Origin of the sequence: Marinobacter sp. SS8-8 (genome assembly GCF_030540945.1) — a bacterium.
In the GTDB taxonomy this organism is placed as follows: domain Bacteria; phylum Pseudomonadota; class Gammaproteobacteria; order Pseudomonadales; family Oleiphilaceae; genus Marinobacter.
In genome coordinates this window covers 1-55,476 of the sequence record NZ_JASSVN010000021.1, presented here as the reverse complement: position 1 = coordinate 55,476, position 55,476 = coordinate 1, and the positions used below count along the sequence as shown (strand labels likewise).

The 55,476-nt window shown below is 57.4% G+C and carries 55 protein-coding genes and 1 pseudogene; 19 read left to right on the top strand and 37 right to left on the bottom strand.

The genetic code is table 11. From position 1 onward, the window contains the following. Nucleotides 1-133: 133 nt before the first annotated feature. The 18 genes from QPL96_RS16925 to QPL96_RS16840 form a co-directional block, all read right to left on the bottom strand. Nucleotides 134-856 carry a cytochrome c biogenesis CcdA family protein gene (locus QPL96_RS16925; protein WP_303288492.1) on the bottom strand — a complete coding sequence of 241 codons (723 nt, stop codon included), beginning with the start codon at nucleotides 854-856 and terminating at the stop codon, nucleotides 134-136. 25 nt (nucleotides 857-881) lie between these two features. Further along, a complete protein-coding gene (locus tag QPL96_RS16920; RefSeq protein WP_303288491.1) occupies nucleotides 882-1,358 on the bottom strand; it encodes a hypothetical protein in 477 nt (158 codons plus the stop codon). A 51-nt stretch (nucleotides 1,359-1,409) separates the two neighbouring features. Next, nucleotides 1,410-1,769, bottom strand: a complete 360-nt coding sequence (locus QPL96_RS16915; RefSeq protein ID WP_303288490.1) for a cytochrome c — start codon at nucleotides 1,767-1,769, stop codon at nucleotides 1,410-1,412. Between the two features lie 88 nt (nucleotides 1,770-1,857). Then, nucleotides 1,858-2,712 (bottom strand): hypothetical protein, encoded by an 855-nt coding sequence (locus QPL96_RS16910; RefSeq protein WP_303288489.1) that lies wholly within the window; start codon nucleotides 2,710-2,712, stop codon nucleotides 1,858-1,860. A gap of 10 nt (nucleotides 2,713-2,722) precedes the next feature. Next, nucleotides 2,723-3,235 carry a DUF411 domain-containing protein gene (locus QPL96_RS16905; protein ID WP_303288488.1) on the bottom strand — a complete coding sequence of 171 codons (513 nt, stop codon included), beginning with the start codon at nucleotides 3,233-3,235 and terminating at the stop codon, nucleotides 2,723-2,725. Nucleotides 3,236-3,329: 94 nt separating this feature from the next. Next, entirely contained in the window at nucleotides 3,330-3,626 is a 297-nt protein-coding gene (locus tag QPL96_RS16900) for a hypothetical protein (RefSeq protein ID WP_303288487.1), read from the bottom strand. Between the two features lie 110 nt (nucleotides 3,627-3,736). After that, nucleotides 3,737-4,201 (bottom strand): hypothetical protein, encoded by a 465-nt coding sequence (locus QPL96_RS16895; RefSeq protein ID WP_303288486.1) that lies wholly within the window; start codon nucleotides 4,199-4,201, stop codon nucleotides 3,737-3,739. Between the two features lie 420 nt (nucleotides 4,202-4,621). After that, on the bottom strand, nucleotides 4,622-5,440 hold the full coding sequence (locus QPL96_RS16890; RefSeq protein ID WP_303288485.1) for an ABC transporter ATP-binding protein: 819 nt from the start codon (nucleotides 5,438-5,440) through the stop codon (nucleotides 4,622-4,624). Nucleotides 5,441-5,454: 14 nt separating this feature from the next. Beyond that, complete coding sequence (locus tag QPL96_RS16885; protein ID WP_303288484.1) at nucleotides 5,455-6,531, bottom strand: iron ABC transporter permease; 1,077 nt, start codon at nucleotides 6,529-6,531, stop codon at nucleotides 5,455-5,457. A gap of 1 nt (nucleotide 6,532) precedes the next feature. Next, the gene (locus tag QPL96_RS16880) at nucleotides 6,533-7,537 is read right to left on the bottom strand and encodes an iron ABC transporter permease (protein ID WP_303288483.1); all 1,005 of its coding nucleotides are present in this window, start codon (nucleotides 7,535-7,537) and stop codon (nucleotides 6,533-6,535) included. Then, a complete protein-coding gene (locus QPL96_RS16875; protein ID WP_303288482.1) occupies nucleotides 7,534-8,367 on the bottom strand; it encodes an ABC transporter substrate-binding protein in 834 nt (277 codons plus the stop codon). The genes QPL96_RS16880 and QPL96_RS16875 overlap by 4 nt, the downstream gene beginning before the upstream one ends. 89 nt (nucleotides 8,368-8,456) lie before the next feature. After that, nucleotides 8,457-10,565, bottom strand: a complete 2,109-nt coding sequence (locus tag QPL96_RS16870; RefSeq protein ID WP_303288481.1) for a TonB-dependent siderophore receptor — start codon at nucleotides 10,563-10,565, stop codon at nucleotides 8,457-8,459. A 105-nt stretch (nucleotides 10,566-10,670) separates the two neighbouring features. Further along, complete coding sequence (locus QPL96_RS16865) at nucleotides 10,671-11,867, bottom strand: type III PLP-dependent enzyme (protein WP_303288480.1); 1,197 nt, start codon at nucleotides 11,865-11,867, stop codon at nucleotides 10,671-10,673. Beyond that, nucleotides 11,860-13,704 carry an IucA/IucC family siderophore biosynthesis protein gene (locus tag QPL96_RS16860; protein WP_303288479.1) on the bottom strand — a complete coding sequence of 615 codons (1,845 nt, stop codon included), beginning with the start codon at nucleotides 13,702-13,704 and terminating at the stop codon, nucleotides 11,860-11,862. Before QPL96_RS16860 ends, QPL96_RS16865 begins: the two co-directional genes overlap by 8 nt. Nucleotides 13,705-13,714: 10 nt before the next feature. Beyond that, nucleotides 13,715-14,896 carry an MFS transporter gene (locus tag QPL96_RS16855; RefSeq protein ID WP_303288478.1) on the bottom strand — a complete coding sequence of 394 codons (1,182 nt, stop codon included), beginning with the start codon at nucleotides 14,894-14,896 and terminating at the stop codon, nucleotides 13,715-13,717. Continuing rightward, nucleotides 14,893-16,713 carry an IucA/IucC family protein gene (locus QPL96_RS16850; RefSeq protein ID WP_303288477.1) on the bottom strand — a complete coding sequence of 607 codons (1,821 nt, stop codon included), beginning with the start codon at nucleotides 16,711-16,713 and terminating at the stop codon, nucleotides 14,893-14,895. The genes QPL96_RS16855 and QPL96_RS16850 overlap by 4 nt, the downstream gene beginning before the upstream one ends. Then, entirely contained in the window at nucleotides 16,688-17,899 is a 1,212-nt protein-coding gene (locus QPL96_RS16845; protein WP_303288476.1) for an ATP-grasp domain-containing protein, read from the bottom strand. The genes QPL96_RS16850 and QPL96_RS16845 overlap by 26 nt, the downstream gene beginning before the upstream one ends. Nucleotides 17,900-17,937: 38 nt before the next feature. After that, on the bottom strand, nucleotides 17,938-18,723 hold the full coding sequence (locus QPL96_RS16840) for an HpcH/HpaI aldolase/citrate lyase family protein (protein ID WP_303288475.1): 786 nt from the start codon (nucleotides 18,721-18,723) through the stop codon (nucleotides 17,938-17,940). Between the two features lie 25 nt (nucleotides 18,724-18,748). Here QPL96_RS16840 and QPL96_RS16835 point away from each other — a divergent pair, with 25 nt between their 5' ends. Next, nucleotides 18,749-19,228 carry a hypothetical protein gene (locus QPL96_RS16835; protein ID WP_303288474.1) on the top strand — a complete coding sequence of 160 codons (480 nt, stop codon included), beginning with the start codon at nucleotides 18,749-18,751 and terminating at the stop codon, nucleotides 19,226-19,228. Continuing rightward, nucleotides 19,213-19,734, top strand: a complete 522-nt coding sequence (locus QPL96_RS16830) for a type II toxin-antitoxin system HipA family toxin (protein ID WP_303288473.1) — start codon at nucleotides 19,213-19,215, stop codon at nucleotides 19,732-19,734. The genes QPL96_RS16835 and QPL96_RS16830 overlap by 16 nt, the downstream gene beginning before the upstream one ends. 80 nt (nucleotides 19,735-19,814) lie before the next feature. On the opposite strand, the pseudogene QPL96_RS16825 reads toward QPL96_RS16830, so the two are convergent. From QPL96_RS16825 to QPL96_RS16810, 4 genes and pseudogenes are all read right to left on the bottom strand, one after another. After that, nucleotides 19,815-19,961 (bottom strand): annotated as a pseudogene (locus tag QPL96_RS16825) (cytosine permease); the annotation flags it as partial. 290 nt (nucleotides 19,962-20,251) lie between these two features. Further along, nucleotides 20,252-21,055, bottom strand: coding sequence for a class III extradiol ring-cleavage dioxygenase (locus QPL96_RS16820; RefSeq protein WP_303288472.1), 804 nt, complete (start codon nucleotides 21,053-21,055; stop codon nucleotides 20,252-20,254). Between the two features lie 17 nt (nucleotides 21,056-21,072). Then, on the bottom strand, nucleotides 21,073-22,020 hold the full coding sequence (locus QPL96_RS16815) for a glutathione S-transferase family protein (protein ID WP_303288471.1): 948 nt from the start codon (nucleotides 22,018-22,020) through the stop codon (nucleotides 21,073-21,075). A 3-nt stretch (nucleotides 22,021-22,023) separates the two neighbouring features. Beyond that, the gene (locus QPL96_RS16810; protein WP_303288470.1) at nucleotides 22,024-22,467 is read right to left on the bottom strand and encodes a DoxX family protein; all 444 of its coding nucleotides are present in this window, start codon (nucleotides 22,465-22,467) and stop codon (nucleotides 22,024-22,026) included. Between the two features lie 163 nt (nucleotides 22,468-22,630). Here QPL96_RS16810 and QPL96_RS16805 point away from each other — a divergent pair, with 163 nt between their 5' ends. Next, nucleotides 22,631-23,539, top strand: a complete 909-nt coding sequence (locus tag QPL96_RS16805; RefSeq protein ID WP_303288469.1) for a LysR family transcriptional regulator — start codon at nucleotides 22,631-22,633, stop codon at nucleotides 23,537-23,539. Nucleotides 23,540-23,559: 20 nt separating this feature from the next. Here QPL96_RS16805 and QPL96_RS16800 read toward each other — a convergent pair whose 3' ends face one another. The 9 genes from QPL96_RS16800 to QPL96_RS16760 all read right to left on the bottom strand — a co-directional run bounded on the left by QPL96_RS16800 (nucleotide 23,560) and on the right by QPL96_RS16760 (nucleotide 32,535). After that, nucleotides 23,560-24,735, bottom strand: coding sequence for a benzoate/H(+) symporter BenE family transporter (locus QPL96_RS16800; protein WP_303288468.1), 1,176 nt, complete (start codon nucleotides 24,733-24,735; stop codon nucleotides 23,560-23,562). A gap of 118 nt (nucleotides 24,736-24,853) precedes the next feature. Further along, nucleotides 24,854-26,200: an MFS transporter gene (locus QPL96_RS16795; protein WP_303288467.1), complete on the bottom strand. Its 1,347-nt coding sequence runs from the start codon at nucleotides 26,198-26,200 to the stop codon at nucleotides 24,854-24,856. A gap of 59 nt (nucleotides 26,201-26,259) precedes the next feature. Continuing rightward, nucleotides 26,260-27,039, bottom strand: a complete 780-nt coding sequence (gene benD, locus QPL96_RS16790; RefSeq protein WP_303288466.1) for a benzoate diol dehydrogenase BenD — start codon at nucleotides 27,037-27,039, stop codon at nucleotides 26,260-26,262. After that, a complete protein-coding gene (benC, locus tag QPL96_RS16785; RefSeq protein WP_303288465.1) occupies nucleotides 27,036-28,064 on the bottom strand; it encodes a benzoate 1,2-dioxygenase electron transfer component BenC in 1,029 nt (342 codons plus the stop codon). Before benC ends, benD begins: the two co-directional genes overlap by 4 nt. Before the next feature lie 20 nt (nucleotides 28,065-28,084). Further along, nucleotides 28,085-28,576, bottom strand: coding sequence for a benzoate 1,2-dioxygenase small subunit (benB, locus tag QPL96_RS16780; protein WP_303288464.1), 492 nt, complete (start codon nucleotides 28,574-28,576; stop codon nucleotides 28,085-28,087). Beyond that, complete coding sequence (locus QPL96_RS16775; RefSeq protein ID WP_303288463.1) at nucleotides 28,573-29,949, bottom strand: Rieske 2Fe-2S domain-containing protein; 1,377 nt, start codon at nucleotides 29,947-29,949, stop codon at nucleotides 28,573-28,575. Before QPL96_RS16775 ends, benB begins: the two co-directional genes overlap by 4 nt. Nucleotides 29,950-30,071: 122 nt before the next feature. Continuing rightward, entirely contained in the window at nucleotides 30,072-31,013 is a 942-nt protein-coding gene (gene catA, locus QPL96_RS16770; protein WP_303288462.1) for a catechol 1,2-dioxygenase, read from the bottom strand. A gap of 60 nt (nucleotides 31,014-31,073) precedes the next feature. Continuing rightward, on the bottom strand, nucleotides 31,074-31,364 hold the full coding sequence (catC, locus tag QPL96_RS16765; protein ID WP_303288461.1) for a muconolactone Delta-isomerase: 291 nt from the start codon (nucleotides 31,362-31,364) through the stop codon (nucleotides 31,074-31,076). 49 nt (nucleotides 31,365-31,413) lie between these two features. Further along, nucleotides 31,414-32,535 (bottom strand): muconate/chloromuconate family cycloisomerase, encoded by a 1,122-nt coding sequence (locus QPL96_RS16760; protein ID WP_303288460.1) that lies wholly within the window; start codon nucleotides 32,533-32,535, stop codon nucleotides 31,414-31,416. A gap of 106 nt (nucleotides 32,536-32,641) precedes the next feature. Between QPL96_RS16760 and QPL96_RS16755 the strand changes: the two genes are divergently transcribed. Continuing rightward, complete coding sequence (locus QPL96_RS16755) at nucleotides 32,642-33,544, top strand: LysR family transcriptional regulator (protein WP_303288459.1); 903 nt, start codon at nucleotides 32,642-32,644, stop codon at nucleotides 33,542-33,544. A 5-nt stretch (nucleotides 33,545-33,549) separates the two neighbouring features. Here the strand turns inward: QPL96_RS16755 and QPL96_RS16750 are convergent, their stop codons facing one another. After that, nucleotides 33,550-34,329 (bottom strand): IclR family transcriptional regulator C-terminal domain-containing protein, encoded by a 780-nt coding sequence (locus tag QPL96_RS16750; protein ID WP_303288458.1) that lies wholly within the window; start codon nucleotides 34,327-34,329, stop codon nucleotides 33,550-33,552. Between the two features lie 195 nt (nucleotides 34,330-34,524). Between QPL96_RS16750 and QPL96_RS16745 the strand changes: the two genes are divergently transcribed. The 11 genes from QPL96_RS16745 to QPL96_RS16695 all read left to right on the top strand — a co-directional run bounded on the left by QPL96_RS16745 (nucleotide 34,525) and on the right by QPL96_RS16695 (nucleotide 45,089). Continuing rightward, complete coding sequence (locus tag QPL96_RS16745) at nucleotides 34,525-35,340, top strand: CoA transferase subunit A (protein ID WP_303288457.1); 816 nt, start codon at nucleotides 34,525-34,527, stop codon at nucleotides 35,338-35,340. Then, nucleotides 35,340-36,116 carry a CoA-transferase subunit beta gene (locus QPL96_RS16740; RefSeq protein WP_303288456.1) on the top strand — a complete coding sequence of 259 codons (777 nt, stop codon included), beginning with the start codon at nucleotides 35,340-35,342 and terminating at the stop codon, nucleotides 36,114-36,116. Before QPL96_RS16745 ends, QPL96_RS16740 begins: the two co-directional genes overlap by 1 nt. A gap of 8 nt (nucleotides 36,117-36,124) precedes the next feature. Next, nucleotides 36,125-37,327, top strand: a complete 1,203-nt coding sequence (gene pcaF / locus QPL96_RS16735; protein WP_303288455.1) for a 3-oxoadipyl-CoA thiolase — start codon at nucleotides 36,125-36,127, stop codon at nucleotides 37,325-37,327. 23 nt (nucleotides 37,328-37,350) lie between these two features. Next, entirely contained in the window at nucleotides 37,351-38,139 is a 789-nt protein-coding gene (locus QPL96_RS16730; RefSeq protein ID WP_303288454.1) for an alpha/beta fold hydrolase, read from the top strand. Nucleotides 38,140-38,299: 160 nt separating this feature from the next. After that, the gene (locus QPL96_RS16725; RefSeq protein WP_303288453.1) at nucleotides 38,300-39,223 is read left to right on the top strand and encodes a methyl-accepting chemotaxis protein; all 924 of its coding nucleotides are present in this window, start codon (nucleotides 38,300-38,302) and stop codon (nucleotides 39,221-39,223) included. Between the two features lie 176 nt (nucleotides 39,224-39,399). Continuing rightward, complete coding sequence (locus tag QPL96_RS16720; protein ID WP_303288452.1) at nucleotides 39,400-40,575, top strand: ABC transporter substrate-binding protein; 1,176 nt, start codon at nucleotides 39,400-39,402, stop codon at nucleotides 40,573-40,575. Between the two features lie 98 nt (nucleotides 40,576-40,673). Continuing rightward, entirely contained in the window at nucleotides 40,674-41,537 is an 864-nt protein-coding gene (locus QPL96_RS16715) for a branched-chain amino acid ABC transporter permease (RefSeq protein ID WP_303288451.1), read from the top strand. A gap of 13 nt (nucleotides 41,538-41,550) precedes the next feature. Beyond that, a complete protein-coding gene (locus tag QPL96_RS16710; RefSeq protein ID WP_303288450.1) occupies nucleotides 41,551-42,507 on the top strand; it encodes a branched-chain amino acid ABC transporter permease in 957 nt (318 codons plus the stop codon). A gap of 2 nt (nucleotides 42,508-42,509) precedes the next feature. Next, complete coding sequence (locus tag QPL96_RS16705) at nucleotides 42,510-43,277, top strand: ABC transporter ATP-binding protein (RefSeq protein ID WP_303288449.1); 768 nt, start codon at nucleotides 42,510-42,512, stop codon at nucleotides 43,275-43,277. Beyond that, nucleotides 43,274-43,987, top strand: a complete 714-nt coding sequence (locus QPL96_RS16700; RefSeq protein WP_303288448.1) for an ABC transporter ATP-binding protein — start codon at nucleotides 43,274-43,276, stop codon at nucleotides 43,985-43,987. Before QPL96_RS16705 ends, QPL96_RS16700 begins: the two co-directional genes overlap by 4 nt. Nucleotides 43,988-44,255: 268 nt before the next feature. Beyond that, nucleotides 44,256-45,089, top strand: a complete 834-nt coding sequence (locus QPL96_RS16695; protein WP_303288447.1) for an IclR family transcriptional regulator — start codon at nucleotides 44,256-44,258, stop codon at nucleotides 45,087-45,089. Here the strand turns inward: QPL96_RS16695 and QPL96_RS16690 are convergent. The 5 genes from QPL96_RS16690 to QPL96_RS16670 all read right to left on the bottom strand — a co-directional run bounded on the left by QPL96_RS16690 (nucleotide 45,035) and on the right by QPL96_RS16670 (nucleotide 50,576). Continuing rightward, nucleotides 45,035-45,979, bottom strand: a complete 945-nt coding sequence (locus tag QPL96_RS16690; RefSeq protein ID WP_303288446.1) for an AraC family transcriptional regulator — start codon at nucleotides 45,977-45,979, stop codon at nucleotides 45,035-45,037. The genes QPL96_RS16695 and QPL96_RS16690 overlap by 55 nt on opposite strands. A 211-nt stretch (nucleotides 45,980-46,190) precedes the next feature. Next, complete coding sequence (locus QPL96_RS16685; RefSeq protein WP_303288445.1) at nucleotides 46,191-47,372, bottom strand: acyl-CoA dehydrogenase; 1,182 nt, start codon at nucleotides 47,370-47,372, stop codon at nucleotides 46,191-46,193. Between the two features lie 43 nt (nucleotides 47,373-47,415). Continuing rightward, the gene (locus QPL96_RS16680) at nucleotides 47,416-48,570 is read right to left on the bottom strand and encodes an acyl-CoA dehydrogenase family protein (RefSeq protein WP_303288444.1); all 1,155 of its coding nucleotides are present in this window, start codon (nucleotides 48,568-48,570) and stop codon (nucleotides 47,416-47,418) included. A gap of 9 nt (nucleotides 48,571-48,579) precedes the next feature. Continuing rightward, nucleotides 48,580-49,776 (bottom strand): acyl-CoA dehydrogenase family protein, encoded by a 1,197-nt coding sequence (locus QPL96_RS16675; RefSeq protein WP_303288443.1) that lies wholly within the window; start codon nucleotides 49,774-49,776, stop codon nucleotides 48,580-48,582. Between the two features lie 23 nt (nucleotides 49,777-49,799). Further along, on the bottom strand, nucleotides 49,800-50,576 hold the full coding sequence (locus QPL96_RS16670; RefSeq protein WP_303288442.1) for an enoyl-CoA hydratase: 777 nt from the start codon (nucleotides 50,574-50,576) through the stop codon (nucleotides 49,800-49,802). 212 nt (nucleotides 50,577-50,788) lie between these two features. Between QPL96_RS16670 and QPL96_RS16665 the strand changes: the two genes are divergently transcribed. The 4 genes from QPL96_RS16665 to aliB are packed head-to-tail and all read left to right on the top strand — an operon-like array spanning nucleotide 50,789 to nucleotide 55,268. Next, nucleotides 50,789-52,453: an AMP-binding protein gene (locus QPL96_RS16665; RefSeq protein WP_303288441.1), complete on the top strand. Its 1,665-nt coding sequence runs from the start codon at nucleotides 50,789-50,791 to the stop codon at nucleotides 52,451-52,453. A 35-nt stretch (nucleotides 52,454-52,488) separates the two neighbouring features. Further along, nucleotides 52,489-53,256, top strand: a complete 768-nt coding sequence (locus QPL96_RS16660) for an SDR family NAD(P)-dependent oxidoreductase (protein ID WP_303288440.1) — start codon at nucleotides 52,489-52,491, stop codon at nucleotides 53,254-53,256. A 32-nt stretch (nucleotides 53,257-53,288) separates the two neighbouring features. Then, complete coding sequence (locus QPL96_RS16655) at nucleotides 53,289-54,071, top strand: enoyl-CoA hydratase-related protein (protein WP_303288439.1); 783 nt, start codon at nucleotides 53,289-53,291, stop codon at nucleotides 54,069-54,071. A 57-nt stretch (nucleotides 54,072-54,128) separates the two neighbouring features. Next, nucleotides 54,129-55,268: a cyclohexanecarboxyl-CoA dehydrogenase gene (gene aliB, locus QPL96_RS16650; protein WP_303288438.1), complete on the top strand. Its 1,140-nt coding sequence runs from the start codon at nucleotides 54,129-54,131 to the stop codon at nucleotides 55,266-55,268. Nucleotides 55,269-55,476 lie beyond the last annotated feature (208 nt).

Here is a 55,476-nt window from a genome sequence, read left to right as displayed (position 1 = left end):
CAGAACCTGGGTGCCTCCGAGGTATTGACGCAGCTGTTTACCGGGCGTGAGCCGGCTTTTATGTCGGCACCGGAACGGGGCTAACAGGGCTTTTTACGGGGAGGCAGCTGAATAGTTACAGAATTAGAGAGGATCAGCCGAGCCTTCCAAGAACTGGAAACGTCGACAACATCCATGACGCGAATAGAGTCATCTGACCGGTGAGCACCAACACGCCCATGACAACGAGTACCAGGCCTGCAAACGCTCTCAGCAGTCGACTCCAGCGACTGAACCCGCGCACTCGTTGGCGAAAGTGCTCAATGAATAGGGCAGTTCCCAGGAAGGGAAGAGCCAGCCCTAACGAATACGCAGCAAGATACAACATACCGGCCTCGGCATTGGCATGGGTGGAGCTGAGCGCCAATATAGCCCCGAGTATGGGACCTATACAGGGTGTCCAGCCGATGGCAAATGCTATCCCCAGAAGAAAGACGGCAGTGGGACGTCCGCCTTCAAGTGACTGTCCAATGCGCCATTCGCGCTGCAATGCCGGCATGCTCCACCAACCCAGCATAAACAGACCCATTAGAACGATGAGCACGCCGGCCACCAGGTTGGCCTCTTCACGATAGGCCATCAACCATTGCCCTAAAGCACTTGCGCTTGCTCCCAGGGCAACAAAGATTAGACTGAACCCCATCACAAAACACAGGCTTAGCCAAAGAGCCTTCAACCGATTCGAAGCCTCGGTCAGAGCACCTCCGGTAACAACCGACAGGTAGCCGGGAACCAGAGGTAACGTGCAGGGTGAGAAAAACGACACGAGACCACCGGCAAACGCAGCGGCAATTCCCCAAGTTGCAAGATCAGGCATTTAGCCTCCAAGTTTTGTAAGTCTGTCAAATTGCCCGGAAATCGAATTTGATGCCTTCCCTGGACGGGCCGTTGTTTATGATGGCCCGTGCCCGCCATAGCATCTTGCCAGTACCACACTCCGGCAGGGTAATAGTTCCCTGGTAAACACCCTGGGCATTTGCTACCAGCTGGGTGCGAACCACGCCCATGTACATTTCAAGCCCTTCAAAATCAACGATCAGGGAGTCGGCCGTCATGTTATCGAGACGCACGCGAATGGGGATTTCTGTCATCGATACGATGGCTTCGTTACCCAGCTCCACTGTGATGGTTTTATCGCCTTTTTGCCCGATACACTGACCTTCAAAAGGTGCGCATCCTTCCGCGGCGTAATAAGTGATACCGATATCCAGATCAGGCTTAAAGTACTTCGGCGATACGAAGATTGTCGCAGCTACCGCGCTGAAACTGGCGATACCAAATAACCATGACCACCTCTTGAAATGCTGTTTCAATGACATCTTTGAGTTACCCGAGACCTAAAGTGAGTGTTGTCTGTCATCCTTGGGAAATTAGGAAGGGCTTTGAGCCTGATTAGAATTCTGACTTTCGTTCTGTTGGTAGCGACGCTGGTCCTCGGTCCATAACGTTTTCAGGTACTCGATCACCGATTGAATTTCCTGGTCGATGAGAATGTCCCTGAACGCTGGCATTGTCATCCGGTCCGCCTTGTTGAAGGGGTGTCGCCACCCCTCCGCGATCATCCTGAACAACATGGCATCGCTGTGACGCCAAGTATGGCCTGACTCATCGTGCGGTGGCGAGGGCATTTCGCCTTTCTCATCCGGTTTGTTCCAGTCAGCAGCACCTTCGCCCTGCCATCCATGGCAGGCGGCGCAGTATTGCTCATAGATCCGGCGGCCCTCAGTCATTTCGACCGGTATTCTTTCACTGGTTGTTGAACCACCCTTAGCCATCGCTAGGACCGGGGCAAGGACAAGGACCGCCGGGAAAAAGCACCTATTCATTAAGAGGCACCCATTCGCCAGAGACGTTCCGCGACAGCAGATCTCCGTTTTGAGTGCCCACGACGAGCCCTTCCGTGGATGAGAACGTCAGAGCGGTCACCGCCTGGGGTGTATCAAGGCCAGCCCAGGTTTCGCCACCGTCAGAACTGTGGTGAAGTTGCCCCTCGATCACGGCGTAGACGTTTTCCGGGGCCGAAGGATCGTAATAAATGGCGGAAACAGTTCCTCGCAATTCGCCGGCATCGCCCCAGAAGCAGAAACAGTCCATGGAGCGCGCAACACCACGGGTGGTGCCAGCGAACAGCCAGCCACTTTCCATGCTGCCCGGCATATCTGAGTGCAGAAACGCCTGCACCGGCTCCCGGGGGCCACTGTCTACCTTCACCCATTCGGCACCGCCGTCCCTGGATCGGAACATGCCACCGTCACCAAGATAGGCGTAGAGCGTTTCCGATTGGGTGGCGTGGGCGGCAATGGCGGTTATTCCGAAATCCGGCAGGGTGTCATTGAGGGATTGCCAGCGCTCGCTGGCGTTGTCATAGCGCCAGATGCCAAGGCCAGGCCCTGCCAGGTACGGGCTTTCGTCCGCGCCCTTTGCCATGGAATGGGGTTGAGCGCCGGAATCGGACGGTGGCAGCGGAATGTCGGCGGCAGTCTTACCATCAAGAACAAGCAGGCCGCTATCCCGAAGCACCAGCAGGGCGCCGGAGGAGTCAGCCGCCAGCGCTTTCACTGCTTGGGCATCATTCACAGACTCGGCTTGAACCAGGCCCGGCATGACGGCAACCAACGCCAACAGGAAAAGCCCGGAGACGGCAGAATTCATGCGGTAAACCAACGCTTTCATGGGGCTGACCTCAGTAATCCTTGTGTTCACGGAAAACACGTTGTTGGCCGTTGGTGTTGAAGGCGATGACCTGATAATCGTCCTTCCGGCCCGTTTCCATGCCGGGGGCACCATGGGGCATTCCGGGCACGGACAAGCCAACCGTGTTGAACTGCGGATCCTCAAGGTAGGCCAGGATGTCATTGGCCGGCACATGTCCCTCAATCACGAGGTCACCAATCAGTGCGGTGTGGCAGGATGCCATATCGCGCGGCACCTCGTGCTGCTGCTTGATGGCATTAAGGTTGGCGGTTTCAACGATGCGGGTCTCAAAGCCATTGGCCGCGAGGTGTTCGGCCCAGGACTGGCAGCAACCGCAATCGGGGCTCTTGTAGATGGTGATGGCTTGATCTATCTCTTTACTGGTGGTTAACGCAGCTGATGTCTGAGCCGATTGGTCGGCCTGGATGGCCAATGAGGTGGCTCCTGCGCTGACAACGATAGCGGCTACACCCGAATACAGAGCGAGCTTCTTAATCTTCATGAAAAATCCTCGAAACGAATCGTCTTTGAGCAAGGTCAAGCCCGGGGTGTGGATCCCCGGGCCAGAGCTTCCGTTAGAAATGGTGCCCAAATGGCTATTTGGCGGTGGTACCTTTGTCTTTCGTACCAACGTGCATGCTGTCGTCACCATGAGCCTGCATCATTTTCATGCACGCCTCAGTCATGGCTTTACGGTCTTCGGGGGACATATCGGACATCATGTTCATCATGCCGCCCATACCCTCCATGCCGTGCGAAGACATCATGCCATTATGCTCGGAATGACCGGCCATCATGCCGTCGCCGTCGCCATGGGCAAAGGCAGAGAATAAGGCGACGCTACTGACCAGAACGGCTGCGGTTACGGCGAGATTTAGTTTTGAATTACGCATTTGATCCACTCCATGTAAAGCCCCGTTACGGATGAACCGAAGTACGAGACTTTGTTGCAAGAACTAACGTTAGTGAGCTTGCCGCGATGGGCAAAAACTCCGGTTAAGACTCAGGAGTGATGTTCTGGAGGGGGTGTAATGGAAGCCAGGAAGGGATCCTGATAGAGGGCCGCCTGTGCGGCCAAAATCGGCTGGGAGCCAGTATCGGTAAAACCTGTGAAGTTCCCCGGCAATAGGACAAAGCTGACACTGACGCCGCATTTGATCAGCCCAGTGGCAGTTTGACAGGCCCCTTCAGGGGCAGAAACGCAATCCGTTGCTGTGTCTGAGGAGGAAACAGTGCTTTCGGCCGGCTCCATCATCATGGAGCCGCAATCCGCCATCGCAGACTCCGCCTGGCCGGCTGCTACTTTGGACAAAGCAAACGCCGGCCCGCTGATCACCAAAAGCAGTGACAGTAATACAATGATGATGGGGCGGTTCTTTGCGGACATCTTGCTTTCAAGCACCAAGCTGTGACGTTGGGAAGCTACGACATACGATCTACCGATCAGTTCCTTAAAGCCTACCACCATTTCGCTCCATTGTAGGCGACCACAGTTGAGAGTTTTCCGAGCTACGCATAACGCTCTCCGTTAAAACCGTATTTGACCATTACTCCGTATCGGGTATCGCCGGCTTCCAGTTGTGGGGCAATAGCTCGTCGATGGCGTTGTTTTTCTGCATATTTGTTCGAGTTTGAGCGGTAGCTTCTGGCCAACGAGCTTCCCCCTTGTTCCAGGGAGCTTTGCTGATAGGAAATGTCATGATGTGGCCCTCTTCGGAGGGTAAGGGCCTTAAAGTATGGTTCAGAAGATTGTTTTCTGCTGACCAACCTAGTCGCAAAGCGTACCCTGAGCTCGGGCGATGACAGCCCTCAGAAGAGGCGCTGTTTGAGAGTTGGGGGCGTCATCCTGCGAGGGGTAAGTCCATGGCTGGTGGCTACCAGTCCAGAATTAAGGGGTAGCTGTGCATTGAGGGTTATGCCTGGGTCGGCTTTGTGCTGATTCTGCAAACCCAGAACAGAACGGGCGACCGGCCGGCCCAGTGGTAACGCGGGTATGCACCCGAAATACCCGGTTGATCAGGGTTTCGGTAATAACCTCTCCGGGGCTGCCGATGGTTTCGAGCCGGCCGTCCGCCAGAACCGCAATCCGGTCCGCAAATTGTGCGGCCTGGTTGAGATCGTGGAGCGACATCACCACAGTTAAGCCGTGCTCACGGTTCAGCTTGGACAGCAGTTCCAGTACTTCCAGCTGGTAGCCCCAGTCCAGAAACGTGGTGGGTTCGTCCAGCAGCAGAATGTCGGTTTCCTGGGCCAGGGCCATGGCGATCCATACCCGCTGCTGCTGCCCTCCGGACAGCGCTTCTACCGGCCGCTCCGCCAGATCCGACACCCCCGTCATTGCCATGGCATCCAGGGTTGCATTGTCGTCGGTGGTGAGGTTGCGTTGCCACCATTTGCGGTGTGGGAAACGACCCAGCGCCACCAGATCCTGAACCCGAATGCCATCGGGAACGATCGGTTTCTGGGGCAGCATGGCGAGCCTGAGGGCCAGTTTGCCCCGGTGCCATTGGTCAACTGGCTGGTCGTCCAGGTAGACCTGACCGGACCGGGCCGGCAGCAGGCCCGCAAAGCTTTTCAGCAAGGTACTTTTACCAGAACCGTTGGGGCCCAGCAGGCAGGTAATCCCACCCTCGGGAATGGACAGCGAGACGTTGTCCACGACCGGCTTGGAGCCATAGGCAAGACAGAGCTGCTCGGTTCGTAACATGGAGAATCCCGGCCTCAGGGTTGTCGCGATAACAGATAAAGAAAGAACGGTACACCAAGGACGGCGGAAACCACACCCACGGGCACTTCGTAGGGCGTAAACACTGTTCGGCCGAGTAAATCCGCCAGTACCGCCAGTACCGCTCCCAATAGTACACACAACACCAACTGGACTGGAAGATTGGCCCCCGCCAGCCGTCGGCTGATGTGCGGGATCAGCAAGCCAATGAAGCCAACGGGACCCACCACCCCGACGGCGCTGGCCGCCAGCAGGGTGGCAATCAGCAGTGCAAGGGCGCGCCAGCGGTTCAGGCCGAGGCCCAGGGTGCGTGAGTGTTGGTCGTCGAGTTGCATCACGCTCAGTGGGCGCATGAGCAGAACCACACCGATCAGCCCGATGAGCGTCCAGGGCAACAGCGTATGAAGGTGTTGCCACGCGGCGCCATACAGCGAGCCGGCGAGCCACTGGGCAACCAGCTCGGTGTGGGCGTGGCCCCAGAATGCCAAGGCACCGGTGGTCAGTGCGTGCAACATGCCAGCAATGACCGCGCCGGTCAGGGTCATCTTGACCGGAGACAGCTGGCCATGCCGCATGCCAAGGAAGTACACCGCGAGCGCCGTCACCAGCCCGCCTGCCAAGGCAAAGAGTGGTAAATACTGAAGGGCAAACGAGGTATTGCTGTAGGGGTTCTCGCTGGAAACCAGCCAATCGCCAATGATGAAAGCGATGACGGCTACAAGACTGGCGCCGGCGGAAATGCCGAGAATGCCCGCTTCTGCCAGCGGGTTGCGGCTGAGCAACTGTAACAGCCACCCTGACAGGGCAAAGTGAATACCAATCAGGGCACCGGTCAGCGTGCGGGGCAACCGTAATTCGAAGACCACCCGCTCTACGTGTTGCGAACTGTCGCCGGTCAACCCGGACCACACCTGGGACCATGTCAGGTCCACCGCTCCGAGTTGGACGCCCGCGACGACGACAACAACCAGACTGAGCCCACCAGCCAGAAGCAGCCGGGCAACAGAGCCAGTGCCTGGAATCCGAATGCCGCGGCGGCCTGCCCGAGGAGTTGTCGTAGCCGGATGGGTCACCTTATGCACTCCGGGGTGAGGTTCGCGAATTGAGCAGATAGATCAGCCAGGGGGCCCCAATAAGGGCCGTCAGCATACCGACGGGTAGCTCCTGGGGAAAGGCCAGTTGCCGAGCCAGGATATCCGCCGCCAGCAACAACATCCCTCCAAACAGAGCGCTCAAAGGCAACCAATGCTGGATCTGGTTGCCGGCCAGCCGCCTGGCAATGTGCGGCGCCACCAGTCCAATAAACATGATCGGGCCGGTGAAAGCGACCAGTGCAGCAGCCAGCAGTAAAGCCAGCAGCAGAAAAATCAGACGCCAGCGACCGACGGCCAGCCCCATGGCCAGCGCCAGATCATCATCAAGTTGCAGCAAACGGAAGGGCCTCTGCATCACAAACAGGGCACCGAGCGGAAGCAGCAGCCAGGGCAGCACCATCTGGAGTTGAAGCCAGCCCCGCCCCATCAGGCTACCCGCCAGCCAATAGTAGAGCTCTGCCGCTTCCGCACCGGAAACCAACAGAAGGCCCGTGGTCAGTGCCGTAGCCAGTGACGTGACAGCGATGCCGGCCAGTACTACCCGTTCGGGCTGAAGCTGATGGCGGCCAGCGATGGAGAACGTCAGGGCTCCACCCAGCAGGCCGCCGCCAAGGGCCATCAACGGCAGCCACATGGCGCCCGGTGAACTCAGGGTTCGAAGCGACACGACCGCCAGGGCAGCGGAGGCGATCACGCCGGTCAGGCCGGGGGATGCCAGTGAATTCCGGGTAACGCCCTGCATGACAGCACCCGCAACCCCGAGAGCGGCACCACCGAGAATTCCGAGCAGGTTGCGCGGCAACCGCAGCTCCAGCACGGTGATGCGCGTCAGCAAGTCGCTGCTGCCGTCGATAGCTGACAACAACAAGGTCGGCGACACCCATCGTGAGCCCGCCATCAGGCCAATGAAGAACAACAGCACGAGGAGAAGTACCGTTGTTCCATAAAGGCCCATGGGACGTGTGGTTGAATCGTCACCCGTCATTTTTCGGCTTCCGACGTCAGCAACAGTCGCTGGATATCGTCCAGGATACGTTCCCGGGCAATCGGACCGGCACCCTCTTTCCAGTAGTGCGGCACTTCGTAGACCTGGTCAGTCCGCACGGCCTTGAGATAAGGCCAAATGGGGTTCATCGTGAACGCGCGCTGACGGCTGGTGGGCAACAGCAGAATGGTATCCGGGTTAAGTTCCAGCAAGGCTTCAAGACTGATCCAGTAACCCAGTGGGATGCCACTGTCGGGATTCGGCGTCTGGCCACCAACATTGTCGAAACCCAGACGCTCCAGCAGCGCCGTCGGCAGAAAATGGTCGTAATAGACGAAAGGAGTTTCACTACCGCTGGTCAGCAGCGCCACGGTCTCCGTGGGCTTCCCCTTGTTGCGCTCCGCGAGCGATTGAACGCGCTCCAGAAACCGAGAGTTGATTTCTGTGGCTTTTGCGGGTTTGCCCAGTGCCTGACCGGCCAATTCCACTGCCCTCAGACTGTCCTGAATTGTGATCAGGTCCAGCGCGAGAAGCGGGGCAATGGCTTCGATCTGGTCACCGTCTTTCTCGGTATAGCGGCGAATGGCGATCACGAGATCCGGCTGGACCGACGACAGCACCTCCAGGTTGGGCTGGTGTCTCGGCCCGAGGCCGCGAACACCGCTTAACTGCGACGCCAGGTACTCGGGTACCCCCTGGAGTCCATAGTCGGTGACCGCAACCGGCACAGTACCGAGCGCCAGTGCGACATCGGCCCCGAAGGTCGAGATCGCCGCAGGCCGGGTTGCCGGTGCGGACAACCGCAGGGTTTCCCCGCGGTCATCCGTCAACCGGATAGTCCCATCCTGCGCCCATCCTGACGCAGGCGACAGCAAAACAACGAGCAGGATCGTTACGATCCGGTTCCGTAAGCAGGCCATCAGAAGTCGAGCTGCGCCTCAAGGATAAAGCTCCGGCCCGGCTGGGGCACACGGCCGACCGGGCTGACGTCCACGCCCCGGAAGTAGTAATCCTCATCCAGCAGGTTGTTGACGGCCAGGCCAAGGTTCAGCACACGATCACCACCAATGGCGAAATCGCGACCGACTCTGGTGGTGACCAGATGGTAGTCCGGCAACTCACCGGCGCTGCCATTGCTGGTTTCTTCTTCCGTGTTGTCTGCATCGCTATAGCTTGAGCTGACATACACCCAGTTCAGGCTGGCATCCCAGGTCTGGTAGCTGTACACCGCATCGGCGCTGACTTTATGGGTGGGAGCATTGGGTAACTCGTTGCCCTCGTTGTCGCCGGTCAACTGTTCGGTATCGAGGAAGGTATAGCCAAGGCCCAGCTCCCACTGGCTGTTGAGATTCCAGCGGTTTGTCAGCTCGACACCCTGGTGACGGGTTTCTCCGAGGTTTTCGAAACGACTGGCCGAACGGTTAAACTGAATCTGATCCTCGTAATCGATGCGGAACAGGGTTGCTGAAGACAGCAGGTCGGGTGTGACTTGCAGGCGGGCGCCCAGCTCGTGGTTCCACGAGGTTTCATTGGCAACGGCACCCTCACGAGTGGTCTGGGCAATCTGGACCGGCACCAGGGAACGCTGGCTGTTGGCAAAGACAAACAGATCGTCAGACGCCTGATAGCCTACGGTCAGGCCAGGCAACAGCTCATCAGCATTGTTTTCCTCAGTGTTGCCCGTAAGGTTGTCACGGAAGTCCATGTCGACATTTTCATAACGCAGGCCCGGCGTCACCGTCAGGCGGTCATCCAGGAAGGACATGGTATCACTGACGTAAAACGCCATGGCCCGGGTGTCCAGGTGCCAGTCGCGCGCCACGGAACGGTTACCGGAGGAAAACTCCAGGCGATTAACGTCGAACTCCACATCCTCGCTGACAAATCGTGCACCCAGGGTAATGTCGTGGCGGCCATGGCGAATAGCAAGCCGTGGCTCCGTGCCCAATACCGTGAACAACCGTGGTGAATCCGCAACGTGGGTCGAATCCAGCCCCGGGTCCGCCCAGTGGCCGGTGCCGCTGAGGTTCTGGCCGAAGAAGAAGGTGCGGTCGGCATCGTGCACAAAGTTGCGCCACTGGAATTCCACGTTGTCGGCCGGCGTGTAGGTCCAGGTAAAGGTGGCGCGGCTCATATCCGCTTCATAGCCATCGTAAGGTCGCTGGCTCTGGGTACGGTCCTGCTCATAGGCTTGCGGGGTCAGGGCGCCGGGAAGTTCGGCATCGACACGGTAGTACTGAAGCTGCGAGGCCAGTTCATGCTGGTCGTTCAGGTAGTAGCGGGCATCCAGGATCAGGTTATCCACTTCGGTGTCGGAGTGGTCGCGAAAGCCGTCACCGCGCTGGACGTTGGCCTGGAACTGAAGGTCAAGCTTGTCGGTCGCCCGGCCGCCGACACGGTAATAGGTATCGGTAAAGACGTTGCCGGTCTCTTCCGCGATGGTCACCCGCTCACGAAGAGTCTGGGAAGTTTCCGCCGGAATCGGTTTGGTGACGAAATTCACCACGCCGCCCACGTTGTTGGGGCCGTAATGAACGGAGGCGCCGCCCCGGACAATATCCACGGCTTCCAGGCTCGGAAGGGTAACCGGGAACAGCGACACGCCAACGTTGCTGTAAGGGCCGATGGCAATCGGGTAACCGTCCAGCAGAATCTGGAGTCGTTCACTGCGCAGCGGGTTCAGGCCGCGCACGCCAATGTTGGGCAGGATGCCCGTACCCGTTTCGTCCAGCACCGTGACACCGGGTACCGGGCGGAGAGCGTCTTCCAGATTCAGCGCTCCGGTATCCTGGAGTTCTTCTTTCTCGACCACGGTGCGGGCACCCGTGTAGGTTTTTTCGGATTCTTCTGTCGGTGGCCCCAGCCAGTCGGCGGTAACATTGATTCCGGGTAGTTGGGCGGGCGTATCAGCCTGCTCCTGTGCCAGCGCAGATCCCGTGCCAATAGCCAGAAGCGACACGGGGAGCATCGATATGGCAACGGACAGTCGGTGGCGGCGCAGTGGCGTTGAAACTTCGGACTTCGACATTGGATTCTCCAGCACGTGTTATTAAATTTGACTGCGCATTATACTGATAATGATTCGCATTTCAATTAAATTGGAGTATTCCTACCTGAAGTTCAGCTTCCCGGACTACTCAATGAAATGTGCTTTTGGGTGGGGATGCATCAGAAACGCCTGATGGGAAATATTCCAGGCGTAGGCGCCGGCGTAACGGAAAACCACCAGATCGCCAACCCCGAGCGACTCGACATCAACCCGGCGGGCGAACACATCCTTGGGAGTACATAGCTGGCCGACCAGGGTGACGGAATGATTGGCGACGACTGGGGCGGCAGCCTCCCTGTCGTGGGAGGGCAAAATGTCAAACGGATGATCGTGGGCCTGGGCCGCCGGAGTCCGGAAGTGGTGGGTGCCGCCCCTGCAGATGGCAAACCATTCCTCGCCGCATCGTTTAACGTCCAGGACTTCGCCAACATAAAAACCACAGGGGGCGGTTATGAAACGTCCACACTCAAACCGGATTTTCCAGGCGCGATCCGAATAAACCTGAAGCAATTCATCCAGGCCAGAACAAAACCCCGACCAGTCAAACTGCTGGTCGGGCCGGGTGTAATTTATCCCGATTCCGCCCCCGACATTTATCTCGGTAATGGTCAGGTCGTAACTGGCTTCCCACGCACGGACGGTTTCCAGATAGTGTTTTATTAACCCGAGGTGGCGTTTCTCATCCAGTTGATGCGACATCAGATGAAAGTGAAAGCCGCGCAGCCTGACCCTGTCCTGCCGCCCGAGCAGCGCAAGTGCGTCTGGTATACAGGCTTCTTCCATGCCAAATTGAGTAGGCACACCGCCCATGGTAAGACGTGTAGAGGGTGTGTCTGCCAGTTCGAGATTGATCCTCAAAAGAATGTCCTGGTGAGCCTGCCTGCGGCCGGCAATGTCGCACAGACGCTGCAGTTCCAGCAGGCTTTCAACATGGATCAGTTCAACGTTCTGATCAATGGCCTTTTCCACATCGGATGCCAGCTTCCCGGGACCACCGAAAATCACAGGCGTGTCTGGAAAATGACGGCGCACCCAGTCCAGCTCACCGCCAGATGCCACTTCAAAGCCATGTAAAAAGGGCGCCAAAGCGCCGAGCACCGGTAAGGCGGGATTCGCTTTGGCGGCATAGAACATCTCACAACCGGGCGGTAAACACTCGACTATGCCCTGCGCCCGGTGACGGAGCTCAGGCAGGTCATACACGTAGGCGCAAAGCGGTTCGCTGTCCTGGCTTTTCAGTTCTTTGATGGCTCGCTGAACGGAAACCGGTACTTCAGGCATCAGGCTGCCCTCCCTTGCCGTCCAAGGCGCGAGGCCGCGTCATCGCCAGCGGGTTTGGTACGTGAGTGTACTGTGATTCACGATCCGGACGTTTGAAAAGGCGGGTCATTAGGTTACTTTTGTTCGGAATGGGCTCGCCGGCCAACAGCCTGCCCAGCACATCGGCAGCCCAGGGATCGTCGGTGACTGCTAGCCAGTCGCGCACTTCACTGGCAAGCGCGTTCCACAACCGGAGTTCGATGTGGTTATCACCCCGGGAGAGGCAGGCCACGGCCTGGAACAGGTGGTTCACCAACAGACAGTACGCGATCCGCTTCCAGGCCTTGTCCTGGCTGTAATGAACGGACGCCAGCGTTTGTTCATCAAGGGTAGCAGGTAGCCCTCCTGACCAGCGGCCCGGCACCAGTTTTGTTCCCTCCAGGTCACGAACAAACACCTGGACGGGATACCCCTCCCGAATGCCCACAACCACGTTCTGAAGGTGTGGTTCAAAAACCACACCATGATGGAACAGTGACTCAAAGAGCGGTGGGATGAGTAAGGCGAGGTACTGTTCAAACCATCCTATTCTGGCGTCCTGTTCGTTGACGCCGGTGGCGGCAGCCAGTGTTCCGGCGGCCTCCGTGGCCGGGCAGCGACCGAAGCGGTCGTCGCTGAGCAGCGCGGCGGCCAGCAGGGGTGTTACGCCTGCGTCCAGATACTGTTCGAGGTTGTCCCGTAGAATAACGCCAAAACCTTCCGCGATGCTCCGGCGATCAGGCTCGGAGTGATCAGCGAAATCAAGGGTCTGGTAGGCTGGCTCGTACAGTAGACGGAATCCGCGCCACCGCGCCAGTGAAGGCGCAAGGTGAGCCTTCAGGGCTGCGGAGAGGGCAACGGCGCTTTCCAGTTCATAGACGGCATTTTTACGAATGCAGTTGGTCAGCCGGACATGGGTTGAGAATTTCAGGAAATAAGGGTTGCCTGGTTGGTAAAGCGTTCGAACCGACGCCGTTGGGTAGAACCGTGGGCCGGCCTGCCCCAGTGGTAAGATTCGCCCTGAGCGGATAGCGCTGCAGACGATGGGCAGGCGCATGAGGTAGCGTGCCTGCCAGGGGTGCACAGGCACCGTGACCCATCCGTCGGGCAGGTCGAGCCCAACGTTCGCATCTGACCCGAAGGCCGGCCCGGCAATGTCACCCCGGGTGCGAAGATCGTCCGGATGAACCGCGAAATAATAGAGAGCAAACCCCGCGCCCATTTCCGGGGAATATTGCAGGATATCCTCCGGGTCGAACCCTTCCCTGGATTTTGGTGCCGGGTGGTAACGGTGCCCGAAACTCAGGGATTGCTCAGACCAGCGGAAAGCCTCCAGCCCCTGCCCCCAATCGGCGGGAACGCGGGTGTATTCGAGAATGCTCCGCATGACGTTCCGGCTGAGAAGAATCTGCCGATAGAGCTCGCTGTTGAAAGGCTCTTCGAAACGCTGCGACATTTTATGAAGCAGTATCCGGCCCAGTTCCTCGAGCCCCAGCACCCGCCATCCCCTGAGCGCAGACTTGTAGTATGGCGCAGACAGGTAGCGGTAGTTGCACGTTCGAGAGTCTCCTGCAACCAGAACCAGCAGGGAATCTTCGGAATCAGGGAAGCCGATATGCAGCACAATGGCAGGCTCCAACGCCAGGCGAACCCGGAGCCCCTGTGGCCAGGACCAGTTCCTTTCGCCGCCCAGAACCGACAGCTCCCCGGAGGGCTCGGCAATATCCCGGCAATAACAATTCAGCAGGGCCTCCATGCTGGCCTGGTCTGCCTGATAGTCGCAGTGCTGATCCCTGAAGTAATGATGTGAAATTGTCATGGGCATGGCTTTATTCCTCTTTCAGGCGTTCATGATGGTCGATGGTGGGGGCATTGAGCCGGTAGGCGCTCAGGATGACGGCAAGAAGGGTCACCGCGGCGCCCAGCCAGAGTGGCCCAGTCTGGTTGCTCATACCCGCGGCGACACCTGCGAGAACACCGGCCGCGACACCGGCCCATTTACCAGCGCTGTCAAGGGCGCCAAAGCTTTGGCCAGCGTTTTCCGTTCGTGTGAGACGTGCAGTTTCGGCGTTGAGGGCAAACAGGCAGGTCGTCATGCCAAGCCCCATGACCAATCGTCCGGCGAGAATGGCGGCCGTTGTTCCGGCCGTCGCCTGAATAACGTAGGACAGTGCAAACAGTGTCAGACCCGCGGGCAAGGTCCACGGGTTGCCGAAAAACACGCTTCGTCGGAGTGGGCTGACCAGAATGATCAGGTAGATGGCATGGGGCAGGCTGTAGAGAACTCCGGCCATAACGGCGGTACTGCCCATTCGTTCCTGGGTCCAGGGAATAAAGTAGGGAAAGCTGGCCACCAGTGCGAAATTGAAACCGAAGTAAAGCAATCTCAACCGCAGCCAACTGGCGGATACCGAAACCCTTTCACGGGAATGTTTCTGGCCACCAGGCTCACCCAAAACCGGATCTGGTGGGGCAAGCTTCCAAACCAGCAGTGCCGACAGAAGAGGCAGAATGGCCATGTAAAGGTACAGGCGCTGGGCTGGGACCCAGGTCATGAAAAAACCGAAAAGGATGGGCGCCAGTATCATGGCCGACCTGGCCGAGCCCTGCATCCAGTTCAGTGACTGGGTCAGGTTTTGACCGCGAGTGACGGTGGAAAGGTACGCGCTCGATGCGGCAAAGGTTCCACCCAGAAAGCCCTGAACCATCAGCGCCATGGCAAAGGTGACCACGCCCGGCGCCAATCCGGCGATTACGAAGGCTACGGCCAGACCAACCTGGGCCCGCAGCAGCGACCAACGGCGGCCGTAACGGTCCGCTATTCTTCCCCAGAACGGCGCCGCCAGTGCTGTGCAAACCGTCGGGATAATATAGAACCAGCCCACCCAAAAGGTGTGTTCAACCGCAAATGTGTCGGTCAGGATCAGCCCAAAAAACGGAGGCATCCCCAGCGCCACCAAGGCCGCGGTAAAGTGGCTGAGCAGGACCACCGGCAGAACAGACTGACTCATGACTCCTGCCCAAGAAAGTTTGGAGCCAGCTTGCCATAGAATTTATTGATGTCAGCGGCGCCGGTGCGGGACTTGCTTTCCAGGCTGCCTGCTCTGAGAAGATACTTGGTATAAAGCAGGCGATCCTCCAGCAGCACGTTGCGCGCTGGCTGAGTATTGACGCCCTCTTCGTCAAGCTGATCGAGGACGCTGATCATCTCCTCACGAAGCACCTTATACCAGTGGGCCCTTGATCCGAGCCCCCGTGCGGCCAGGCCCTCAAGGATAACCGCCAGGTTCAGTTGCAGGGTGATGGTGGTAAACATCTGCGCCAGGGGTGTTTCATTATTGACCAGGATGCGTTGATCCCGGAGTTGCGCCACGTTTGACTCCATCGACGGCATCTGGCCGCACAGCCTGTCCGGCCACAGCCTGGGGGCGTCGTTGTCCTTGAAAAGCAGCTGCGGTGGCCGCCCCAGTGTGAGCAGCACCATAGAGTTCTGCTGGTTGGATTCCAGTGCAATGCCGTAGACAAGCCACAGTCGCAGGTGCACCGTCAACGTCAAGGCAACGTACTGGCGCACCCACTCCGTCAGGTCGCCACTATTGAACTCGTCCGCCATCATCTGGGCAACGTAGCGACCGTCAGGGTTGTCGGCTAACAGGGAGGCAACGGGCACAATCTGCTGCTGGTCAGAAAACCCGTAAAACCGGCGTACCATGCACCCCAGCCAGGGCAGATCGCCAACGTGCAAGCCTGAGGATTCGTCGGTTACGGCAAAGGCCCCTTTAAGGACTGGGTCCTTGCCGGCTATCTCCTGCAGGATTTGCTGAACCGTATGACCATCATAAAGCGTGCTCGGTTTGACCGTTCGAATGTTCCGGTTGCCCAGTGTGCGAATGGTCAAAGGGACTTTCACGTGGACCTCCGGCGCGGCCTCAATTTGGAGGGTTCGTACCGACAGTGTTGGCTGAACCCAAAGCGCAGGCGCTGGCGCACGGATGACCCTGGCACCGATGTCTGTGGTCGACAGATAATCACTCAGCGCGGTATCCCAGAGATGAGGGTGCACCGGCAACAAGTGGTAGCTGTCAGCAAGCCGGTTATCCAGCCCTACCTCGCCGAAATCCGGCCAACAACCTGGGAGCTCCCCCATCGAAGTGACTTCCGAGGCGGGGACGGCAAGCCACCGTAACCGGAAACGCGGGGCAAATTCAGGCGCGTACGCCACCAGTGCCGCCTCATCAAAACCACTCTTGGCGCGGGCGCTGGGGTAAAACGGATGATCGAGGAAGGCCGCGAGACGATCAAAGTGGAGCATGCGTTGGGTCAGGCGGGGAAAATCCTTCCAGCTTTGCCCCTGATGGCGGATTTCGTCAAACCACCTGGACCGCTCCGCCCGGCAGAGGGTGTCGTGTGCCTCCGCCGTTCTGCACTCATCGGCATAGACCTCCAACTGCTCCCCAGACTCATCGTGCTCGTCCGCGGTGAGGCAGGCCAGAACCTGTTCGTAGTGATTCACTTCCGACACACTTCCGGCCTGGTCTGCGGGCTGCCAGATGAGTGCGTCGCCACTCCACCGCCAACGCTGCATGAAGTTTGCAGGTTTGACCGGCAACCACAGGATGCCTTGCGCCAGCGTCCACCGTAACCAGGTCGCCGGTGTTCCCGGGGACCCGGGCACGCTGTCCATCCCAACTACCTGAGAATCACTCTGGCAGCCGGCCACGTCTTCGCGGATCAGGGCATCGACCAGTCTTCGGGTTAAATACTGCCCGGGCCTGTGAAAGATCGAGTGGTGTTCCTGCTCATCAGCCGATCTCCCATTCAGCTTCAAGATCGGTGGCCCATTTGGCCAAGGTATCCTGCACCCGCGAGGGATCGCTGGAGAACAACCGCAACACACCCAGGTAGTCCTTGTTTGAGTGGGTCAGCCGGACGTCATCACCCACTTCCCTCAACGGCTCAAACTCGGCAATGCCGTCACCGCACGGCTCCCTGCGCTCAGGAGCTGAACGGCGAACCCGCCCACTGATAGAAGCACTGAGATAGCGTATCTGCGCCGCCTGCGTGGGAGGGGATAATTCAAGAGGGTTGCCAACATGGGCCTGAACGATGGCATGGAACAGCCCATGATTCGTCATGCGGTCAAGCAGGAATTCGCGGCCATCCCCCACCGTACGGTAATTGATCTCGATAAGTCTTGGCCCATTGTCGGTTATCACAAATTCGGAATGGCAGGCGCCAAGGCCCACACCGAAGTGCCGTACCTGCCTGAACATTTCCTGTAGGTGAGGACTGTCTGGCTGGTAGGGCACCCACGCCGCTTCAAGTTCGACGAAATGGGGAGGCTCGGAAAGCCGCACTTTAAATCCTCCGAGCGCAATCAGGCTGTTCCCGTCGCCAATGGTCTCCAGAGTGTGAACAGGACCTGACAGAAACTCTTCCAGCAGCAAGGGTTGCCCGGGTTGTTCCTGCCAGAACTGATCACAGAACGATTGCAGTTGCGCAGCGTTGTCCAGGCGCCTGACGTTGAGGCTGGCAACCCCCTCCCGGGGCTTGGCAATACACGGGAAGGGAACGTCGTCGATCACCTTCCCCAGGGATGTCTGGTCATTCACAGCCCTGAACCAGCATGCGCCATCATCGAGCGCTTTCAGGTACTGGCGCATGGCGGCCTTGTTTTTTGCCCGGTAACAGGTTTGCCAGTCTTTGCCCGGCAGATTCAGGTAGGCTGCGGCCAGAGCGGTCACCGTCTGCAGGTGATCGCTGTTGGAAAACACGCCCACGGGGGCCGGGAGTTCTGAGAGAAGATCGAGAACAGACAGCGGATTGAATACATCACACTGGAGAATCTGTTCCGGATAGGCGGGAAGGTCCGGTTGACTGAAATAGTGGTGATGAGTCGCCGCCTGGTCTGTCAGCAGGATCACTTTCAGCCCCATCGACTGGGCAGCAGGCAGGAATCCCCGATTCAGGGCTTCCGTTGGAACATGAGCAAGAAAAAGTACGGTATCGCGCATAGGAAAACTCTTGTCAGACTTGAAGAAGAATGGTTGCCTCAGGGAGACGGCGGGCTCGACTCGGCACGGCAGGTCGCAAGGTGAGACTTGAGGTATTTAAAGAGCAGACTGCGGTCTTCTCCCAACAGAAAGGCTTTTGCTCCCCACTCCCGCCATTCTGTTAATTGCTCAGGGCTTCGGGGCAAAGCGCAAAATTCCACCGGACGCCCGCGGCAACTCGCTGCCAGTTCCGCGATGGCGTGATTGACAGACGAATGGAACGGGTCGCCCGGGCAACCCAGTGATTGCGACAGATCGACCGCTCCCGGCAGAACCCAGTCGACACCGGAAACATTCAGGATGGCTTCCCGATTTTCGATGCCTTCCTGATCCTCGATCATGAGCACAATGAGGATTTCCCGGTTTGCTAGGCGGAGGTACTCTTGCAGTGGGAGGGTTCCAAAACCGGTTGTTCGACCTCCGGTAATGCCACGCTGGCCGGCCGGTGCATAGCGGGCCATCTGAACAACTTCTTGCGCCTCTTCGGCATTACGGATACGGGGAACAACAACTCCCTGAGCACCACTGTCCAGAGCCCGGGTAATCGCAGCACGATCAACCCCTGGCACTCGCACCAGAGGTGTGACGGAGGCACACTCGGCGGCGCGAATCATGTGTTCGAGGGACTCCGGGTTCGTGGACATGTGCTCGGTGTCCAGTATGACAAAGTCATAGCCGGCATGGCCGATCATCTCGACCATCCATGGCGTTGGAACTGCGTTCAGTAGTCCAAAGGCGGGAAAGCCATCGGTGATCAATTGGCGTGTGCGGTTAATCGCAAGCATTGGCGGCAACTTTTATTAAACGATAATGATTCTCAAAAGCATTAGACATTATTTTGCTCTTCCTATCAAGCGTAAACCTGCGCCCATGCGTCATGGGCTGTTGGTGGCCAGCCTCTATGTGAAACTGACCAACTGCTGGGAAGGGGTGCTCACCGATAAATCTTCCAATTTTGGCGGTAGTTGCGGGCGGGTCGAGGCCGCGGGGTATGGGATGGTCTATTTTCTTGCGAATATGTTGGAAGCCCACGATCAGGGGCTGAAGGGGCGATCAGTGATGATCACCGGTTCTGCCAATGTTGCTCTGCATGCAGCGGAAAAGGTGATCGAATTGGGCGCGAAGATAATAACGCTCTCCGATTCAGGCGGTGCCCTTGTCTTCGGTGCCCTTGTCTTCGGTGACTGTCTGAAAGAGGGCGACCTGGAGGCGATCAAGCAGCTGAAGCACGTCGACGGGTTCTCCCCAAGGATGATCAGTTTCAACGAAAGCTCATGCTCTCTGCCCTGACTCTTTTTCAGTTGGACGAAATGTACGCCCGCTATGCCAGTTACGAGGAGCTTACGGACTTGATTCGCCAGAAATTCCACAACCCAACGCAAACCCTCCAGGAACTGTATCGTCGCATGGTGTTCAACATACTGTGCGGCAATACGGACGACCATGCTCGAAATCACGCGGCATTCTATGATGGCAATGCCCTGGAGCTCACACCCGCATACGACATCTGTCCGCAGAATCGATCAACAGGCATTGCTAGCCAGGCTATGGCACTCATTGACGGCAATAACCAAAGCACCTTGGCTCTGTGCAAGAAAGCAGCTCACAAGTTCAATCTCACCGAGGTTCAGGCCAATGAGAACATTGAATCATTGCAAGAGACGATCAGAGCTCACTGGGATCAGGCTTGTGAAGAAGCAAAAATGACCGAGCTGGAAAAGAAATTCTTCTGGAAGAGGCAATTCCTGAACCCCTCCATATACGAGGGAGGAGATCATAACGAAAATCCGCTGTAAAACGCCTCGTGCCGTGCAGCTGAACTCGAGAGAGCTACCCAGACGCCTGACCAGATGGGGCATCACGCAACACCACCATCAGCGGCGTAGGTTCCCAGCATCAGGTTACCGGCTGCCAGAACCAGCAGCATGGTGGGGAAGTCAAACGCAACACCAATGCTACCCCCAGCCCATATGGTCGCTGTGAAGAAGATGAAGCCTAGCAGCACCAGGCCCATGGACCAGATACTGCGACGCTAGTCCATGGGGACCGGGCTCAGAGGATAGTCCTGTTCCTGAGGAGTTACTTGTGTGGTCATAGTCGTTTCTCTCTTTAGTAAAAACACCCAAGAGAGATGGCAACGTCTGTGCAATGTGCACAACCCTGCTCAGAGAGAAACCTGCCCACCAGATTCCGTGAGCTCTTATGGTGCAAAAACCCATACCCAAACCCAACGTGGTGCGTTCAGTCGCTGATTGATCGAGCTGAAAAACGCTTTCACCTCCCGGATGGCTTTCACACTCTGAGTGGCCCTTGTTAACACCGCCAGTAGAACATCCCCGACTGTTTGCCAAGAATCCTTACTGCGATATGTGCATCACTGGGCTTGTTGGCGAGCCCATAGCACACGTGTAATGGTAGAAGATGCTCCTCCCGCGGATGACAGAATCGGGCGTGGGGCGCTCGCTCCCAATGAACTAAACGCTCGGCCCGCTCCGGCTCCTGAAGGGCAGTATCGCCACAGGCCCGTTCCAGCCAGTCTTCGAAAGCCTGATTGCGGGCCTGTATGTCCGGCGTCTGCTCCAAGAAGAAGGCCCGCATGTTATGGAACGAGAAGCCGGAGCCAATCACCAGCAGGTTGCCGTAGTTGAGTGCCTGCAGTGCCTTGCCAACAGCCAAGTGAGCGCTGGCATCCAGACTGTTGACCAGCGAGAGCTGAATGCAGGGAATATCCGCGGCCGGATACATCAGTTTGAGCGGCACAAACAAGCCGTGATCAAAACCCCGCTGGTCGTCAAGGCGCGCCGGGATGCCGGCCTGACCCAGCGCCTGATAGACCTGCTGCGCCAACGCAGGCTCCCCCGGGCAGGGATACTCGATCTTGTAGGCCTCAGCTGGAAATCCATAGTAATCGTAGATAAGCGGAGGGTTGGCGCCGGAGGTGATTGTCGGCACCGCCTCCTCCCAGTGAGCGCTGACCAGCAGTATCGCTGAGGGTTTGCTCAGGGTAGCGGCAAGCTCCGTTAATCGGTCCACCATTTCTCGGTGCCCCAAATCCCCCAGGAGCGGCATTGGCCCGCCACCATGGGAAATAAACAGCACATCGGTATCTTTGTTCATGGCGTTTGTTCCTCTACTCAGAGTTCACCCGGCCCCGCCGGGACAATGCCACTCGGGTTCAGTGCCTTGATGGAGTAATACCCGACCTTGATATGATCAAGGTTGACGGTATTGGCAATTCCATCAAGCGCCAAGATCCGGTGCATGTAATCGTGCAGGCGCGGCATGGCGCTCAGGGTATTGCGGTTACACTTGAACAGGCCATGATAGGCGGCATCAAAGCGCACCAAGGTCACAAACAGACGGATATCGGTTTCGGTCAGCTGATCACCAAACAGGTAGCGACGTCCATCCGCCAGCCTTGACTCCATTTCATCCAGGGCAGCAAACACCTTGCTGTAGGCCTCATCGTAGGCGGCCTGGCTCGAGGCAAACCCGGCCTGGTACACGCCGTTGTTCAGATTGGTATAGAGATAGCCGTTAAGTCTGTCGATTTCGCCCGCCAAACCCGGCGGGTAAAGGTTCGCCCCCTGATCCACAATCCCAGAGAAGGCCGTGTTCAGCATGCGCAGAATATCCGCGGACTCGTTATTCACGATGGTACCGGTGTGTTTGTCCCACAGAACTGGCACCGTGGCGCGGCCCGAAATATCTGGGTCCGCCCGAGTGTAGAGCTCATGCATGTATCGCGAACCGTTGAGGGCATCCTCCTGCGCACCAGGGTAGCCTCCGAACTGCCAACCCTGGTCAGTCAGCCGGGGGTTGACGACGGTCACCCCGATCACGTCCTTTAGTCCTTTGAGCTCGCGAGCCATCAAGGCTCGCGATGCCCAGGGGCAGATGTAGGCTACGTAAAGGTGATAACGTTCCCGTTCGGCCTTGAAACCGCCCTTCCCGGTGGGGCCCGGCTGTCCGTCCGGCGTGATCCAGTCGCGAAAGGGCGAGGTCTGGCGAATAAATCGGCCTTCCTCGTCTTTCGCCTGCACCGGTTGCCAGTTTTCCTTCCAGATCCCATTTACCAACATGGCTCAGCCCTCTTTATGAAACAGGTTATCCACGGCAAACCGGCCCGCGCCCTGAATCGCCAAAGCGACGGTGACCACAAACAGCGTTAGGGCATACTCGTAGCCATTATTGGACATGAACAGCCCGTTGCCGATGTGAACAGAGAAGATGGCCACCAACATGGTAAAGGCTGCAACCAGGGCCGCGGGACGTGTAAGCAGGCCAAGCACCAGTGCCAGACCGCCAAAGAACTCGGCACCACCTGCCAGCAAAGCCATCAGATATCCCGGCTCCAATCCAATGCTGGCCAGCCACTGCCCAGTGCCTTCCAGCCCATAGCCGCCAAACCAGCCAAAGAGTTTCTGTGCGCCATGGGCAGCCAGCACCAGGCCAACCGGCACCCTCAGTACCAGTGCGGCAAAGCCGCCGTTTGAGTGGAACAATGCCTTTGTCAATTGAGTGTTCATATTCGTCACCTTGAATCTTTCTGAGGATGGTTTATCCCGAAACTTCTGCTTCAGGAGATGGGCTCACTGTACTATCACCGATCCAAAGAACTAAGATGGCCGTCATTGCTTTATTATCATCGATTCATTGATAATCAGAGAGCTTACATAAAAGGACACCCCCATGGATCGTATCGAGGCCATGCGCGCCTTCGTAATGGTGGTCGATGAAGGCACCTTCACGCGCGCCGCTGACCGGCTGGACACATCCCCGCAGCTGGTCAGCAAATACGTATCCCAGCTTGAGAAACACCTGGGCGTGCGATTGCTTAACCGAACCACTCGCAAGATTCACCTGACCGAAGCCGGCCGCCATTATTACCGGAGCGCCCAGCAGGTGCTCAGCGACATTGATGACATGGAAAATCAGCTCAGCGACTTGCAGACCGAGGCCCAGGGTCTGTTACGAATAAGTGCCCCAGTTTCGTTTTCCATTCACCACATGGCGCCCCTACTGAGTGAATTCCAAAGAGCGCATCCCGCCGTGGGCATTGATCTGCAATTGAATGACCGAAAGGTCGATATCGTGGAAGAAGGCTTCGATATTGCGCTGCGTATCGGCCGCCTGAAAAGCTCCTCACTGATCGCCAAACGGCTTGCTCCGGTGCGGCTTGTTCTCTGCGCATCTCCCGCCTACCTCGAACAATATGGGATCCCCCGCAAACCGGAAGACCTAAGGGGTCATCAATACCTGCGCTACAGTTACATGAACCTGGATCCAGGCCATTCCTTGCAGAAATGGCTTCAGGACAACGGCCTCGAAAACACCCGGGGAATGATCAGCAACAACGGCGACTTGCTTGTCGAGGCAGCCATTGCCGGCACCGGGATCATCTTGCAACCTACGTTTATCGCAGGGAACGCAATTAGGGAGGGGAAGTTGAGTGTCGTCCTGCCCGAACACGAACCGGAGCCGATGGCACTCTATGCGGTATACGCCCACCGGCAGTTGTTGGCGAGCAAGATTCGCAGCTTTATCGACTTCATTGATGGCTTTTTTGGCGACCCTCCCTATTGGGACAGGTTTGAATAAAGGCGCCTGCATATGAGCCCTCAACCTTCTCCCGACCGGGTGTTCAAAACCTGAAAACATCCGTAACCAATTACCACTCCCCAGAAGGCAGACGACAACCCGAATAGCGATAAACCAGAGGCGGTGACGATAAAGGTAATCAGTGACGCCTCCCGGTGACTCGGATCTTCCAGCGCCGCGAACAGGTTATTTGCTATGGCTCCCAACAGAGCGAGACCCGCCAGAACCGCCACAAAAGCCGCAGGCAAAGAGGTAAAAAGCGCGACGATGGTGCCGGCAAACAGACCACCTACCAGGTAGAACACACCATTGAACACACCCGCGACATATCGTTTCGAGGGTTCCTCATGGGCGTCCTTGCCGGTGCAGATCGCAGCGGTAATGGCGGCAACCACCGTTGTTATCCCGCCGAACAAGGCCATCGGAAGTGATATCAGACTGGAAATAGCGATCACCGGTTTGGCCTTCACCCGGTACCCGGCACCCTGCAGAATTGCCATACCCGGCAGAAACTGCCCTGTCAGGCTGACCAGCACCAGAGGAATGGCGAGGCTCAGGGTAGAAGCCAGATTCCATTCGGGCATGATGAATTGGGGGATTGTCATGCTCAACCGGACACCTGCCAATGAAGCATCTTCAAGCACCACCGCCAGTACGATCCCGACAATCAAAAGCAGGACCAGCGTATATTTCGGCACCAGACGCCGAAACACTACATAGGCCAGCACCATGCCAATTGCGAGCGCCGGAGTGGACTCAATGGCCGTAAACGCCCCAACCCCAAATTGAAACAGAATCCCGGCCATCATCCCGGCCGCCACGCCTTTTGGGATAGCTCGTACAAACACATCAAACGTGCCCGAGACCCCAATGATAAAGATGAGAACAGCAGCCGTGATGTAAGCACCTACTGCCTCATTCAGGGAAAGCTCCGGAAACAGTGTGACCAGAAGCGCCGTGCCAGGGGCCGACCAGGCGGTTACAACGGGCGCCTTCAACCAGAGCGACAGCAGGATTCCGGACACCGCCGCGCCCACTGAAATGGCCCATACCCAAGACGTCATCATCTGGGTTGATATATCCGCCGCCGCGCCGGCCTGAAAGAAAATGGCCAAAGGTCCAGCGTACGAAACCAACACCGCCAGGAAACCGGCCGCGACGGCGGATAAGGACATGTCTCGGAAAAGCTGCGGCATGCTCAATTCCTTCTCATCTGATCTTCGGGAACGGAAAAAAGCCCCGGACACGCACGCGCCGGGGCAAACGAGGGGTTCGACTGACAGTCTCCCTCAGGGGTGCATCAACGCTCCACAATTAATTCGTCGGGGCAAGTACCGTCTCCGGCTCCGACTGCACAGACTTCTCACCAAATCTCCGGCCCACGAGCGCGATGGCGACGGTGGCAATGGCGCCCGGGATTGCCAACGCCAGGAAGTTCACTTGGTGAGGCAGTGCCAAAGCCAAGAGAGTGCCACCCAACATGGGCCCAACAATGGCGCCGTTACGACCTATCCCGGAAGCCCAGCCCAGCCCGGTCGACCGGATGCTGGTTGGGTAGTATTGGGCCACATAAGCGTACAGCAGAATCTGGGAGCCAATGGTCGTGGCGCCGGCAATGCCCATCAGGGTGTACAGGAACCACATCGGGTTTTCATAGCCCAGGGTGATCAGCGAACCTGAGCCCAGAATGAAAAAGCTCACCAGAACCGAGCGCAGCGAGAAACGGTCGGCCAACCAGCCACCACCCACGGCCCCAACAATCGCTCCAATGTTCAGCACCATCAGGAACATCAGACTCGAATCCAGCGGGTACCCCGCAGCGGACATTAGCTTCGGCAACCAGGAACCAAGTGCGTAAACCATCAGCAGACAGTTGAAGAAAGCCACCCAGAACATCAGCGTGCTCATGGCACGACCACCCCGGAACAATTCCAGCACGGGCGCCTTGCTCTCTGTGGTCGGCGGAACAACGAGAACGTCCTGCTCGCTAATGGCTTTGAACGGCGCCACCTCGCAAAGAACGTCCCGCGCCTCTCCCTCACGTTTCTGCGCCATAAGGAATGCCACCGACTCAGGCAGGTATTTGATCATCAGGGGCAGAAGCAACATCGGCACAATGGCAAGATAGAACATGATCTCCCAGCCGAAATTGGGCACGATCCAGATACCCAGGCCTGCCGACATCATGCCGCCCACGGCGTAGCCGCTGAACATGAGCGCCACGAGCGTGCTGCGTTTACGGGCAGGCGAATACTCGCTCATCAGCGACACCACGTTGGGCATCACACCGCCTATTCCAAGGCCGGCAATAAATCGGAGGATGCCGAACTGCCAGGCGTTGGTGGCAAAGCCGTTGATGACGGTGGTCAGGCTGAACAGGACCACACACATCAGGATGACTTTCTTGCGGCCCCACTTGTCTGAAAGCATGCCGAAGCCCATGGCGCCAAACATCATGCCGAACAAGGCGCTGCTACCCAGCAGGCCAGCGACATACGGGTTCAGGTTCCACTGATCCATTAACAACGGCAATACCACGCCATAAATCACCAGGTCATATCCGTCGAAAATTATGATCAGGGTGCACCAGAAGAGCACCTTCCAGTGAAACTTGTTGAATGTTGCGTTATCGATAACGTCGTTGACGTCTATGTTTCTCATTGGTCTGTTTCTCCGAGTGCTGTTGTTTTTGTCGAGAGTTCCAATGAAACGTTTCTTCGCTAGCCGCAGTCTCCGCCGGCCACCGGCAGAATGGTTCCAGTCATATAGCTGGCCGCATCCGAGGCCAGGAACAGGATCGGTTCTGCTTGCTCATCCAGGGTTCCGTAGCGGTGCATGAAACTGCTGGTATTGGTCTGGTCAATCAGGGTTTGGTACCAGGCTTTCTCCTGTTCACCCTGCTCTTCGCTGTTACGCGGGGTCAGCCGCGGCGGCGCTTCAGTGCCACCCGGCGCTGTGGCGTTCACCCGAATGCCGTGTTCGGCATACTCGAAGGCCATGTTCACGGTCATGGCGTTGACCCCGCCCTTGGCAGCGCCATAGGGCACTCGCATCAGGCCCCGGGTAGCCACAGATGACACGTTCACGATGGCACCGCCCTTCTGTTCCAACATGTAAGGCAGAACCGCCCGGCAGCACCACAGGGTCGGGAACAGTGACCGCTGGATTTCCTTCTGGATCTGTTCCGGCTGGTAGTGCTCGAACGGCTGAGCCCAAATGGTGCCGCCGACGTTGTTGATCAGGATGTCGATGCGGCCGTACTGCTCATGGGCTTTGGCCATCACCATTTCCGCGCCTTCCCAGGTTTCCAGGTCGGCCTGCACGGCCAGGGCTTCGACGCCCTGGTCGCGCAATTCAGCCGCAACGCCCTGCACGTAGTCAGCAATGTCCACCAGAACCAGGCGGGCACCTTCGGCGGCGGCCAGCTCAGCCGCCCGCCGGCCAATGCCCTGTGCCGCGCCAGTGACGACCATCGCCTTATTGCTGAAACGCGGGGTCATGCCACCTTCTCCTCAGCGGCGGGAACGCTCGGCGTGAACTTCTCGTAGTGGAACGAGTTCGGCTCGATACCCTGTTCGCGGAAGTAGCCAAGCACGGCGTCCACCATCGGAGGCGGCCCACACAGGTAGACATCCACATCCCCGTCATTCACTGGTGCGTCATCCATATGCTGGGTCACATACCCCTTGCGCGGATGAGTGCTGTCCTCGCCGGCCACCACGGTGATGTAGCTGAAGTTGTCCAGCTCCTCGGCAAACCGATCCAGGATATCCAGGCACACCAGATCTTCATCATTGGTCACGCCATAGATTAGGTGCGTCGGCAGATCACAACCGTTGGCCTTCATGTGCTCGAGCTTGGCCAGGAAGGGTGCCAGGCCAGTGCCACCAGCCAGCATCAGTACCGGGCGCTCGATCGGCCGCAGGTAGAAGCTGCCCATCGGACCGGTCAGGGTGACCTTGTCGCCAGTGCGGGCCTTGCCTACCAACCAGGAGCTCATAAGCCCGCCCGGTACATTTCTAATCAGAAAACTGAGGTCCCGACTGCCCGGTTTGGAGCTGAACGAATAGGCACGCGTCTGCTCCGTTCCCGGTACCTGAATATTCACATACTGTCCCGGCAGGAACGCGATGTCGTCATCCGCAGTGATCTTGAGCTCAATGGAGGTGGGCGAAATCAGGTTCACCTCCGCCACCGTGCCGGTCACTTTGGCGTTACCAGTCTTGCACATGGTGGAGGCCACCGGGACTTCCACCACGCAATCACTGGAGGGCACCATCTGGCAGGTCAGGACCATACCCTGTTCGGCTTCCTCGTCGGACAACGCCTCGTCAATATACTCGTCGCCCATGTCGAACTCACCCTGGTGGCAAGCACCCTTGCAGGTGCCACAAACGCCATCGGAACAGTCCATGGGTAGGTTGATCTGCGCACGGTAGGCGGCATCAAGTACTGTTTCGCCTTCATTACAGGAAACAAAACGGGTTACGCCGTCTTCAAAGTTGAGTGCGATGTTATAACTCATGATGATGCTCTCCCCATCAATTACAGGTGGTAAACGTCTACTACCTGATTGATGCAGTCGTTGGTCAGAACGATTTTCTTGAACCGGATCAGGGGCTCACCGCCGCTCACATCCAGCGTATAAAAAGAGGTCCCGTAGTACTCCTGGGTTTTCTTGTACCGATAAGACTTCGTCAGCCAGTTGAACCGAAGCTGCACTTCGTTCTCATCCTGCGACAGAATTTCCAGGCCACTGATGAAGTGGTTGGTCCGCGGTTCAGGGAGTGAGCTGGCACCGGAGCGTTCGGTCTTGAGTCGATATACCCGATCCTCAAGACCGTCCTTGTTCGGGTAATAGATCAGTGAGATCTCCGTCTGCGGATCCTCGGTCAGCTCATCGTCGTCATCCCACGCGGGCATCCAGTAGGTGACGTCCTCGTGGTAACACTCCAGCCAGCGGTCCCAGTCACGGTCATCCAGGTAACGGGCCTCGCGGAGGATGAATTGCTCGATGTCGTGGTAGCTCAGGCTCATGCGGACGCCTCCTCTGAAGTAACGGGAATGAAACGGGCACGCTCGGCATCAATGGCGCGGATCATCTCGTCCTGCCAGTGCTTGTGATGGTTCACGTACAAGCCTTCGTCTTCCGGCTTCGCGCCACTCATGACAGGTTTCATATCGATCTGGTTGGCGTGCTCATCCGGCCCGTCGATCCAGTGAGCGGCACCTCGGCTCATGTCGTTCCAACGCATATCACGAGCTTCGTAGCCATCTTGACAAGCACGGAATTCTTCAAGGTCATCCGGTGTACCCATGCCAGACACGTTAAAGAAGTCCTCGTACTGCCGGATCCGTTTGGCCCGGAGTTCGGCAGGCTCATTCTTGGGTCCGAACGCGTAGATCGTCACTTCGGTCTTGTTCACATCAATCGGGCGGGTAACTCGGATTTGTGTGGAGAACTGATCCATAAGGTACACATTCGGGTAAAGGCAAAGGTTCTTGGTAGTGCGAACGATGGAGTCAGCCCTTGCCTCACCAAAGGTTTTCTGGAGCCGCTCAAGCTGGCTGAAGATGGGTCGTACTTCTGGGTTCAACAGGCGGGTCCACAGCATTATGTGACCATGCTCGAAGGAGTAGAATCCGCCCTCCGCCGACCAACTCTTGGCGTCTACAGCTTCAGTTCCGCCTTTTTCATAGTTGCGCTGGCCCATGGTAGAGAGATAGTTCCAGTGAACCGTGCTGACGTGATAGCCGTCGGCGCCATTTTCCGCAGTCAGCTTCCAGTTGCCTTCATAGGTATAGGTCGAGCTGCCACGCAGAATCTCCAGACCGTCTTCCGACTGATCAACAATGTTGTCGATGATCTTGGTTGTTTCCCCAAGATGCTCTTCCAGAGGCAGGACATCGGCGCTCAGGCTGCCAAACAAAAATCCGCGGTAATTACCAAACTTTGGCATTTCCTTCAGATTGTGGGAGCCGTCAACGTTAAACTGGTCGGGATAGCCGCCCTTCTTCTGATCCTTCGCCTTAAGCAGCTGGCCATCGTTACGGAAGGTCCAACCATGGAACGGACAGGTGAAGGAGGTCTTGTTACCACGCTTCTTGCGACACAAGGTGGCCCCACGGTGGGAACAGGTATTCAGGATCGCTTTCAGCTCGCCATCTTTGGTTCGAGTGATGATTACGGGCTGCCGGCCTACAGTAACGGTGAAGTAATCGCCAGGGTTCGGAATCTGGCTTTCATGGGCCAGATAAACCCAATTCCCCTCAAAGATGTACTTCATCTCCAGATCAAACAGTTCACGATCGGTAAAGATGCCGCGGTCACACTGATAGCGCCCGGTTTCAGGGTCAGCAACAACTGCGTTGCGGACTTTGGATGCCAGTTGCTCAAGTTTGTTAGTCATGTCGTTTCACTCCTGTTGTTCTTGTGATGCCTGTTTTCAGGCGCGACTCTTCCAAGCCACCCCGTTGCCGGGGTGGTCAATCACAAAAACGATGAACCTTAGGTATTGGTAAAAGGGCCTGCTCAGGCCACTTCACCCTCCAGCGCACGCTTGCGCTCGTGACGGGTCTGGAGTTCAGGCTTGTCGGTGGAGACCAATTGAACGTTGAACTCCACTTCGGTAAACGGCTTGTTCAAACCGAACGCCTCAGATTTCGCCGAATCCTCTACACGGTTTGCATCCACCACCAGCTCTTCACGAGTGGCAAAGGCGAAATCGTCATAGGTGTACTCGTCGCCCGCGAGATTGATCTGGGTAGTGAGGTGCTTATAACCGGGCTTTGAGACGAAGAAGTGAATGTGCGCCGGACGGTTGCCGTGACGACCAAGAAGATTGAGAAGCTGCTGGGTGGAACCTTCCGGCGGGCAGCCGTAGCCAGAGGGAATAATGGAACGGGCAGTATAACGGCCATTTTCATCGGTAACGATTCGACGACGCAGGTTGTACTCGCTCTGAGATTGGTCGAAGTAGGAATAGGCACCTTTGGTATCGGCGTGCCAGACATCAACGACGGCGTTAGCGAGTGGCTGCCCATCCTCATCCGTAACCTGACCGGTCAGAATCATGATTTCAGCGTTCTCATCCGAACCGTCATCCATACGGGCGAAAGCCTCAGTTTTCGGAGCACCCGCAACGTAAAGAGGACCTTCAATGGTACGCGGAGTTCCACCGGCCAGGCCGGCCTGCTCGTCTTCGGCATCAAGACGGATGTCCAGATACTTATCCATACCCAACCCCGGTGCCAGCAGCGCCGCCTCACCGTTCTGACCAAGCTCGTTTACGTAATACACGGCCTGCCAGAATTCGTCTGGGGTCACGTCAAAGTCTTCCACTATCTGAAAGATATCGTGCATCAAACGGTGAACTATCTTCTTCACCCGTTCATTTCCACCTTCCTTGTTGAAGCCGGCAACTTTCTCCAGCAGATCCTTCACTTCCGCAGTTTGCATGGTTTTAACAGTCATTGTTGGTCTCCTCGTGGTCTTGTTGTTGTTGCTCACATCAGTTGGCAACGGTGTACGGTTTTAACGATCATCGTCGTGGATCGACGACGGGTGCCGGCACAGGGGCGCGACTGTAATATTCATGTAGGGGAACAGCGGCAGATTGCTGATAAGATCCTGCAGCTCGGCGTTGTCTTCCACATCAAAGATGCTGACGTTGGCGTAGCTGCCGGCCACCCGCCAGAGGTGGCGCCACTTGCCCTGCTTCTGCAGATCCTGGGCGTAGGCTTTCTCCCGGGCCTTGATGTCTGCGGCCACTTCCGCAGGCATGTCGTGGGGGATATTCACCTTCATCTCGACTTTGAACAGCATGTGCTTTCCTCCGTTTACTGATCTTTGTGGCGTTCTCGGGGCCGTCGCCTTATGCCTTTCTGCGGTACTCGGCCAGCTTGTCTTCATCAATCTCGACACCCAGCCCCGGTCCTTCCGGCAGCGCCACGCCGTTGTCATGGAAGTTCAGCGGCTTGACCACGATGTCGTCCTTCATCAACAGCGGACCGAACATCTCGGTGCCCCAGTGCAGGTTCTCGAGCGTGGACCAGGCGTGCAGGGAAGCGACGGTACCGATAGTGCCTTCCAACAGGGTGCCGCCGTACAAACCGATTCCGGCAGCCTGAGCGACAGCGGCCTGCTCCAGGGCGCGGGCCGGGCCACCGGCCTTGGCGATTTTCATGGCGACCGCACCGGCGAAACCTGCAGCGGCCAGGTTGTACATATCCTTGGCATCCGCCACGGCCTCGTCGGCAAGGATCGGCAGATGGAATTTCTCGGACAGCCGCACCAGTGCGGCGTGGTCCTTCATCGGAGTCGGCTGCTCAACCAGATCGATACCGGCGGCCTGCAACTCCGCCATACTCTTGGCAGCGGTGGCTTCATCCCAGGCCTGGTTGACGTCCACACGGACACTGGCGCTCTCACCCACCGCTTCTTTGATTGCAGCGACGTGGCGAACATCGTCCATCACCGAGCGGGAACCGATCTTGAGTTTGAAGTCGCAGTGACGACGGGTTTCGATCAGGCCGAGGGCTTCTTCAATGTCCTTTGCGGTATCACCACTGGCGAGGGTCCAGAGCACCGGGATGTGCAGGTGAATGGCACCGCCGAGCAGATCCGATACCGGACGGTTCAGACGCTTGCCCTGCAGATCCAGCAGCGCGGTTTCAATGGCGGACTTGGCCAGGTTGTTACCGCGAGTTAATCTGTTTAGCATTACCCTCAGGGTATTGAGGTTGCTCGCGGGCTGGCCAATCAGTTGCGGTTTGAAATAGGTATCAATGGTAAGCTTTACGCTTTCGGGGCTTTCCGGGCCGTAGGCCAGACCGCCGATCGTGGTCGCCTCGCCGAGGCCTTCAAGACCATCGGAGTCTTTCATCCGCACGATCACCATGCTCTGAACGCCCATGGTTGTCATGGACAGCTTATGAGGACGGATGGTCGGGATATCGACCAGGATCGCTTCAATGGACTGAATGGTGGCGGACATGTGCTCTCCGAATCGCAAGTAAAAATGCCTGTGATTCGAACAGTACGAAGTTTCAGTTATGTGAACCAATATTGATTAAGTAATAACCGATACCCTGGAGGTATGGATGGAGCTGCGACACTTGCGGTACTTCGTTGCCGTGGCAGAGCAAGGCAACCTTACACGGGCGGCGGAAAAACTATTCATTGCTCAACCACCGCTGACAAGAGCTATCAAACAGCTGGAAGAGGAAATAGGGGTAGAACTATTCATTCGCAAACCGCGAGGACTGGAGCTGACGACCGGGGGTGAGTATTTCCTGGAACAGGCGCGGCAGATTCTCGACAAGGTGTTTGCAACAGTAGAAGATACCCGTCGCATTGCGCAACACCGCAAGACTCTGTTCTCGATTGGCTTCGTGCCTTCGGTATTCTATGGCCAGCTACCACTAATGGTGCGCCGGTTACGCAGAAACAAAAACCTGGAGATCGTACTGCACGAACTGAAAACACGAGAACAGATTGAGGCGCTGAAAACGGGAAAGATCGATATCGGCTTTGGACGAGTCAGCATTGACGACCCAGATGTGGCGCAGGAACTTTTGTTTGACGAGCCAATTATTGCTGCCATTCCAGCCGGGCACCCTCTCACCCGACATCCGCCATCCATGAAAGAACTGTCAGCCTGGCCTATGGTGGCCTTTCCCTCGGGGCCAGGCCCCAACTTTGCGGACATTACACAAGGGTTGTTTCACAGGCGCGGACTTAAGGTTCATGTCAGCCAGCACGTCAACGATCTGCAGACGGCTCTTTCTCTGGTCGCTTCCGACATGGGCTTTACACTGGTGCCTGAACAGGTTCGCAAACTGAACCGGGAGGGTGTGGAGTTCATGCCACTGGAGGACAACAATATTACCACACCGGTCATCGCGTCGCGCCGGCGGGGCGAGAACCCCAACGCAGTGATGCGCCTGGCAAACACGATACTCGATGAACTGGTGGAGAACCGGTTGACGGGTCGGTATCCTTAACTTGCTTACCGTGCGCTGCGACGCACTTTTTCTGCAGCAGCCCGCAAGCGTGGCAAATACACATCTATCAGGGTTTCCATATCTACCCGGGCAGCATTGGTACTGATATTGAGTGCCCCCAGCAGCTCCCCGCCTCCGGAGAATACCGGTACCGCCACAGACCGCAGACCAAGATCCAGCTCTTGATCCACTATCGCGTAACCCTGATTCCTCGCCTTATCAATGGCTTCACGCAAAGCACTCTTGTCGGTAACAGAGGATGCCGTGAATTGTTCGAGGCGGACGCGATCCAGAAATGCTGAAAGCTCCGGTTCCGGAAGCTGTGCCAGCAACACGCGTCCCATGGAAGTATAGGCAGCAGGCAAACGGGTGCCCACCGAGAGCGTTATCGCCATCAGCCGATGGCGTGCGGCTGATCGCACCACATATACCACATCATCGCCATCAAGCACGGCCAGGGATGAGGACTCGCCAAGCTCGGCGGTGATGTCTTCGAGATACTGCTGAATGACAGCCCTGTACTGATTTGAAGCCTGATAGGCATAACCCAGCTGCAAGACCCGTGGAGTCAGCTCAAACTGGCGACCGGCCCGTTTCACAAACCCCAGCGCATGGAGAGTGAGCAGAAAGCGACGCGCCTTGGCGCGATCCATGTTCGCTCTCGCCGCAACCTCACTCAAGGTCATCCGCGAGTGCTCAGCATCAAACGCCTGCAAAACCTCCAACCCCGAGGCCAGCGCACCCACATAATCCCGATCTCCGGGCTTGAGAATCTGTTCGTCCACTTCGGCTCCTTCATCGCCTTGGGCAATCAATGTCTGTGCATGGTATCAACTCGTTCGCATTCCGAACATCCGTGCATTTTTCCAGTTGGTGAAAATTTGTACTTGACGGCACAAAACTAATCACCCATTATGTTCGCATATTAAACTTATGTTCGTATATCGAACTTTCTACAACGACACGATGGAGACACTGCGATGGCTGAATTCCTCTCTCTCCAGGCTGCGGTAAGCAAACACATCAACAACGGTGACACCGTGGCGATGGAAGGCTTCACCCACCTGATCCCGTTTGCGGCGGGCCATGAAATCATCCGCCAGGAAAAGCGCGACCTGACCCTGATCCGGATGACCCCGGATCTTGTGTATGACCAGATGATCGGCGCGGGCTGCGCGAAAAAACTGATTTTCTCTTGGGGTGGCAACCCTGGCGTGGGCTCCCTGCATCGTCTGCGGGATGCCGTTGAGAAAGGCTGGCCGAACAAGCTGGAAGTCCTTGAGCACAGCCACGCCGCCATGGCAAATGCCTATGAGGCCGGTGCCGCCGGCCTGCCACTTGCAGTGTTGCGAGGTTACGTGGGCAGTGACCTTCCCAAGGTCAACGACCAGATCAAGTTCATCGAATGCCCGTTTACCGGTGAACGACTGGCGGCAGTGCCTTCCATTCGTCCAGACGTAGCGGTAATCCACGCCCAGCGAGCCGACCGCAAGGGCAACGTGCTGGTTGAAGGTATTGTCGGCATCCAAAAGGAAGTTGTGCTAGCGGCCAAACGCAGCATTGTCACCGTTGAGGAAGTTGTGGATGACCTGGGTGCCTCGGTGAATGCCTGTGTGTTGCCGTCCTGGGCGGTAACCGCCATTGCCGAAGCACCCAGAGGCGCGAAACCCTCCTACGCACTCGGCTACTACGACCGGGACAACGCCTTCTACAAGGACTGGGATGGTATCGCCCGCGACCGCGACACCTTCCAGGCCTGGCTGAAAGACAACGTATTTGAAAAAGGAGCTGCGTGATGAGCCTCGAATTTACCGCTTCCGAAATGATGAGCGTCACTGCCGCTCGCGCACTGACCAATGACATGACCTGCTTCGTAGGTATTGGCCTGCCCAGTGAGGCGGCAAACCTGGCAAGACTGACTCATGCCCCGGGTGTGACGCTGATCTATGAATCAGGCACCCTTCAGACGAAGCCAGACGTACTGCCGTTGTCCATCGGTGACGGCGAGCTGTGCGAATCGGCACTGACCACAGTCTCGGTACCAGAGATGTTCCGCTACTGGCTGCAGGGCGGCCACATCAGCGTCGGCTTCCTGGGTACTGCCCAGATCGACCGTTTCGCCAACCTGAATACCACCCTGATTGGCGATTACCGCGAGCCGCAGGTTCGTCTGCCCGGCGGCGGTGGCGCCCCGGAAATTGCCACCAACGCCAAGGAAGTGTTCATTACCGTGAAACACTCCAAGCGCACCTTCGTGAAGGACGTGGACTTCGTGACCACCGTCGGCTTCGGCCGTGACGGCAAGGCCCGGGACAACGTCCCGAACATCGGCCGCGGCCCCACGGTGGTTATCACCGACCTGTGTATCCTCAAGCCGGACCCGGAGACTAAGGAGCTGGTGGTCACCTCCCTGCACCCGAATGTGACCCGTGAAGACGTGATCGAGGCAACCGGCTGGGACATCCGCTTCGCGGACCAGCTGGAAACCACCCCAGCGCCCACGGCCAGGGAACTGGAAGTGCTGCGGGATCTGAAAGCCCGCACCAATGCCCACCATTCCGGCCAACAGTGAGGCCTGCCATGACTGACGTATTTCTCTGCCATCCCCGCCGTTCGGCCATCGGCCGCTTCGGCGGCACCCTTGCCAGCGTGCGCCCCGACGACCTGGCCGCCCACATATTCAAGGCCGTGCTCGAGCAGGCCCCGGAACTGGACCCGGCGGCCATCGACGAAGTCATGATGGGCAGCGCCAACCAGGCGGGTGAAGACAACCGCAACGTGGCCCGCATGTCCGCGTTGCTGGCCGGTTTGCCCACGTCCGTACCCGGCACCACCCTCAACCGGCTGTGCGGATCCGGCATGGACGCCGTGGGAACTGCATTCCGCGCCATCCGTGCCGGTGAAATGGATCTTGTCCTGGCCGGCGGCGTGGAGTCTATGTCCCGTGCCCCGTACGTCATGGGCAAGGCGGACAGCGCCTTCTCCCGGGGCCAGAAGATTGAGGACACCACCATCGGCTGGCGCTTCGTGAACCCGCTGATGAAGAAGCAGTACGGCATCGACTCCATGCCGGAAACGGCGGAGAACGTCGCCGAACAGTTCAATATTTCCCGGGATGATCAGGACCTGTTTGCGTTCCGATCCCAGCAGAAGACCGCCCGGGCACAACTGGAGGGGGTCTTCGCCGAAGAGATCGTCCCGGTCACCATTCCCCGTCGCAAGCAGGACCCACTGGTGTTCGACACCGACGAGCACCCCCGCAGCACCACCCTGGAGAAGCTTGCCTCCCTGCCCACACCGTTCCGTGACAAGGGCAGCGTGACCGCGGGCAATGCCTCCGGCGTCAACGACGGCGCCGCCGCCATGCTGGTCGCCAGCGAAGCGGCAGTGAAACAGCAAGGTCTCAAGCCCATGGCCAAAATCCTGGGCATGGCCACCGCCGGTGTCGAACCCCGCATTATGGGCATCGGCCCGGTACCAGCGGTTCAGAAGCTGCTGGAGAAACAGAACATCAGCATCGCCGACATCGACGTGATAGAGCTGAACGAAGCCTTCGCCGCCCAGGGCCTGGCGGTCCTGCGTGAGCTGGGCATCGCCGACGACGACCCCCGGGTCAACCCGAACGGCGGCGCCATTGCCCTCGGACACCCGCTGGGCATGTCCGGCGCACGCCTGCTGATGACTGCCGCGCACCAGCTGCATCGCACCGGCGGCCGTTATGCCCTGTGCACCATGTGTGTGGGCGTAGGCCAGGGTATTGCTACACTTATTGAGCGGGTCTGATCGACCCGTTCCAAGGAGATGACATGGCTTTTCTGAAACACAGGAATCGTACCATTTGCTATCGACTGTTAGGTGATAGCGAGAAACCGCTCATTATACTAGCTCACCCTCTCGGCATGACCCAGGGCGTTTGGGACGACATGCTGCCGGCCTTGCTTGGCAAGTTCCGTGTTCTTACCTGGGACCTGCCTGGTCATGGTGCCAGCAGTAGCTGGCCCGAGGAATCCGACGAAATCAAACCGGAAGACCTGGCGCAGGAGGCTATCGCTCTCGCAAGAGTGGCAGGCGCCGATCATTTCCACTTTGTGGGGACATCGATTGGCGGCGCCATTGGCCAGCAGCTCGTGAGCGAACACTCTGAAAAACTGCTTTCCGCCACACTCACGAATACCGGCGCCGTCATAGGCACTCCCGAAGCCTGGAATGCCCGCTCAACCAATGTGCTGAAACTCGGCCTTTCTGCCATGGCGGTGGATATCGTGCCACGCTGGTTCGGCCCGGCCGCCTGCCAACAACAACCAGCGTTGATAGAGGGCTGGCGGGTGATCATGGGGCGCGGAGATGATCGAAGTTATGCACTGCTATGCACGATGCTTGGCCAGGCTGATTTCCGCGATCAACTCCGGGAACCTGCAGTCTCTTTGCATTTGATTGGGGGCTCTGAAGACGTCGCCACGCCACCGGACACACTCAAAGCGCTGGCCGACGTAACTGGTGCCGCGGGGCCGATCATTCTGGAGGAGATTGGACACGTGCCATCGGTAGAGTGCCCGGAGAAATTCAGCCAGATTCTGTTTCGCTCCCTGATCTGAGTTCTCACTGCCTGCAAACCAGGGCCCGCTTCCCAGGGCCCCGACCTCCCTCTCCTCCAATCAATATGCGGATAGAACTCTGCACTTTACGGATAGGTTCATTCCGAAAAAGCCCTTAGCGTTGCTCCACGATGCGACCCTTCCAGGCGAGAACAGCACCATGGACAACACTTTAAGATTCGACCAAAAAACTTCTACGGCCGGCACTTCAAGAGCCCCGATATTTGGGGTGCTATTCCTCGCATGCGTCTGTGCAGCATTGATGCTTCTTGTCGCAACTACCAGCATCCAGGCCACGCTTGCGGCAATAATAATTGGACTGGCGGCTACCGCACTCACTCTATGTGCAAGGTTGCAGCCAACCATCGTCACCATACGCGAACCAGTGTTGATACCGGGCCCCCAGCCTAAACCGGTTCTTGAACCGGAAACGCCTGCGCCAGAACAGGCATCAGCAGACCCCATCCTGACAGGTCATCTGGACGACCTACGAAACAACGTTAACATGATCCTGGTAGAAATGGATGAAGCTGGTAAGTTGGCCAAAGAATCCGGCGCAAAGGTTGCCCAGAGCGCTAACAGCATTGCCGGATCCGAGGCCTCGATTCGAGAGCTGGCAGAATTTATGTCCCGTATCGACGAAGTCTTCACTCAGCTGGGCAAACAGTCAGAAGAAATTGGCAGTATCGTGGGCAACATCCAGGATATTGCCAAACAGACCAATCTGCTGGCACTGAACGCGTCCATTGAGGCCGCACGAGCGGGTGAATACGGCCGAGGCTTTTCGGTAGTCGCTGACGAAGTGCGTAACCTGGCCGTGCGCGCCAACGAATCCAGCGAGAGCATCCGTGAAATCGCAAACAACTTGAACTCTACTTCTGTGGAGGCGGGTAGCGGCATGGAAAAAATCCGCCAGTCTTGTAATCACTGCCTGAATAACTCCGAAGAAGCCCTACAGGCGATGAAAGATATCCAGGCCGGAGCCGTCGCCCGCATGGAAGTGGTCAAAGGAATCACAGAGCGCTTGCAAGTGCAGCGGGAACTTACCCATCAGCTTTATACCGATGTCATCGCAGGTGACTGATTTTCAGGCGGCGGTAAACGACGAATCTTTATTTTTATGCCGGCGAAATTCCTGAAATACGATGCGCCAAAGATGTCTGTGCAAACACCGGACACCCCTATGCAGAAATCGGATATCTCCAAAGCTTCCCCGCGCCTCTAATGTAAGAACCCACAACAACAATCTGAGGTGTTGAAATGAGCAAGATCAAAACGCTTGCCGGTGCAGTACTGGCAACGACCCTTACCGCCGGCCTCTCAACCTCTGCCCTGGCGGCCGCTGGTGACCCGGTGAAGATCGGTGTCATGCTTCCGTTCAGCGGCATTTATGCACAACTTGGTGAAGCCGGACGAGATGGTCTGAAGCTTGCGCTGAAAGAGCATGCTGAAAAACTGCATGGTTCAAAAGTTGAGTTCATCGAACTTGATACTGAAGCCAAGCCTTCACGCGCTCCAGAGCTGGCCTCTGCGCTTCTGAACCAGCACAAAGCAGATTTCGTGATTGGCCCGGTTCACTCCGGCGTTGCTATGGGCATGATCAAAATGCTCCGCGGCAAAGATACCATCATGATTATTCCCAATGCCGGTTCCGCTGCAGCGACGGGCCCACTGTGCTCGCCCAACGTATTCCGCACCTCTTTCTCATCATGGCAGCCATCCTACCCAATGGGCAAAGTGGCGCTTGATAAAGGCTACAAGAAGGTTTACGCCATTAGTTGGAACTACGGCATGGGCCGCGAAAGTCTGGACGCCTTCGAGGAGTCGTTCACAGCCGGTGGGGGTGAGATTGTCGAGAAGGTTCTGCTGCCGTTCCCGTCCACCAACTTCCAGTCCCATGTCAGCGACATAGCTGATGAGAATCCCGATGCAGTATTCACATTCTTCGCCGGGGGCGGCGCGATCAAGTTCGTGAAGGATTATGACGCCATGGGCCTAAGAGGCAAGATTCCGCTCATGGGCTCCGGCTTCCTTACGGAAGGCACCCTCCAAGCACAAGGCGAGGCTGCCGAGGGCGTGATGACCGGCCTGCACTACGCAGAACAGCTGGACGTTCCGAAAAACCGGGAGTTCCGCGAAGCATTCAACACTGAGTATGGTCACTACCCGGATATTTATGCCGTTCAAGGGTATGACGCCGGGCAAGCGATCGCTAACACAATTGACCAGCTTGAAGGTGATATTTCAGACAAGCAAGCCGTCATCAGCACCATGGAAAAGCTGACCATCGACAGCCCGCGTGGAGAATTCACTTTCTCCAGGGCACACAATCCGATTCAAAACATCTACCTGCGGGAAGTGAAAGATGGCGTGAACGTGGTGCAGACCGTCGCCGCCGAAGCGCTTGAAGATCCCGCCCGTGGCTGCCAGATCTGAGCACGGACTCTGTTACCCCCGGCTAGCGCCGGGGGTCTTACCTGAAGCTCCTTGCCCACACCTGAATTGACCTATCCGTAAAACCGTTGGGTATTACTATGTCTACCGAACTCTTCTTCGTGCAACTCATTAATGGTATCCAGTACGGGTTGCTTCTGTTTCTGATTGCCTCAGGCCTGACCCTGGTGTTCGGCGTTATGGGTATTCTTAATCTCGCCCATGGCTCGATGTACATGGTCGGCGCTTATCTGGTGTGGTATTTCGTGACGATTACCGGGAGCTTTACCGTATCCGCCTTCCTGTCAGCGGTAATCGCTCTCGGCCTCGGCATACTCATCGAGCGCGTACTGATCCAGCGACTCTATAATCGAAACCACCTGGATCAAGTGCTGCTCACCATCGGCATGATCTTCGTGTTTAACGCTTTACAGAGCATTCTCTGGGGCAACGATCCCTATGGCGTTGCTGTACCAGACGCACTCAGCGATTCTGTACCGTTTACCGACAACTCCAGCTATCCGGTTTATCGCATATTCGCTGCGACTCTTTGCGTAGCTATTGCCGCTGCCCTGTACTTCGTGGTTAGCAAAACCCGGTTGGGTATGTTGATCCGCGCCGGCGAATCTAACCGGGAAATGGTGGAAGCCCTCGGAGTCAACATTAAAAGCCTTTACACCATCGTGTTTGCAATCGGAGTCATGTTGGCCGCCGTTTCAGGCATCATCGCCGCGCCCATGCGGTCTATTGTTCCCGGCATGGGCGAGAGTGTATTGATCACCGGCTTTGTCGTGGTCGTCATCGGCGGTATGGGCTCGATCAAGGGCGCCTTCGTGGGCGCACTCCTTGTCGGTGTAATAAGCACCTTTGCTGCAGTGCTGATCCCCACCATGTCCAACATGATTATCTACATCTTTATGATCCTGGTGCTGCTGGTGAAGCCCCAGGGCCTGTTCGCCAAGTAAGCGGGAGCCGAACATGATCTTCGAAAAACGCACCGAACGGATTTTTCTGGCGATCTTCTTTGTCATCGCCCTCTGCATTCCCCTGTTTCTGGAGGAGAACTCCTTCTTCGTGGGTAAAGCCACCACCATCCTGATTTTGGCAGTGTTTGTAATGTCCCTGGATTTCCTGGTTGGGCGAGTTGGCCTGGTCACTCTGGGTCATGCCCTGTTCTACGGCCTCGGCGGCTATTTATTCGTGATTCTCACGCCGGAATATGAGGCGGTTAATTTCTGGATCTACGCTTTCTACATAATGGGGCTAAATGCACTGGTTGCTCTTGTGATCGGTGCGGTGGTGCTACGAACCTCCGGAATCTACTTCATCATGATCACCCTGGCCATTTCTCAGATGGCCTATTACTACTTCTTCGACTCCCTGGAGTTCGGCGGCAACGACGGTCTGTTTATTTTCATGAAGCCAGAGACCAGCATATTCGGGCTGAGCTTCCTGAACCTGGATAACCCCACCCACTTCTATTATCTGGCACTGCTGGCTGTGCTTATCACCGTGGTGGCCATCAAAATAATACTGCGCTCGCGTTTCGGCCGTATTGTCGAGGCCAGCCGGCTGAACCCGGAACGTACAGTGGCGCTTGGCTACAACATTTTTGCCTTTCGGCTGATCAGCTACGTTATCGGCAGCACCCTGGCGGCCTATGCCGGTTTGCTGTTCGCCCTGCAGTACGGCTATGTGAATCCTCAATTCATGACCTGGGAAATGTCCGGTACTGCCTTGGTAATGTCCATCCTAGGAGGCATGGGCACCATCTACGGCGCCATTCTCGGCACAATTACCTATGAGGGCCTTCAGTATTTCTTCGAACACATGAGCAAAGACTGGATGCTGTTCATGGGCGGCGCCATCATCCTGATGGTTCTTCTGCTGCGTAAAGGCCTTGCCGGTTACCTTGAAAAGCTCCTGGAGAAATAATCATGTCCAATGACATCATTCTGGAAACCGAGTCTTTGAGCAAACACTGGGGCGGCATCAAGGCGCTCAATGACATCTCCCTGCAGTTCCATGACCGGCAACTGCACGGCGTTGTCGGCCCTAACGGCGCGGGCAAGAGCACACTACTCAACATGTTGTGCGGCACACTGAAACCCACCAGCGGCTGCATTTTCCACAAGGGCGATCAGATTGAGGGCATGAAACCCTGGAAATTTGTACGTCGCGGCATCGGTCGCAGCTTCCAGAAAACCAACATTTACGCAGATGTGACCTGTCTCGAAAACTGTGCCGTAGCCGCACAGCGACGTTTTACCGGCAGCTTTAACCTGTTTACCTCACGTCATGCCAACAAACTGGTGCGGGAAGCCGCCGAGAAGGCGCTGTGCCAGGTAGGGCTGGAAAGTCGCATCCACACTATCGCAGCTGAAATATCCTACGGCGAACAGCGCCAGCTCGAGCTGGCCATGGTGCTGGCAACCGACCCCTGCATCCTGTTGCTAGATGAGCCTATGGCCGGTATGGGACACGAGGAATCCCAGCGCATCATTGAGCTGCTGAACGAGCTCAAGCAGACCTATAGCATCGTTCTCGTGGAGCACGACATGGATGCCATCTTCGAGTTGTCTGACCAGCTAACTGTGCTGGATAACGGCACCCACCTGATCACTGGTAGCGTGGATGAAGTCCGGAATGACCCCCGTGTGAAAGAAGCCTATCTGGGTAAGGAAGACGAGGAGGAAGCGGCATGAGTAATAACCTTCTGGAAGTAACGAGCCTTAATACTCTTTATGGCAGAAGCCACATCCTCCACGATCTGTCTTTTCAGCTCGAGAAAGGCAAGTCGATGAGCCTCATGGGTCGAAACGGCATGGGGAAGACCACCACCCTGAAATCAATACTCGGCATCGTGCCACCACGCAGCGGCCACGTTTTCTTCGATGGCGAAGACATCGGCAAGCTACCCACCTGGAAGCGCATGCGCAGAGATATCGCCTACGTCCCTGAAGGGCGTGGGATGTTCCACAACCTTACCGTAAAGGAACACCTGCAGATGGCGGCTCGCCCGGGAAGCGATGGCCAGACCAGCTGGGATTTCGAAAGGGTGATGGAAACCTTTCCACGTCTACAGGAAAGGCTGTCCAATCTGGGTACAGAGTTGTCCGGCGGTGAACAGCAGATGCTGGCAATTGGTCGTGCTCTCGTTACCAATCCACGGCTGATGATCCTGGACGAGGCTACTGAAGGTCTGGCGCCACTGATTCGCCAGGACATCTGGAGCGTGATTGCCACGATCCGAGAGTCCGGGATCTCAACCCTGGTCGTGGACAAAAACATAAAAGCCCTCAAAAAGTTGTGTGACCGCCACGTGGTTCTTGTGAAGGGTAAAGTCCACTTCGACGGAAGCTCGGAAGAACTCACTCAAAACATTGAAAAGGTTGAAACTGCACTGAGCGTTTAACGCTACAAAAAATGGATAGGGATGTTCATTTACCGGATATTTGACCGGCCCTGAATCAACGATAGTTCATTTAGCCAACAAAAAGGAGACGGCAAGTGAACTATCGGAACCCTCCAACCGGGCTCGCAAAAGCTTCCGGTTTGAGTAAGGCGACGGTTAATTCCTTGTGAGCATACGTCTTCAGGTAAAAAGACAGGCCGCACGTATTGCCGGCGTCTGTTATCCTTCATCAAACGGTTCTATCAGCAATTTTGTTACGGCGACCCGCATGGAAGATGCAAGCCCCAAAAGACAGGGCATAGGCTCTCTAGAAATCGGCCTTCACATACTTGAGTACATCTCAACCGCGGCAAGACCGCCCACACTGAAAGAATTGTCCGGCGCCCTCGACCTCTCGCCCAGCCGCGCCCACAAATATTTGGTCAGCCTGCTGCGGGAAGGCTACATCAACCAGATCAATCAAACTCAGTACACCCTGGGAAATTCCAGCCTGACCCTCGGAATTTCCGCCTTGCGGCGTATCAATCCGATCCAGCTTTCATACGAAGCGGTAGACCAGTTAAACGAGGATACTGACAAGACAGTTTCTGTCACAGTCTGGAATGGCACCGGCCCACTGGTAATCAAATGGCTGGATTCAAGCCTGCCCATTTCTGTGAATGTGCGTCTGGGTGCCGAGCTTTCTGCCCTGAACTCCGCGTCGGGCCGGATTTACCTCGCCAACCTGCCAGAAGCGAGGCGCCGGGAGTTGATTGAAGAGCACTACCGGTCCACACGCACACTTCCTAGACACCGGGGCAAAGGTATTCCGAGGGAGAAGCTAGGGGCACATCTGGAATTGATTCGAAAACAGAGCTACTGCGCGTTCTTTAGTGATTATCTGCCGGAAATAAACGTCCTGAGCATGCCGGTGCACGATCTAAATAGCAATATTGTTACCGTAATCACACTTCTAGGTCTGGAACGAGACACCGACATCAGCGAGGACTCAGCACTCTTCCAACAGGTTCGACAATGCGCCGAGAAGATCACCCGGCAGATCTGCGGTCAGCCAGACAATCGGACAGTCTCCGAGGGCAGTTCCCCGAACAGCTTCCGATAATCAGAGGAAAAGCGTCCGAGGTGCCCGAATCCGTAGTCCAAAGCCACTTCGGTAATGTTTCGGCATCGGCCGCGCAAAAGATCTTCCCGCAGTTTCCGCAGTTTCACCTGCTTGACGTAGGTTTTGGGGGTCGTTGAAAAAGCACGCGAAAATGCATTGTAAATTGACCGCACGCTCATATTGGACACCTTCGATAACTCCTCAATGCCAATATCTTCCCTGGCATTCTGGTCGATGTAGCGGATTATTCGATCCAGGCCCGGAGAGCTGGCCAAAACCTCGCCCTGATCACTCAGATTGCTGGGAAAAACCCGAAGCAGCTTTTTCAAAATAATCTCGCGGTAGGAAACTGAGATATCCGAAGCATCTTTCTCTTCCGCTTCTTCAAACTCGGCGAATACCGCCTCAAGAACGTTGGTCAGCGAGGGACACAACGCCAGATTCACCGGAACCCGGTCAAACCGGACGTCTTTCCTACCGCAGCCAGGGTGCGCCGAGTTCATGACGGACTGTGGCACTTTGATAATGATCTTCTCGCACTCAGGGCTATATTCCAGATCAACCCGTTCGTCTGGATTAACCATAAGCGCCTGCCCCCGACGCATCGTCAGGCAGTCATCGTCCTGACGCCACCGGCATTCCCCTCTGGTTACAATCTGAAAATGGTAGATGTTCTCTAGCGCCGGGCTTTTAACACGCACATGGTTGCCATAACTGATGCGGGACAGTCCAAAACCGGCGAATTCACGGTAGCTCAAACTGGACGCTCGGTTTTCGCCAGCCAAAAGATCCAGACTATGACTGCCAATATGACGGTTTACAAACGCGGAGACATCCTCGGGGTGTGCACCATGAAAGATAGTAGCTGCAGCCAGTGAACGAGAGAACATGACCACTCCGTTTTATTTATTGTGAATTGATTCACTCTAAATTAATAAGATAGATCATGCAACTAACAATAGGACCAAGATTTAAAGCTTCTGACTCCGCGCTCTGGGGGAAAAGGAAGCAGTGGGCCAATGCCCGATGGACCCACCATCTTTCATACGTACTTAAAAAATCGCGTTGCTCTCGACGTTCCGTCTCGCACAAACACGACGGTCAGAAGAAAGCCTGAATTCCCGTCTGAGCCCGGCCAAGAATGAGGGCATGGACATCGTGGGTACCCTCGTAGGTATTCACCACCTCCAGATTGACCAGGTGGCGAGCCACCCCGAATTCATCACTGATGCCGTTACCCCCGAGCATATCCCTGGCCAAGCGGGCAACATCCAGAGCCTTGCCACAGGAATTGCGCTTCATGATGGATGTGATCTCAACAGCGGCTGTACCATCATCCTTCATTCGTCCAAGCCGCAGGCAACCTTGTAGAGCCAAGGTGATGTCGGTCTGCATGTCCGCCAGCTTCTTCTGAATCAGCTGGTTGGCCGCCAGCGGCCGGCCAAACTGTTTGCGGTCCAGCACGTACTGGCGGGCCGTGTGCCAGCAATCTTCGGCGGCCCCGAGCGCTCCCCAGGAAATGCCGTATCGGGCCGAGTTCAGACAGGTGAATGGTCCCTTGAGGCCCCGCACCTCCGGAAACGCGTTTTCTTCCGGCACAAACACCCCGTCCATCACGATCTCACCGGTGATCGAGGCACGCAGGCCCACCTTGCCGTGAATGGCCGGGGCACTCAGGCCTTCCCAGCCTTTCTCCAGAACAAAGCCGCGAATCTGGCCGTCGTCGTCCTTGGCCCAGACCACGAATACATCGGCGATCGGGCTGTTGGTGATCCACATCTTGCTGCCGGTCAGGCGGTAGCCGCCGTCCACCTTGCGCGCCCGGGTCGCCATGCTGCCGGGATCAGAGCCGTGATCCGGCTCGGTCAGGCCGAAGCAGCCGATCCACTCGCCGGAGGCCAGTTTCGGCAGGTACTTCTGGCGGGTCTCCTCACTACCGAATTCGTAGATGGGCACCATCACCAGGGACGACTGCACGCTCATCATGGAGCGGTAGCCGGAATCCACCCGCTCTACTTCCCGGGCAATCAGGCCATAGCAGACGTAGTTCAGGCCACTGCCGCCGTATTGCTCGGGAATGGTGCAACCCAGCAGACCGGTCTCACCCATTTCCCGGAAAATCGCCGGATCAGTCTGTTCGTTACGGAAGGCTTCCAGCACCCGGGGGCGGAGCTTGCTTTCGGCAAACTGGCGGGCACTGTCGCGCACCATGCGCTCTTCTTCGGTCAGCTGCTGGTCCAGCAACAGCGGGTCTTCCCAGTTGAAACTTGCTTGGTTGGCCATGTCGTTTGTCTCCGTTTGTGGATCTTGTCTTGTTGGTTGGCTTTCAGGCCACCTGCCGTGACGACTGCCGTGGTAATTCCAGCAGAGCCGAATACTGTCCGAGGTGGAAATCATCATCCCCGAACTGATGGGTGAGCATCACCAGGCGCTTGGCGTGGTGTGCCAGTGAATATTCCCAGGTCATGCCGATGCCTCCATGCAACTGTATAGATTGCTCCGCAATCAGCTCCGACGCCCGGGCGACGACAAATTTGGCGGCTGCCAGCCGGCGGCTGCGCTCGCTCGAATCCGGGTCGTCTGCCACGCATGCCGCCAGAATGGTCATAGAGCGGGCCAGCTCCAGCTCTCCACGCATTTCCGCCATCCGATGCTGCAGGGCCTGGAAACGGCCAATCGGCGAGCCGAACTGCTGGCGGGTTTTCAGGTACTCCAGAGTCAGGCGGAAGGCCTCTTCCATACTGCCCAGCGCCTCGGCGCACTGGGCCGCCAAAGCCCGGCCGCGCTGGTAGGCCAGTGCCGGCCCTGCCTTGCCCGCAGGGCCGATCAGGGCATCCGCCTCAACGTAGACGTCGGAGAGCTCCAGATCACAGGCCCTGGGGCCGTCAATGCAGGGGTAGCCGGTGCGAGAGACACCCTCCGCTGCCGGGTCCAGTAAAAACAGGCTGACCCCGTTTCCATCACTCATCCGGGCGGTTACCAGAATGGTGTGGGCAATCTCGCCCCCGATAACCACTCGTTTGTGGCCACTCAGACGCCAGCCCCGCTCACAGGGAACGGCGGTGCATTCGCTCGCCTCCGAATGGCAGTGGGTGCCCGCTTCTTCGTCCGCCACCGCCAGCAACTGTTCGCCTGATGCCACCGACGGCAGGATATTCTGTCGCTGCTCCACGGAGCCAAGCTGCTGGATCAGGCCGGCCGCGTATATCTGGGAGTGCAGGTAAGGTTCGAGGCACAGGCCACGCCCAAGTTCCTTCATCACCAGCATGTTCTCGACGCCGGTTCCGCCAAAACCTTCATAGTCAGTCGCAATCGGTACGGAGGTGATGCCGAGCTCCGATAACTGCCGCCAGAACTCGGGACTGTACCCCTGGGGACTCTGGTAAAAAGCCTCTCTCTGCTCAAAGCCATAGGTGTTTCGGACCAGACGCTCAACGGTGTCCGCCAGCATCTGCTGTTCTTCATTCAATTCAAAATTCATGGCGCCCTCCTACAGCTCCAGAACCTGCTTGGCGATGATGTTCTTCTGAATTTCGTTAGACCCGCCGTAGATCGACAATTTCCGCAGATTAAAATACTGGCTCGCCGGGGAGGCACTGTAATCCCGGTACAGCGGCTCGCCCTCAAAATCCGGTTCCAGCTCGGGCTCCAGGAACGGCAGTGCATTGGGTCCGAGCGCCTTGCGCATCAGACCACTGATCGCCTGCCGGATCTCAGAGCCCTGGATCTTCAGCAACGAACTCTCAGCGCCCGGTACGCCACCGTCGCGGGTGGCGGCCAGAATCCGCAGGGTGCTCATTTCCACCGCCATCAGGCGCATTTCCACCTCGGCAATACGGGCGCGGAACAACGGGTCGTCAATCAGTGGCCGGCCGGCCACAGTCTCGGCGCCGGCCATGTCTTTCAGATGGGCCAGAGCCGCCTTGGAGAGTCCGATGCCAGCCTGACCGGTGCGCTCGTGAGTGAGCAGGTACTTGGCGCAGGTCCAGCCCCTGTTCTCCTCGCCCACCAGGTTTTCTACCGGCACCCGGACGTTGTCGAAGAACACCTCGTTGACCTCGTGTTCGCCATCCAGGGTGATGATCGGACGCACAGTAATGCCGGGGGTATCCATGTCGATCAGCAGGAACGAGATGCCCTCCTGCTTCTTGGCTTCGGAATCGGTGCGGACCAGACAGAAAATCCGGTTGGCATGCTGGCCGAGGGTGGTCCAGGTCTTCTGACCGTTAACCACATAATCATTACCATCGCGCTCGGCCCGGGTTTTCAGGGAAGCCAGATCCGAACCGGCGCCGGGTTCGGAATAGCCCTGGCACCACCAGTCCTCGCTGCGCAGAATCCGTGGGAGGTAGTAATCCTTCTGGGCCTGGGTGCCAAACTTGATGATGACCGGCGCTACCATATTCACGCCGAAGGCGACCAACCTGGGCGCTCCAGCAGCGGCGCACTCCTCGTCAAAGATGTGCTTCTGCACCACGGACCAGCCGGTGCCGCCATATTCCACCGGCCAGTTAACTGCATACCAGCCCTGTTTGTTGCGGATCTTCTGCCAGCGCTGGTGATCCTCTTTCGAGAGTCGGCGGCCCAAACGAACTTTCTCAGCAATATCAGCCGGCAGATTTTGTTCGAGAAATGCCCGTACCTCACTGCGGAAAGCCTGCTCTTCGGGGGTGAAATGAATATCCATAATCGCTCCTGAGCTTCTAAAGGTTAACGGTGCTTCCACTCGGGCTGACGTTTTTCGAGAAAGGCTGTCATACCCTCGTTGCGATCCTCACTGGCAAAACTGGACCACAGCAGGCGGCGCTCGTATTCCACCCCGGCGCGCAGTGAGGTCTCGAAGGCCTGGTTCACGGCCTCTTTGTTGATCATGGTAGCCATCTGCGAGTAACCGGCGATGTCCTTGGCCACGGCCAGCGCCTCCTCCAGCAGCCGCTCTGCCGGTACTACCCGACTAACCAGACCACTGCGTTCAGCCTCCTCCGCATCCATCATCCGTCCGGTCAGGCACAGGTCCATGGTCTTGGCCTTGCCAATGGCACGGGCAAGTCGCTGGGTGCCCCCGGCCCCGGGCAGGGTGCCAATCTTCACCTCCGGCTGTCCGAAACGCGCGTTATCGGCCGCGATCAGCAAATCGCACATCATTGCCAGCTCACAGCCGCCACCCAGTGCCAGGCCGGCCACTGCCGCTATCACAGGTTTGCGGCAGCGGGTCACGGCTTCCCAGTTCGCCGAGATGAAGCGCTCACGGTAGGCCCGGGAGAAATCCAGGGCATGGACTTCGGAAATGTCCGCACCGGCTGCAAACACCTTGTCATTGCCGGTGATGACAACCGCGCGGATGGCGTTATCCGCTTCGAGGGCTTCCAGAGCCGACGTCAGTTCGTTCATCAGTTCATTGTTCAGCGCATTGTGCACCTTCGGACGGTTGAGCCGGATGAGGGCCACAGCCTCGCACTTTTCAAGCAATATGTTGCTGTAGTTCATAACCATCTCCACTAAGAGTCGATTTCTTATAATTACCCTGATAAAGCCATTTTATTGACTCATCCGATTTAAAAAAGACTACACCCGAATATTTTTTAAGGCAATATGTTGACATATTATTTTGAGAAGGCGTATCTTGAAACTGACAAGGTAACGACCCGCTTTTTAGGTCAGACCTCCCAACAACAAACCGGACACAACAGGTGAATCAGATGGATACAGGCATCACTCTCAACCCGGAACGCCGTGCCGCCATGGTCGAGATTGGCGCATGGAACGACAAACTCATCACCGACTACCTGGACCAGGCCGTGGTCAGCACCCCGGACCGGGAGGCCATCGTCGGCTACCAGGTCACCAGCGATACCCGCACAGCGCTCACCTACCGGGAACTGAACGACAAGGTCACCCGTATGGCAGCGGGCCTGGCGGCCATGGGTATCGGTAAAGGCGACGTGGTGGCCTGCCAGCTGCCTAACTGGTGGCAGACCACCGCTTTGCACCTGGCCTGCATGCGCATCGGCGCCATCCTCAACCCGCTGATGCCTATTTTCCGGGAGCGGGAACTGCGTTTCATGCTCAAGCACGGCGAAGCAAAACTGCTGGTGATTCCCAAGGTCTTCCGGGGCTTCGATTACGAAGCCATGATCGACGGTATCCGGGCCGAACTGCCCAACCTTGAAACCCTGCTGGTGATCGGCGGAGAGGGCGAACGCAGCTTTGAACAGCGCCTTGTAGAAACTGCCTGGGAAGAAAAGCAGGACACCCGGGCCCTGTTTGCCGAGCGCCAGCTCACCGCCGACGACGCCATCCAGATCCTCTACACCTCCGGTACCACCGGCGAACCCAAGGGCGTCATGCACACCTCCAACACCCTGTTCTCCAACGTGCGGCCTTATGCCGACCGGCTGCACCTGACTCCGGATGACAAGGTGCTGATGGCCTCACCGGTGGCCCACCAGACCGGCTTCATGTACGGCATCATGATGCCGGTTTACCTGGGTACCACCGCCATTCTCCAGGACATCTGGGATGCGGAATACGTTTGTAAGGTGATTGCCGCCGAGAAGCCAGCCTTCACCATGGCCGCCACCCCTTTCCTGGCGGACCTGGTCAAGACCGCGCCTCAGCACGAGGGCGAACTCGACTCTCTGCGCATTTTCGTCTCTGCCGGCGCACCGATTCCGAGTGCGGTGGTCGAACAGGCCGGCAAAGTGCTGAAGGCGAAAATCGTCTCCGCCTGGGGGATGACCGAGAACGGCGCCGTCACCATGACTTGCCCGGAAGACCCGGCCGAACGGGCCAGCCAGTCCGACGGCAAGGTTCTGCCCTGGATGGACATCAAGGTGACCGACTTCGAAGGCAACGAACTGCCTGCGGGCCAGGAAGGCAATCTTCTGGTAAGGGGCGCGAGCCTGTTTGTCGGCTACCTCAAACGACCGGAACTCTACGGCGTGGATGAAGATGGATGGTTCAGCACCGGTGACCTCGCCCGCATGGACCAGGACGGCTACATCCGCATCACTGGTCGCACCAAGGATGTGGTCATCCGCGGCGGCGAGAACATTCCTGTCGTCGAGGTGGAGAACCTGCTCTACAAGTACCCGGGCATTGTCGATGTCGCACTGGTGGGCTGCCCGGATGAGCGACTGGGCGAGCGGGTGTGTGCCTACGTCACCCTCGACGAGAACGCCACCGGGCTGACCCTCGACAACATCAAGAATTACCTGATCGAACAGAGACTCTCCAAGAGCTATCTGCCCGAATATCTGGAGGTGATCGAGGCCATGCCCCGTACCGCCTCCGGCAAGATCCAGAAATTCAAGCTGCGTGAGCAAGCCAAAGAGGTGCGCCTCGAACCGGCCAAGCGCAGTTGACCCCTTTGATTTAACAGCAACAGGAGCAAGTCATCATGAGAGGCCTGAACGGAAAAACAGTCATCGTCACCGGTGGCGGTGGCGGCATCGGCCGCGCCGTGTGCCAGCGCTTTGCCGAGGAAGGCAGCCTGGTGGCCGTCCTGGACCGTGACGAACACGCGGCCCAGGCCACGGTAGACCTGATTACCGAGGCAGGCGGCAAGGCCAAGGCCTACGCCGCAGACATCACCGACTATGCCGCGATCACTGACACCGTGGCTGCGATAGAAAACGATCTGGGCGTACCGACGGTGCTGGTGAACAACGCCGGTTTCGATCGCTTCATGCCCTTCCTGAAGACCGAACCGAAACTCTGGGACCAACTGATTGCAGTCAACCTCACCGGTGCCCTGAATATGCATCACGTGGTGCTGCCGAAGATGATCGCCGCCGGCGGCGGCAAGGTCATTAACGTGGCCTCCGACGCTGCCCGTGTCGGCTCCTCCGGTGAATCCGTTTACGCCGCCTGCAAGGCGGGCCTGGTGGGCTTCAGCAAAACCGTGGCCCGGGAGCTGGCCACCAAGAACGTTTGCCTGAACGTGGTCTGCCCCGGTCCCACCGACACCGCCCTGCTCAAAGGCGTGGCAGATACCGCCCCGAACCCGGAAAAGCTGCTGGAGGCCTTCCGCAACGCGGTCCCCATGAAACGCCTGGCGCAACCGGAAGACTACCCCGGCGTCATCGCCCTGCTCGCCAGTGACGATGCCAACTTCATTACCGGCCAGGTGATCAGTGTGTCCGGCGGCCTGACCATGGCCGGCTAAGCGACCAGCTACATGATTTAGGAGAGCGCACCATGAATTACGAAGACATTCTGTACGACGAAAACAACGGCGTCGCCACCATCACCATCAACCGGCCGGATCGTTACAACGCCTTCCGGGGCCAGACTTGCATGGAGCTTCTGGACGCCTTCAACCGCGCCGGCTGGAACAAGGACATCGGCGTCATCGTGTTCACCGGTGCCGGAGACAAGGCGTTCTGCACCGGCGGTGACCAGGGCGCGCATGAAGGCCAGTACGACGGTCGCGGCCTGATCGGCCTGCCGGTGGAAGAACTGCAGCGCACCATCCGCGAAGTCCCCAAGCCGGTGATCGCCCGGGTCAACGGCTTTGCCATCGGCGGCGGCCACGTGCTGCACGTGATCTGTGACCTGAGCATCGCCTCGGAAACCGTTATCTTCGGTCAGGTCGGCCCCAAGGTCGGCTCGGTGGATCCCGGTTTCGGCACCGCCTATCTGGCGAGGGTTGTGGGCGAGAAACGGGCCCGGGAAATCTGGTACCTGTGCCGCAAGTACAGCGCGCAGCAGGCGTTGGAATGGGGCCTGGTCAATGCTGTGGTCCCGCCCGAGCAGCTGGACGAAGAGGTACAGAAGTGGTGTGAGGAAATCCTGGAGAAGAGCCCCACGGCCCTGACCATCGCCAAGCGCTCCTTCAACGCCGACAGCGACAACATTGCTGGTATTGGCGCCCTGGGCATGCAGGCCCTGAGCCTCTACTACGACACCGACGAGTCCAAGGAAGGCGTCAACGCCTTCAAGGAAAAGCGCAAGCCGGACTTCCGGAAATTCTACAAGTAAGCTGATCGACCCGGTGGCCACGCACCGCCGGGTCACAGACAACGCCCGGAGAACACCATGAATTTCGGATTCAATGAAGAACAGAACGCGATTCGCGAGGTTGTGGCCCGCTTCAGCGCCGAGGTGCTGGCTCCGGGCTATCGCAAACGGGACCAGGAAGGGGTCATCGAAAAGGCTGTTATCCGCCAGCTCGGCGAGATGGGTCTGCTCGGTGGCGAGCTGCCGGAAGAGTTCGGCGGCAGCGGCATGGATTGTGTCACCAGCGGCCTGATCATCGAGGAAATTTCCAAAGGAGATTTCAACGTTGGCTACATTCCCCTGCTGACCTCCCTGAACGGCCAGATCATTGCCAGCCATGCCGCACCGGACCTGGCAAAGGAATGGCTGCACGGCATGACCACCGGCCAGAAGGTGGCCTGCATCGCCCTGACAGAGCCCCACGGCGGTTCCGACGCCGCCAACCTGCGCCTGAAAGCGGAGAAAAAGGGCGACATCTACGTACTCAACGGCGAAAAAACCTCCATCTCCATGGCCGACCAGGCGGATGTCGCGGTGGTATTCGCCCGCACCGGCACGGTGGAACAGCGCGCCTCCGGGATCAGCGCGTTCCTGGTGCCCATGAACACACCGGGCATCACCACCACCCGATTCGAGGACAACGGTCAGCGTGCCATCGGCCGCGGTTCGATCTTCTTTGACAACGTGGAGGTGCCCGCCAGCCACATGATGGGCGACGAAGGCAAAGGCTTCAAACAGGTCATGCAGGGCTTCGATTACAGCCGCGCCCTGATCGGCCTGCAATGCCTGGCTGTGGCCCAGCAGTCGCTGGATGAAACCTGGCAGTGGCTGACCGAACGTACCGCCTTCGGCCAGAACCTGTCCGCCTTCCAGGGCCTGACTCATCCGCTGGCCGAATACCAGACCTACGTTCATGCCGCCCGCATGCAGTGCTACCACGCGCTGTGGCTCAAGGACAACAACCTGCCCCATAACGCCGAAGCGGCCATGAACAAGTGGTGGGGACCGAAACTTGCCTTCGACGTCGTCAAGCAGTGCCTGCTGGCTCACGGCCATACCGGCTGGGGCGAGGACCTGCCGTTTGCCCAGCGTCTGAGAGACGTTCTTGGCCTGCAGATAGGCGATGGCACAGCTCAGATCATGAAAAACATTGTTGCACGGGAATATCTGCCTAAGTAAGCAAATTGGTCACCCTTACAACAGTAACGAGAACCCAAACCAAAAAAGTATCGTAGCGGAGTTAGAACAATGAAAAATACAAAAAAGCTTCGTAACTATTCAGCTGCCTCCCCGTAAAAAGCCCTGTTAGCCCCGTTCCGGTGCCGACATAAAAGCCGGCTCACGCCCGGTAAACAGCTGCGTCAATACCTCGGAGGCACCCAGGTTC

Excerpts from the sequence above, each read along its gene's own strand:
- QPL96_RS16925 (WP_303288492.1), bottom strand. The coding sequence starts at position 856 with ATGCCTGATCTTGCAACTTGGGGAATTGCCGCTGCGTTTGCCGGTGGT.
- QPL96_RS16920 (WP_303288491.1), bottom strand. The coding sequence starts at position 1,358 with ATGTCATTGAAACAGCATTTCAAGAGGTGGTCATGGTTATTTGGTATC.
- QPL96_RS16915 (WP_303288490.1), bottom strand. The coding sequence starts at position 1,769 with ATGACTGAGGGCCGCCGGATCTATGAGCAATACTGCGCCGCCTGCCAT.
- QPL96_RS16910 (WP_303288489.1), bottom strand. The coding sequence starts at position 2,712 with ATGAAAGCGTTGGTTTACCGCATGAATTCTGCCGTCTCCGGGCTTTTC.
- QPL96_RS16905 (WP_303288488.1), bottom strand. The coding sequence starts at position 3,235 with ATGAAGATTAAGAAGCTCGCTCTGTATTCGGGTGTAGCCGCTATCGTT.
- QPL96_RS16900 (WP_303288487.1), bottom strand. The coding sequence starts at position 3,626 with ATGCGTAATTCAAAACTAAATCTCGCCGTAACCGCAGCCGTTCTGGTC.
- QPL96_RS16895 (WP_303288486.1), bottom strand. The coding sequence starts at position 4,201 with ATGGTGGTAGGCTTTAAGGAACTGATCGGTAGATCGTATGTCGTAGCT.
- QPL96_RS16890 (WP_303288485.1), bottom strand. The coding sequence starts at position 5,440 with ATGTTACGAACCGAGCAGCTCTGTCTTGCCTATGGCTCCAAGCCGGTC.
- QPL96_RS16880 (WP_303288483.1), bottom strand. The coding sequence starts at position 7,537 with ATGACGGGTGACGATTCAACCACACGTCCCATGGGCCTTTATGGAACA.
- QPL96_RS16870 (WP_303288481.1), bottom strand. The coding sequence starts at position 10,565 with ATGTCGAAGTCCGAAGTTTCAACGCCACTGCGCCGCCACCGACTGTCC.
- QPL96_RS16865 (WP_303288480.1), bottom strand. The coding sequence starts at position 11,867 with ATGCCTGAAGTACCGGTTTCCGTTCAGCGAGCCATCAAAGAACTGAAA.
- QPL96_RS16860 (WP_303288479.1), bottom strand. The coding sequence starts at position 13,704 with ATGACAATTTCACATCATTACTTCAGGGATCAGCACTGCGACTATCAG.
- QPL96_RS16855 (WP_303288478.1), bottom strand. The coding sequence starts at position 14,896 with ATGAGTCAGTCTGTTCTGCCGGTGGTCCTGCTCAGCCACTTTACCGCG.
- QPL96_RS16845 (WP_303288476.1), bottom strand. The coding sequence starts at position 17,899 with ATGCGCGATACCGTACTTTTTCTTGCTCATGTTCCAACGGAAGCCCTG.
- QPL96_RS16840 (WP_303288475.1), bottom strand. The coding sequence starts at position 18,723 with ATGCTTGCGATTAACCGCACACGCCAATTGATCACCGATGGCTTTCCC.
- QPL96_RS16835 (WP_303288474.1), top strand. The coding sequence starts at position 18,749 with ATGATTCTCAAAAGCATTAGACATTATTTTGCTCTTCCTATCAAGCGT.
- QPL96_RS16830 (WP_303288473.1), top strand. The coding sequence starts at position 19,213 with ATGCTCTCTGCCCTGACTCTTTTTCAGTTGGACGAAATGTACGCCCGC.
- QPL96_RS16820 (WP_303288472.1), bottom strand. The coding sequence starts at position 21,055 with ATGAACAAAGATACCGATGTGCTGTTTATTTCCCATGGTGGCGGGCCA.
- QPL96_RS16815 (WP_303288471.1), bottom strand. The coding sequence starts at position 22,020 with ATGTTGGTAAATGGGATCTGGAAGGAAAACTGGCAACCGGTGCAGGCG.
- QPL96_RS16810 (WP_303288470.1), bottom strand. The coding sequence starts at position 22,467 with ATGAACACTCAATTGACAAAGGCATTGTTCCACTCAAACGGCGGCTTT.
- QPL96_RS16805 (WP_303288469.1), top strand. The coding sequence starts at position 22,631 with ATGGATCGTATCGAGGCCATGCGCGCCTTCGTAATGGTGGTCGATGAA.
- QPL96_RS16800 (WP_303288468.1), bottom strand. The coding sequence starts at position 24,735 with ATGCCGCAGCTTTTCCGAGACATGTCCTTATCCGCCGTCGCGGCCGGT.
- QPL96_RS16795 (WP_303288467.1), bottom strand. The coding sequence starts at position 26,200 with ATGAGAAACATAGACGTCAACGACGTTATCGATAACGCAACATTCAAC.
- benD (WP_303288466.1), bottom strand. The coding sequence starts at position 27,039 with ATGACCCCGCGTTTCAGCAATAAGGCGATGGTCGTCACTGGCGCGGCA.
- benC (WP_303288465.1), bottom strand. The coding sequence starts at position 28,064 with ATGAGTTATAACATCGCACTCAACTTTGAAGACGGCGTAACCCGTTTT.
- benB (WP_303288464.1), bottom strand. The coding sequence starts at position 28,576 with ATGAGCCTGAGCTACCACGACATCGAGCAATTCATCCTCCGCGAGGCC.
- QPL96_RS16775 (WP_303288463.1), bottom strand. The coding sequence starts at position 29,949 with ATGACTAACAAACTTGAGCAACTGGCATCCAAAGTCCGCAACGCAGTT.
- catA (WP_303288462.1), bottom strand. The coding sequence starts at position 31,013 with ATGACTGTTAAAACCATGCAAACTGCGGAAGTGAAGGATCTGCTGGAG.
- catC (WP_303288461.1), bottom strand. The coding sequence starts at position 31,364 with ATGCTGTTCAAAGTCGAGATGAAGGTGAATATCCCCCACGACATGCCT.
- QPL96_RS16760 (WP_303288460.1), bottom strand. The coding sequence starts at position 32,535 with ATGTCCGCCACCATTCAGTCCATTGAAGCGATCCTGGTCGATATCCCG.
- QPL96_RS16755 (WP_303288459.1), top strand. The coding sequence starts at position 32,642 with ATGGAGCTGCGACACTTGCGGTACTTCGTTGCCGTGGCAGAGCAAGGC.
- QPL96_RS16745 (WP_303288457.1), top strand. The coding sequence starts at position 34,525 with ATGGCTGAATTCCTCTCTCTCCAGGCTGCGGTAAGCAAACACATCAAC.
- QPL96_RS16740 (WP_303288456.1), top strand. The coding sequence starts at position 35,340 with ATGAGCCTCGAATTTACCGCTTCCGAAATGATGAGCGTCACTGCCGCT.
- pcaF (WP_303288455.1), top strand. The coding sequence starts at position 36,125 with ATGACTGACGTATTTCTCTGCCATCCCCGCCGTTCGGCCATCGGCCGC.
- QPL96_RS16730 (WP_303288454.1), top strand. The coding sequence starts at position 37,351 with ATGGCTTTTCTGAAACACAGGAATCGTACCATTTGCTATCGACTGTTA.
- QPL96_RS16725 (WP_303288453.1), top strand. The coding sequence starts at position 38,300 with ATGGACAACACTTTAAGATTCGACCAAAAAACTTCTACGGCCGGCACT.
- QPL96_RS16720 (WP_303288452.1), top strand. The coding sequence starts at position 39,400 with ATGAGCAAGATCAAAACGCTTGCCGGTGCAGTACTGGCAACGACCCTT.
- QPL96_RS16715 (WP_303288451.1), top strand. The coding sequence starts at position 40,674 with ATGTCTACCGAACTCTTCTTCGTGCAACTCATTAATGGTATCCAGTAC.
- QPL96_RS16710 (WP_303288450.1), top strand. The coding sequence starts at position 41,551 with ATGATCTTCGAAAAACGCACCGAACGGATTTTTCTGGCGATCTTCTTT.
- QPL96_RS16705 (WP_303288449.1), top strand. The coding sequence starts at position 42,510 with ATGTCCAATGACATCATTCTGGAAACCGAGTCTTTGAGCAAACACTGG.
- QPL96_RS16700 (WP_303288448.1), top strand. The coding sequence starts at position 43,274 with ATGAGTAATAACCTTCTGGAAGTAACGAGCCTTAATACTCTTTATGGC.
- QPL96_RS16695 (WP_303288447.1), top strand. The coding sequence starts at position 44,256 with ATGGAAGATGCAAGCCCCAAAAGACAGGGCATAGGCTCTCTAGAAATC.
- QPL96_RS16690 (WP_303288446.1), bottom strand. The coding sequence starts at position 45,979 with ATGTTCTCTCGTTCACTGGCTGCAGCTACTATCTTTCATGGTGCACAC.
- QPL96_RS16685 (WP_303288445.1), bottom strand. The coding sequence starts at position 47,372 with ATGGCCAACCAAGCAAGTTTCAACTGGGAAGACCCGCTGTTGCTGGAC.
- QPL96_RS16680 (WP_303288444.1), bottom strand. The coding sequence starts at position 48,570 with ATGAATTTTGAATTGAATGAAGAACAGCAGATGCTGGCGGACACCGTT.
- QPL96_RS16675 (WP_303288443.1), bottom strand. The coding sequence starts at position 49,776 with ATGGATATTCATTTCACCCCCGAAGAGCAGGCTTTCCGCAGTGAGGTA.
- QPL96_RS16670 (WP_303288442.1), bottom strand. The coding sequence starts at position 50,576 with ATGAACTACAGCAACATATTGCTTGAAAAGTGCGAGGCTGTGGCCCTC.
- QPL96_RS16665 (WP_303288441.1), top strand. The coding sequence starts at position 50,789 with ATGGATACAGGCATCACTCTCAACCCGGAACGCCGTGCCGCCATGGTC.
- QPL96_RS16660 (WP_303288440.1), top strand. The coding sequence starts at position 52,489 with ATGAGAGGCCTGAACGGAAAAACAGTCATCGTCACCGGTGGCGGTGGC.
- QPL96_RS16655 (WP_303288439.1), top strand. The coding sequence starts at position 53,289 with ATGAATTACGAAGACATTCTGTACGACGAAAACAACGGCGTCGCCACC.
- aliB (WP_303288438.1), top strand. The coding sequence starts at position 54,129 with ATGAATTTCGGATTCAATGAAGAACAGAACGCGATTCGCGAGGTTGTG.